Source organism: Nocardia fusca NBRC 14340 (genome assembly GCF_001618425.1).
Lineage (GTDB): Bacteria > Actinomycetota > Actinomycetes > Mycobacteriales > Mycobacteriaceae > Nocardia > Nocardia fusca.
The window spans coordinates 575,352-632,024 of record NZ_BDCU01000018.1 but is presented as its reverse complement, the minus strand read 5'-3'; the positions used below and the strand labels follow the sequence as shown (position 1 = coordinate 632,024).

Here is a 56,673-nt window from a genome sequence, read left to right as displayed (position 1 = left end):
CAGTCAACGTGCTCCAGTCTGCTTGAGCGGCAGTGATAGCCCATAGTCGCTCAGGCCGCTGGCATGCGCCGGTGGTCACGGATAAGAATGAACCGCGAATGGCCGCGCAACTGTGCAGCGACGAACGACCTGGTCGCTGCACAGACGGTGATCGACCCTCGCCGGGTCCACCTGGCCCGACGACCCCCCATGGTGGGGCACGCCTGTCGGACAGATGGTTCGGTTGGTCAGCTGGCCACTGATCGTCTTCGCTGCCCCGGCCGTAGACGGCGACGGGTCAGAAGCAGTCGGATCGTCATCGTCACCAGACCGACGACTGGTGCCATCACATACTCGAGGACTCGCTTTCCCCCAGCTCGGGGCCGAGCTGTCGAGTTTCGGCCTGTGGGCTCAGCGTCCCCAGGAGCAGCTAGAGCCCGGGCCGGCGGTGAATACCGCGCCGTCTGGCATATAGAACATCCAGTGGTCGAGTTCGTCCGTGAAGATCGAAAATGTTCGCAACCGCACATCACCGGCGAAGGTCGCCGTGATCGACAGCGAAGGACGCTCCACCTGTACGTTTACGAGTGGGCGACCGTCCAAAACTTGCACCGCAGCCTCGATCTTTTCTCGGGGGGCCTCGGAACTGGCCAGTACCTCCTGCGGTGTTTCGATCCGCCACGCGGAGCAGTAGACCCAGAGATGAAAGATTCCGTGAGGGCGTCCGGGACGACCACCAGAAGCCGAATCCGGCCGTTGAGGGCCGAACTCGACAGTCAGGAAACTGCCGGTGCCGAGCCTCGTACCCCATGCCGACTGTCCATAGACTGCGGTGATTCTTTGTTCGAATACGGCGAGATCGTTCGGGGACGGGTTCATCGCACTGGTCGCTCCTGTTCGAATTCCGGACACCCCGGACGCGGATCGGTGTGCGGGACTGGCCATCGGTCAGCCACCGCCGAACATATCCAGGATGATCTGGACGATCTCCTTGTAACCCAGGTTCTGGCCCGTGATCTCATCATGCACCCTACGGATTTCGTCCTTGCTCAGTTCCCGGCCGAGATCGCGTTCGGCACGTCGGACGGCATCGTTGAACTGTTTATTCTGCGCTTGGTTGTTCCCCGGGGTTCCGCTCGAGGACATCTGCAGGATGGTTCCGGCTGCAGCGGCAGCCGCAGCCGCGGCGGCGGCTGCCGCGGCCGCGTTGGTCAGCGTCGTCCTCGCGGCGGTGGAGGCGAGGGCACCTCCTCTGGCGAGCGCAAACAGGCCCGTGCCACCGGAGCCGATCAGGAATGCCAACAGCAGAGCCAGCAACGCGGCGACGAGCAGACCACTTGCGAGGGTGAAGAAGCAGTCAGACATGCCGCCGCAGTTGTCGGCGCGGGCAGGTGCCGCGGCCAGCTGATCGAGCCCGATGATGCCGAGCAGCGTCGACAGCCGTGCGGGCCACCGAGTTCCTCGCCCGGTCACGGTGCGGCCAGTCGTCGTGGCGGCGGAGGCCCTCGGGGCGGACACGGGATCACACCCCGTGACGGGAACGGGGCCGCGGCAGCTCCCTGTACGGGTTGCCAGGCGGAGGCAGCGTCAGCAGGGTTATCACGGCGATCGCCGCACACGCGCTGGCCAACACCGGCAGGAACGTCTCCGTTCGGGTCCAGAAGTACGAAATGACGACCTTGCCGACCAGGTATCCCACCCACACGCCGGCCGCTAACCGGATCAGGAAGGGCACCTTCATGAGCACTGCTACCGCTTGCGGCGCGCGGACGAGGAGCAGTCGTCGCACCGCCAGCAGGCTGACGAAGAATAGGAACACGGCGGTCGCCTGCACGTACCCGCTGATGAGGCCGGCCAGGAGGAATGTGGCGCCGATCGCTCCAACGAGCACCAGGACGAGTCCGAGAGCGCCACTGCGTGGGCCCTTGGCCACTTCGACGCCCAGCCCAGCCCAAAGGATCTGCGAGAAGGTGGCCGCTCGTCCTGTCAATGCCCACCGATCGAGAAGTACCCGCGCCGCGGCGGTCGCGCCGACGACCACCACAAGGAGCCAAGCCCGCTGCTGCAAGGGTGCGACGGCATCGACGGTGGGCACACTGCCGGACCAGACGAATATCGGGCGCAACAGCATCGGGGCTGTCCGAGCCCAGGTGTAGGCGGCCAGCCCGGCGGTGAGGACCGCCGCCGCGCATTCGACCCACCGCACGGCCGGGCGAGGTAGCCATGTGGCGCCGAGCACCATCATGCGCACCCCCAGCACGGTCAACGGTGCGACTACGGTGAACAATGCGAGCACGCCGTAGCTGAGCAGCATCGGCAGAACCACTACTCGCAGGCGCTCCTCTTCGGCCACATACACCGTCGCAGGAACGTGCAAGACAAGATCACCAAACGCGTAGCCGGTCGTGGCCCAGAGTCCGAACGCGGCACCGAACTGTCCGATGAGGCCGAAGACAGCGATCACCAGCACGCTGTAGCTATATACCTCACCGGGGTGGGTGGCGCCGAGTGCGACGCCCACGAGGAAACACGGAACTCCCGCCAGCACCGCGACAAGCGGCCAGCGCACCAGGTAGTGGCCGTCGGCCAGGGCGATACCCGCGCCGGGCCACACCCGTGCCGCCGTCAATGGCAATCGCAGCCATACGATCTGGGCCGCTGCGTTAATGGCAGTACCTCCGAACCTTCGAGCCGATAGGAGAAGGCATCAGCGGTGGCCGACCGGTCCATCAGGTTTGCGATGTCGGCCGCGCCGCCATCGGCCCTGCGCGCGGATCTCGACGCACCAATCGGCGAGACAGGAACCCGAGGACGATCCCGTATACCACGTGCCCGACGATCGTAACGCTGACGAACTCCGCCAACGCCTTCATGCCCAACCAGCCCGGGTAAAAGCTGACCATCAGTGCTTCCAGAATCAGCGCCCACGCCACACCGGCAAGTACGCCCCGATCGCCGAGTACGACCGTGAAGGCCACGGCGAATCCGAGGCCATTAACCAGGTGATAGCTGAACCCGACCACCAGCGCCGCCGACTGTGTGCGCGGCCCTGCCCCCAGCAGTTCCCCGAACAGGGGCCACGCCGCGAAGGGCCGGACATTCGAGCCGCTGACCGCGACGAGCATGTACCTGCTGAGATCGTAGGCTGCAGTGGCCGCGGCACCGGCCAGCAACCCGATGCGTACCCGGTGTGCCAAGACCACCCTGGACTCGGACGTGAGGTACTGGTACAACACCGCCCAAGCGCCCACGGCGAAACCCACGGTTCCACCCACACCGGCCCACAGCGGCACTCCAGTCAGGAAGTAGCCGAGCAGCGCGGCGCCGGTTGCCATGCATGTTGCGCCGAGCGTGATACGTAGAAGGAACTGAGCACGAAACCGCCGATCGGCGGACCGTACGCTGGCCGACATGGTGTCGATTCTGACACAGGCTAAACCCTTGAGCGTGCAGGCTGCCCGATAGCAGTATCAAGTATGCCTGCGGCGCGGACATAGTTCGGCGGGGCGGCGTCGCGACGCACCGCTCAAGCTCGACCCACCGTTGATGATCGTGAAGCCCGAGGGCCGGGTCGGCGGAGCGCGACGGCTGAACGATCAGGGTCCGAGGGCAAGGTCTACGCGGCACCAGCGGCGCAGGCGACGACCCGGCGTGCTCCATCCTCACTCCGGCTGTCGATCAGCTCTGCGGGCCGGACAGGAACGAGCCGGGCAGTACCGGGCCGGGGCCTGGCCAGGGGCAGGGAATGAGCGTGCCGGGCAGGAAGCAGGGCAGGCGCAGGTTCGGCAGTAGAAAGGGGAAGGGCTGGCGCCAGGTAATTCGTACGTCGATGTAGGGGGTGGTGGCGGTTCCGTAGGCCGCGATCCCGGAGCCGGCATGCGTGATGGTGAACGCGCCGATCGGGTCCTCGAGGCTCTCGCCCGGGGCGAGTGGTGCGTCGAGGAAATCGTCACGAGATCCCTCAGTACCGGGCGAGACCGGGTTGGTGTCGACCAGCACCAACGCCTCAATGCTGCTCACGCTCGGCGACTCGTTATAGGAGCGGCCGAGCCGGACAGTGAGCCCGCGGGCGACGTCACTGGACTCGGTGAAGTCCTCGTCGCTGGCCAGTGACTGGTCGAACACCCCGTAGGGTTGGCGGAACTCCAGGTACATGAACCGGCGGCCGTCTTGCACGTTGTAGCAGATCACCGTCCTGCACCGATCGATCTGGATCATCTGGTAGCGCGGTTCGAGCGTGAGATAAGGCAAAAAGGGCTGACCGCTGACGGTCGGCACGGGCGCCAGCATCGGATGGGCCGGGGTCAGGCGGATCGTCACACTCGTTCCGGGTGTGCCGCGGTCGGGTGCGGAGATGTTCGACATCGGCAGATAGCCCAGCTGGGCCATGTGGACGGCGTTGTTCAGTTTCAATCTCCAGTCACCCATCACCGAGAACGGGTCGTCGTAGTTGTGCACCGAGCAGTCGGTCGAGATCGGCACCGGCTGCCCGTCAGGGGCCGTGCACCGCAACTGGTTGGAATGATGCAGACCGATCGAGTGATTGAACTCGTGGAGGATCAAGCGCATGGTCCACCAGGCGTCTACCCGCCGCACCATCACCCACGGCTCCCCCCGGGGACCATACCCATCGGATTCCAAACACGGGTGCGCCCCGAGGAACAGCACCGTGTCGTAGTTGTCGAGCACCGTCTCGTCGATCACGGCATAAATCTGGTTCCGCCACTCTTCCATGCCACCTGCCACGTGCAAACAGTGGCCGGCACCGTCGGTGGCCCGAGCCCGCGTCCGAATCCAGCTGCCACCACCGATGACATCGCCCACGATCGCCGCGGCAGCCTCGACGCCACCGGAAGTGGTGAGGGTCGAGGAGTCTTCGCGGACATAGTTGGCCACCGACAGTCCGTTGTTGTTGACGCCGTTGCCGAAAACCGCGGCTTCGACGTCGCTGATCGGATAGGGCACCGGTTGACCCTCGAACAGGAAAGGGACAACCGCGACCCGTCGTAGCGTCGACGCGTCTGCGGGCGCGGGCGGAATTGCGACCACCGCGCCGGCAACGAGAACAATCAGCGTAATAAACTGCACCACAACATGTTTCGTTGCGATCAGCATCCAATCGCCTCGCCTCGGTAGGCCATGGGTTGACGCGGACACCGTATCTCCGTGGCGCGGCCTCCAACGGGAGGCTCGCGGCTTACTCCCGGGCGGGCGGGATCTTCGAAAACAGTCCAGCGCATCCGTCGGTTCTGAAGGTCAACGCTGTTGAGTGCAACGATTGCCGGGGTGTGCATGAGGTCGACGAACCTTGCGAGCGCGGGATGGCGTATGGCGCCTGCCAGGAGCCGGTTGTAGAAGTCGCTCCAGATAGCGCAGGTAGCGCGCCGATCGCAGCCCGTCGCCGTTTATGACCGCGCGGCCGCGAGCGTTCCGGGCCTCTTCGAGGTCGCTTTTCCTAGTTGACTGGTGCGATGGTGATATTCCAGACCTGCGGTCTTCGGTGAAACACCGGTGGGGTCCATCACCAACCTCGCTGCCCGGCTTGACCACCAAAGTAATCTACTCGGGCCAAATGACATGGCCGAAAAGATGACGCGGGTCAATCACTACCACCGCCTTTCGCGAGAGATGCCACGCCGTTCTGTGCATCGGCCGCGTAGGCATGAACGCACTGCATCTACCGGATCGGCATCGACCGGGACATCGAGATCCTTGCCCATGAAGTCGATACGGCGTCCGGAGTAGCCGACATCCGCAGGATGTCGTCCAAGGTCGGACGCACCGAAGTCCCCGCGCTTCCTCCGACGCGGCGGGTACGGCTGCTCGGGATGCCTGGCGTAGAAGGTGAACACGTCGAGGTCCTTCACCCCGTTCTTTCCGTCTACCCAGTGCAGCGCGCCGCCCTGGCACAGGGTGGTCAGAAGGACCCGATCCCGGAGTACCCGCAGGTGAGGGTGGCGTCGCATCAGCTCAGCATGATCTTCGTACGCCAACTCGGCCAGGCGGCGAAGGTGGTCTTCGGTCAGAGGCTCATAGGAGCGCTCGGCGACATCGTCATAGGCCATCGAACGATGGTAGGCCCTCGATCCGACACATCCGTTGGTCTCGCGCACGATCTGCCGGGCTCGTGGCGATGCGGCCTGAGGGGAGATCCGAGTTCTCATGGCAGGCCGGGCAACGGTTCCGGGCAGGTAATCCCCCCGGCCACCGTGACCCAGGAGATCCAGGCGCTGGCCCCAGACGTGATCGGCACGGAATCGTCCGAGGGCGGAATGCCCGGTCGAAGTCGGTGGCATAGGCCTGGCGGGGTTTGGCTGCGGTTGGGGTGCCTGCGGTGCGCAGGCTGCGGTGATCACGTCGTGTGGAACACCCAATTTCTGGTGAGCGTCAAGTGGTCGGACCTCGACGATCCAGTGGTCGAGAACGTCGACGATCCATCGCCCCGTATGGTCGGGTCGCGTCGCGCGTCAGTGCGAGGCCGCGATATAGCGAAGCTCCGAACCGAGCGGGGGACAAAGAGCGCAGGCTCCCATAACCACGACCCGAAGACTGTACTGATCGGATACCGGCCCATCCCCCGGTAAATCTCGCCGAGCATTGTCACTGTGACGATTCGGTGGGATCTTCTCTCCCGTGCGCCGTCAGAGATTAGGAATTCTAACCATCGGTGACATTGCCTCAGCGGAGGAGGAAGATGCAAGTAGACCGGTCTCATTGCCCGTTGGATCCTGGTGAGACGCTAGCACCATGCGCGAAATGCGCCTGCATTGATTGAAGGCTGTTTAATCCATGAAGGCTACCCATCCAAGGATTTGACATGGTCTCCGATACGAATACGCACCGTAACGTGGAAGATCGTGCACGCTCTGATGCAGCTCAAATATCGCCAGCTGAAAGCCGCATGCTGGAAGCAATTTCGAAAATCAGAATTGATACAGAAATAGACAGGGATGCAGGATGGCCGCCGCGCCTCAAGAGAGCAACCGCAGGCAGTGCCGCTCTCTCAGCATACTCCGACAGGTACGTCAGTCCCTCTGACATACGAAGCAGCTTGGAGGTTGCGCTCTACCACCCCGAGGTTGAGGAGTATCTCAAAGGACGGTGGGAAGTGCTGGGCTGTCAACCTTTTGCCCGAAGAAGAAACGCTCATTCCATACCCAGAGTAGTTCACGTGGCAATCTTCAACTACACCACCAATCAACTCATCGAAATTTCTGTCGAAGATGAACAGGTGATTTCTATCGAGGAGAAGGAGGCACACGAGAGTCCGGAGGCTCCAATCGAGATTGCCCAGGCCACTGCGGTTGCGCGAGCCCATCCGACTCTCCGTGGAAAGATCGACGGACTCGCAGCCCATGGCATCCTCCAGGTTCCCCCGGAAGGGTCCAGCCAAGGACATCGGTGCATCCTGGTGATGTTCACCGAGCAAGACGATCTCAAGCGGGAATTACCTGTGTTGTACTCCGCCGTCGTCGACCTGAATCTCCAGTCGGTGATTCTGTCGGGAGCAGCACCGCCGTGCCGATGCGTTCCAACTTCGGTTGATCGAGAGTCAAACAGCTAGGTAGCTCAGGAGAATCCGATGAGCGAAAGTAGCGTACTACATAAGATTTGGGGCGACTGGTTCTTCGACTGCGGAGTATTCGGCCATCAAGGACTATGCCTCCTCGATGGATACTTCCGAGGGCAGAAGATGTTCAATAAACTCTGCCTCCCTGTGATCCGAGTCAAGTACGTCGAAGACCAAAATTGGTTCCTGGAACCAAAGCTGCCAGGTGGTGGGTGCGGTCCGTACAATGATCAAATTGAATGGGACACCGAAGATTTTGGCGAGAATCTAAACCCTTTCAGCGGCCCGTACCATCTGGAGAAGCAGCCGACCCAACACGAAGGTAAGAGATACCTCCGAGCAGAAGCGATATCAGTAAACGGCGTGGACGCTTTCCAGACATCAGTATACGCCCGCATAGGCGCCTACCATATTCTCCAGGAGTACACTCTCTATGACGACGGAGTTATTCAGCCGCGCGTATACAGTATGGGCTTATCGTGCAACATGGACCATGACCATAACCCGTACTGGCGATTCGACTTTGCGTTAGGCACGCCAGAAATAGCAAGGGTTGCAGTCTTTTATAGACAAATGTTTGGAAACAGTCTAATCGCCGATATCAATAGCGAAGGGTCGTTGGTCAACAATGATTTTGGTAGGGATATCGAGTACCGCATCACCAGCACACAGCCTCCGACTGTTGCTCACATACGCCAGCCCGCTGAAGCAGTTATCACCCCACCAGGAGAAGAATCCAGCGAAGGGGTCACAGGCCCAACGCCCTTCTCCAGCATCGACGGCTATGTGCGCAAATATCGCCCCGAAGAAGATCGGGATTGGCCGAAAAAAGCCATGGATGAGCTATCCTACCCAAATAACGGACCGTGCACTGACAGTGACATCGTATTCTGGTCTGTTTGCCATCTGCACCATCGTGCAGACAAGCACAATGACCACTTCCATGGCGTTGGCCCGGATCTACGGCTGATTCCGATGACTCTTGCCAGCGTTCCTCCCGAGTTTTTAAGGGTAGTGGAGGTAAGCGGCCGGGTTTCCGTCAAGGATTACAAGCTTGTCGGTAAGGATAAATGGAAGCACATAAACTTTTCGGACAAGGTCTATGTCAGTCCGAGCTCGCCGAGCAGGGAGATCCTCAGCACGACCCAAGCTGGCGACACAAACGGCGAATTCATCATTCGATGCACATGGATGGACGACAATTCCGTGCAGGTGATATGCACTGGAAATCTTTTTGATGAGACTCAACGCGTCGACCATGCTTCCAAACAGTTCAACGTTCTGCGCGACTCGTCACTGCCTGGCGTAAAAATGTCTTTGGTGGACTACCACAAGGGCGATCCCGACACCGCTGACATTAATTTCGAGATATCTAATCGGCAACAGTAGTTTGCAAACTGGTCGTTTCCTGAAGTTGACTGGTGACGTGACGGTATTCCATGGATGCGGCATTCGGTGACTCGGCGTTGGTGTCGGTCATCTAGTCACCGATCTGGTAGCGGCAGGCGGTGTCCCCACCGTGCACCACGTAGCTGACCGGACCACACCGGCGTCGCGCGCCGGTCGCGTTGTGCGTGCAGACGAAAGAGGAACAACGGAACGTCAGGCGGGTGTGGAAGCCAGTTGAACGAGTGGCGAACGTCCGTCGTGATAACCAGCAGGCAATCCAATTGGCTAGCCGCTGTGTAGCGAAGCAATTGACGAGCGATTTCGCGTTGTGGGCCACCGACTTTGACCTCGATGCCGACTCGGTAGTTCCGGTAGCTGGGGTGGTAGATCGAGAAGTTTGCGAAGAAGTCGATCCTGTTCCCCGGGGCCAGGGGTACCTCCTGGCCCAACAGATACCCCGCAGTTCGCCAGCACCGCCCCAACCTGTCGCAAAGGTTGTTCTCGTTGTGGTACCGGATCTCGCCCTCGGCGAGGACCGGGCGCAGGAGGGGGTTGAGACAGCGTCGAGCCTGCTCAGCGTCGTGTTCGCCGCAGTCACCGATGGTGTGGAGCGAGGGCTCGCCCGGTGGAGGTCCGAGGTCGGGTTGCGTCATCGAAGTGCCGTCTCGGTGCGGGCAGCGAGATAGTCGGTCCAGTCTCGTTTCGACCGGGCGGCCCACTGGGTGGCTGTGGTGATGTTGATGCCGAGGAGATCGGCCGCAATCGGACTGGGAATTTCGCTGGCCCAGGCGGCCCGGGCTGAGTGCCGCGCCGGCAGTGCGGAGATTCCGTATGCGCGCAGCTTTCTGGCGAGCACGGATCGCCACGCACGACGGCTTCGAAGACTGCGTGCCTGCCGAGCTGATCGAGCTGGTCGAGAGCGAACAGCTCAACAACTGACCCTCACCCGATACGCCCCGAACTGGGCCTTGCCGCCCTTAGCGCCGGATTCCGTTCACCTGCACCACTGCCCCCTAAACGGCGACCTCGGCCCCCGACGCGGCCTCAAGTATCCGACGAGTGCTTTCGCGCGACCTCGTCGAGCGGTGAATGCGCCTCTCCGGCCGCCACACCGCCTTGATTGGTTTCGGCGTCACCGTCGATTATTTTGAGCATGGGATGTACCTCCCCGCTCGGCGTTGGCGCGCCGGGAGCATTGAACCCGTTGATTTTCAGACCATCCGGGAGGTACTCCTTCCCGGTCATCCACAGGTTCTGATGATTGCTCCACGAGGAGGAACAGTGAGATTCATGCGCCCTGCCCTGACCTTCACTGCGTTGGGGGGTCTGTTGGTGGGGATCACCAGCGCTTTGGCGGCACCCGCCTCTGCCGCAACACCACAGGGAGTCTGTGGAAAGGGCTACACGACCGTGAACTCGATGGCCGTAGGCTCATTGGGCACCGTCTACCTGACGTACAACTCCTCGAACGGCCAGAACTGCGTCGCAACGATCCGCAACAAACCCGGAAACGCTGTGGCCATGTCTGCGTGGATCGACGTCCCGGACACCGGAAACGCGGCTCAGGACTATGGCCAGTACACCTCGCACGCGGAGCCGGCCTACGTCTTCGGCAAAGGCCATTGCGTGAACTGGGGCGGCCACATCGGCAACAGATACGTGCAGATCTACAACTCCAACTGCGGGCAGCAGGAGCATCGGGAAACCTTCATGAGGTGACCGGCGCTTCCTCGCCGCCCGCCACGTCACCGGGTCGCCGCACACGGCCCCGTCTTCCGTAGTCGCTGATGTGCAGATGAAGGACGGGACCTGCGCTAACCGGAAGCGTGTGGGTCCCGTCCTCGTTTTGTACGGCTACTCGGCTGGTGGGGAGGCGTGGATAGCGTCGAGATATCGCAACCCTGCCCGGACCGTTTCGGCCTTTTCGGGATCGTCTGCGAGGTCGACGCCTTGGGGTATCACCCGGAATAGGCAGCGGTAATGGGGTCGCTCGGGTAGGCAGCCTGTACTGCAGCGTGCATGTCTGCGGTGCTGATCGCTGCTTTCGATCCGCGAAGCAGAACCACGATTAGGGCGTTTGGGTCGTCGCTGCGGTGCACAGCCAATATGTCGGAGTTCGTCACCGTGGTCGCCAGGTTGGCGGCCGCAGCAGCCAGGCATCGCGTCATTTGGCCATCGGTGAGCTCGCCTTTCCTGTGTGCGTAGCAGCTCGAGCCAGAGCAGCACGTTCATGCAATCGGGGTGGTAGCGGCGCTCGTCACGCAGCGCGCAGATCCCGAGGGAGCGGCCGCTGCACGGGGGTCCGGGAGCATCCACGAGAAAAGTCACGCTAAGGGGTTACCGCAGATAGTGGCATACTATGTGCGGTAACTTCCGAATTGCCCTGGCGTTATGAGTAGTTCGGAGGCCTGCGACTCGGGAAACTATCTGCGATAGCGGTGGGGAGGACGGGATGGGGCGGGTAAGGATGCTGCCGAGGCCGGTCACGGGCGTGCGGCTGGCCGATGCGGTGCGGATCTATCTGGCCACGATCACCGTGCTCAACACTCGCGCGACCTATGCGGCGGCGCTGGATCGGCTTGTGGCCGATTTCGGCGCCGATACCGATGTGGCGCTGCTGGGTTCGGCGCCGGATCGGGTCGGTGGCTGGTTCACCTATGTGTGGGGTGGCAAGTCGGCGAAGACGTTCAACATTCGGTTGACCGCGCTGGTTTCGGCGTGCGGGTACTGGCGTGGGCAGGGCTGGTTGACCGGTGATCCGCTGGTCCGGTTGCGGGCGCGGCCTGCGCCGCCGGACACCAGCAAGGCCTTGAGTCGGGACCGGGTCGCCCAGATCTTGGCATCGGAGGCTCCGCTGCGGGAGCGGGTGCTGTGGCATCTGCTCTACGAATCGTCAGCTCGCGCCGAGGAAGTGCTGATGCTGGATGTCCCCGACCTGGATACGGCGAACCGGTGCGCGGTGGTGACCCGAAAGGGCGGGGCCCGGGAGGTCATTGCGTGGCAGACCGGTACCGCCCGGCTGTTGCCGCGGATGTTGGCCGGCCGCAGATCCGGGCCGCTGTTCCTCACCGACCGCAAGGCGCGGCCATCGGTGGCGGTCAACGACATAGACCCGTCGACGGGACGCGCCAGGTTGTCCTATCGTCGCGCCGCTGAGCTGTTCGAAGACCACACCAGCCTCTTCGACGGCGGCCCGTACACGCTGCATCAGTTGCGGCATTCCCGGTTGACCCATGCCGCGGAGGACGGCGCGTCGACTCCGGTGCTGATGAAGCTGTCGGGGCACACCTCGGTGCGCAGCCTCGCCAAATACGCGCGGGTCTCCGACGAGGGGCTACGGCGTTATCAAGCCGACAGCGACCCCGCCACGCGGCGACGTCGAGTTCATCGACCCCGATGAGCTTTCCGAAGAGGAGGGCGCGCCGGGCGATACGCCGGTTATGCCGGGAACTTCTCGGATGATCGCTGGATGCGGTCGATGAGGTGGTGTTGTGTGAGGGCGTCGGCGAATGTGGTGGCTTCGGTGGTGCCGTGGGTTTTGTCGCGGGCGTAGGCGGCGTAGAGGTGGGCCAGATCCTGCACGCTCTCGTCGAGGGAGTTGGCGGGCAGGGTCCGGTACTGCTCGGGTACGGGCAGCACCGTGAGAGTGCCTTCGTTGCCGCCAGCGGTGTTGACGCCGTGGAGGGTGTTGTCCTCGGTGTTCTCGAAGGCGCGGTTGTTGGTGATACGCAGGACGCCGTCGGTGCCGGTGATATCGATCTGCAGTCCGGTGGGGTACTTCTGGCCGCCTTCGAGTTGCACGGAGAACAGGCCTCCGCGCGCCAGGGTGCCGATGGCCATGACCTCGTCGGGTTTGGCGGAGCGAACCGTTTCGCCGGTCTCGGCCACGGTGAGTTCCGGGAATTGGATCGCGGTGAGGGCGGTGAGCTCTTCGGGTGGGCCGACGAGCTGGAACAGCACGTCGAGGAAGTGCCCGCCGTAGATGGACAGCACGTGGGTGAAGTTGGCGACGTCGAAGGTCCACGCGACCGCGCCCGGCATGACGGGGGTGAACGCATCGACGCCGACCGAGATGCGGGCGGCGCGAACCTCGCCCACGTAGCCCTGGGCCAGCAGGTCGCGGGCGTAGCGGTTGGCGGGTCCGAGGCGGCGCTGGAGTCCGACGAGGTGGCGCACTCCCTTGCTCTCGGCCAGGGCGAGCAGGTCTTCGGAGTCGGTGGTGCGGGTGGTCAGCGGCCACTCGCTGTAGACGTCCTTGCCCGCTTCGATCGCGGCCCGCACGAAGGGAGCATGCTCCGGGGACGGCGTCACCACCGCCACCAGGTCCACCTTGGGGTCGTTGATCAGCTCGTGCGGGTCGCTGTAGGCGTGCGGGATACCGAACTTCTCGGCCGCCTTCTGCGCCGACTCCTTCCGGCGCGCCGAGATAGCGGTCACGTCGAATTCCGGCAGTGTCTGCAGTGCGGGGATGTGCCCGTAGCGGGCCCAGCCGCCGGCGCCGATGATCCCGACTCGGATGCGCTGTTCGCTCATGTTCTGCTCCTCGGTGTGTGCGGGCTCGGCGGTGGAGCCCAGTGTGGTCTGGTGGTTTGCGGGTTTACGGGAGGTGCCGCGACCGGTGGCGTTTCACCCGACCGGTTCGCGTTCGCTGCGCCGCGTCGGATCAGGGAAGCCGTGCCGACGTGCGGTCACGACCACGGCGAGGGCGATGAGCAGGATGACCAGCGCCCCCCAGGTCAACGCCGCCGAGCCGATGCCGCTGAGCAGCAGTCCGCCCAGGACCGCGCCGGCGGCGATGCCGATGTTCCAGGTCGTGACGACCAGGGACTGCACGACATCGACGGCCTCGTCCGCGCCGGCCGCTTCGGCGGCGGCGGTCTGCAGCAGTGGCCCGGCCCCGCCGAAGGCCAGGCCCCAGAGCGCGGCCGAGGCGTAGACCAGCCATGCGGTGCCGGTGAACAGGCCCAAGCCTAGGGTCGCGACCGCGAACAAAGTGAAGCTGGTGAGAACGAGGCCGCGCAGATGGCGGTCGATGAGGACCCCGGTGATCCAGATACTGGCCAGTGCCACGACCCCGAACACCAGCAGCACGGTGTCGACCCGGGCGGCCAGACCGGTGCCGTCGAGCAGAGGCGCGATGTAGGTGTAGACGATGTTGTGGGCCAGCACGAAACCCAGCGCCGCGACCAGCACCGGAACCACCCCGGGCAGGGTTGTTGCCTGCCGGAGCGGCATCCGGGTCCGCTTGGCCTGCCCGGAGAAGTCGGGCACGACAGCCAGGACCCAGACGACGAGTACCAACGTCAGCACGGTCATGATGGCGAAGGTGTAGCGCCAGCCGACGAGATCGGCCAGGAACGTCCCCGCGGGCACGCCGATCGACAGGGCGACCGGGGTGCCGGCCAAAGCGATCGCGGTGGCCTTGCCACGTAAATGCGGTGCCGCCATCCGGCGGGCGTAACCGGCCATCATCGCCCACAGCAACCCGGCCACGACACCGCCGAGGAACCGCGCCACCATCGTCACCGCGAACACATCGGACACCGCGGTGACGCTGTTCGCCACGACGAACCCGGCCAGCGCGAGTAGTAGCAGTCGCTTGCGCGGCCACCCCGCCGTCGCCGCGGTCAACGGGATCGCAGCCACCAACGAACCGACCGCGTACACGGTGACCGTCTGACCCGCCGCGGACTCGGTGACACCCAGCCCGCGGCTCATGGCGGGCAGGATCCCCGCGGGCAGGGCCTCGGTCATGATCGTGAGGAATGCGGCGGTGCTCAGCGCCAGCAGCCCGGCCAAAGGGAGCTGATCACCCCCGCCGCGGGCCCGCACCTCCGAGACCACCGCCTGCTCGGCGGGTTGCGCGTATGTCATGCTGCCATGGTCAAACCTTGACATTTGTGTCAAGGTCAAACGAGGGGGCACCGGAGAAGTCGTGAGGATGGACACATGCGTATCGGAGAGCTCGCGGAGCGGACCGAAACCCCAGCGCGTTCACTGCGTTACTACGAGCAGCAGGGCCTGATCGAACCACGACGGGAGCCCAACGGCTACCGAGTCTACGACGACTACCTCATCGACCGGGTGACCCAGATCCGCGGCCTGATCGACAGCGGTATTCCCACCCGGATCATCAAACAGATCCTGCCGTGTCTGGACAAACCCCGCACCGTGGTCGTCTCCGACGCCGACCCGGCGCTGCTGGAACTGCTCGCCCAGCAGCGCGACCGGATGACCGCTCGCATCACCTGCCTCACCCGCAACCGCGACGCCATCGACAGCTACATGCAGGCCGTCCGCGAAGCCATCCCACACTGACCGGCCACCCGCCGCGCCACCCACTCATTGCTCATCCGGGGCATCGGGATCGCGCAGCGGCCGGTGTGTGCCACCGAGATCGGGCAGGTGGAAGCTGTAGTGCCCGTCGATACCGATATGGGTCCTGATGAACGGCGAAAGCCGGGCCACATCAGCATCGTCGAGCGGATAGTCCTGAGCACGGAGCTCGGCCAGTGCCCGATCCATATAGACGGTGTTCCACAGCACCACACAGTTCAGCACCAGACCGAGCGCGGAAAGCTGGTCCTCCATCCCTTCGTAGTAGATGCGCGTCATCTCGCCCTTGCGGCCGTGGAAGATCCGGCGCGCCAGGTCGTGGCGGCCTTCGGTGAGATTGGCTTGGGCTTTGATCTCGCGACGGTAGGGTTCGTCGTCGGCCAGCCGCAACACATGCAAGGTCTTGAAAATCCGCCCGAAATGCGCGACCGCATGCCCGAGCGCGCTCGGTTGCCCATCACGGGAGATCATGCGGGTGACCTCGTGCGCGGACACCTCACCAGTGTGGATCGATACCGCGATCCGGCACATATCCTCCCAGTGCCGGCCGATCCGCTCGACATCGATCCGACCGCGCGCGGCCTTGTCCAGCGGCCCGTAATCGGCGGCCGGGTCGATGCGCCACAACCGTTGATCGGGCAGGTTCGCCAGCTGCGGCCGGTACTGGCGCCCGAGCAGGTGCAGCAGCCCGAACACGATATCGCTGTAGGAGCCGGTATCGGTGATGATCGCCTCCGGCACCGTTCCGCCGGACTGGCGCAACACCACATCCACGGCGTGCAGCGAATCCCGCGGTGGTGGGCGATCAGGTCGTGCAGTTCACGCGCGATCGCGGCCCATTCGGTCGCGCGCGCCGCGACCACCTCCGTTTCCCGCCGATGCGCCAGCTCGGCCGCCTCTCGGCGGGCCCGGGCGGCGCTCTCACGCGTCGTCCGCAGCACCGCGCCCAGCAACACCGGCAGCAGGGCCATGACCGTCGCCCGATACACCGTCGCCGCGGGACCGCCCTCGGCATGGAGAAGGTAGGCGGCGGCCAAGGCGAACCCGCCGAGCGCCGCGGACCCGCCCCCGCGCCGGGCCGCGAGCTCGGCCAGCGCGAGCGCGGCCGCGACTTTCGGCACTACCGGGCCGATTTCCCCGATCGTGAACCCGAGCATCAGCACACCGGTCGCGGCCAGCGAGGTCGCCAGCGGCAGGCATGCCGAGCCCGCCGTGACCAGGACCGCTGCGACGGCGAGCGCCCAGTCCGTCGTGGTCGGCGCATCGGTGAGGAAGAGCAGGCACCCCACCGCTGCGGCCAGGAGAACCAGCAACCGCACGGGCAGCTGCCGCGGATCGAGTAGCCAGTCGATTCCGCGCGTCACACCGTCACGCCCCTATGATGCCCGGGCCGTCCGCCGGCGCGACTCCTCCGCCGGCAGGAGCGGTCTCCTCCTTTCGGCCGCTGCGGGCGGCCCGCGAACCGATCCGCGGACCGCGCCGCTCCGGCACGGTTGCCCCATGACCGACGAGAAGACAGCAACGGAAACCACACGTCCGGCGCAGAGCCGACGCGCCCTGCTGGGGGCGATGACCGCATCCGGCCTGGCCGTGGGTGCCGCCGGTCTCGCCTCGGGGATCGCGCTCGGCGCCGGCTCGAATCCGCCGGCTGTGCATCCGGGCACCGCGCGCAGGTTCGCCGATCGGGTGGTCGTGATCACCGGCGCGACCTCCGGTATCGGTGCCGCGGCCGCACGGCAGTTCGCCGCGGAAGGCGCCCGGGTCGCCTTCTGCGGGCGCCGCGAAGATCGCGGCCGCGCTGTCGAGGACGAGATCCGGCGCGCGGGCGGCGAAGCGACCTACTACCGTGCCGATGTTCTCGTCGAAGACGAGATGCGGTACTTCGTCGACGCGGCGGTAGGCCGGTACGGCGGCTTGGATATCGCGTTCGACAATGCGGGGATCACGGTACAGAAGAAGCTGCACGAATACAGCGCCGCGGAATTCGACCGGGTCGTGAACACGAATCTGCGCGGCGTTTTCCTGGCGATGAAATACCAGATCCCGCATATGATCCGGACGGGTGGCGGGACGATCGTGGTGACCTCCTCGAGTAACGCCATCGCCACCGATGCCGGCAAAGGTGCCTATACCGCCAGCAAACATGCCCTGATCGGGCTGGTCCAGTCGGCGGCACTGGACTATGCCGCCGACGGTGTCCGTGTCAACGCCATGCTGCCCGGTACCACCGATACCGAACTGGTCCGGCGCGCCGCGGGGATGGAAGCCCTGCCCGATTCCGCGTGGCAGGTTTTCATGAAGCAGTGGGCGAAATCCAATGTTCCCGGACTGGGCCGGCTGGCGAGCGCGTCGGAGATCGCGGCCTTCGCCCTGACACTCGCCTCCCCCGAGCACACCTATCTCACCGGTGCGCGGCTGTCGGTCGACGGCGGCCGGACCGCCCACGCGTGAGGCCGTAGGCCGGACCGCACCGCGGTGATGCCCAGGGGCGGGTCAGTGGAACCGGGCCGCGTCCCGGAACAGAGTGGCGGCGATGGCGCCGGCGGTGACGCGCGCGAGATCGGCGAGGAACGGAATCCGCTCGGGGATCATGAGCTCAGTGGTCCCCCGGATACCGAGGGCGAACCGCGCGGTGCCGGCCCGGTCCAGGACCGGTACCCCGATGATGCGGTAGCCCCATTCGGTCTGCTCGTCGTTGATCGTGTACCCGGTTTTCCGGGCGAGCTCGAGTTCGGCGGTGAGAGATTCCGCGTCCGCGGGCGTGCGGTCGGTGCCCTGGTGATAGGGCAGCGTCTCGAGTTCCTCCCGGGTCACCGGCGACCAGGCGAGCAGCGCTTTGCCGATCGCGCTGGCGTGCAGCGGGAAGCGTACCTCGGAAAGGTTGTGCCCGTGGGCTTCCCGCCAGCGGGTGAACACGAGATTGATGGCATCGCTACCGTGCCGGGCCGCCAGCGAGACGGCCGTACCGGTCTCGGCGGCGAGTTGCTCGATATGGGGTTCGGCGAGGTAGACCAGGTGGCGCCGATAGGAGAGCTGGCCGTACTCGGCCAGCGCGACGCCGAGCCGGTATCGGCCCGTCCGCTCGTCCTGTTCGACGAACTCGGATTCCAGCAGCGCCTGCAGCAACCGGTGTGTGGTGCTCATCGGCAGATTCTGCGCCCGGGCTATCTCGGTGACGCCCAGTTCGGCATCGCCTTGGAAACACCGCAGTACCGCGAGGGCGCGGGAGACCGTCTGCAGCCCCGACCGATTGACCGCCACGTGGTGTCCTTTCCGGCCGGCCGCCCTGGAATGGGAGGGGCCCAGATTCCGATAATCGGAATACTAGCCGCTGTCGCGCGGGAGCGAATGCGAGCGGGATTGGATCTATGACGCCTCTACCTGCGTGAGCACGAATTCCTGCCTCCGTCAACTATTCCGCTTTGTGGAACGAGATGTGTTGCTCGAAGTTGTCTGCGCTCCTAGCGTGACGGTGTTCGAAAAGTCAGTTCCGGGCCAGTTCTCGGGCCGCCGGGCCCGTGCTCCGGATCGTGGGAAAGAAGACCATGACCACAGCCGTCACCAGTACCTCCCTGCCCGGCGCACCAGTGCGCAGCGCGCTGCCGGAGGGTTTCCGCAGCGTCGGACGTTCGGGACTGGTGGTGTCGGAAGTCGGGATCGGGGCCAGTACCTTCGGCCGGACCGGGATGATCGCCGATACGCAGGAGGCGGTCGATCGGATCGTCGGCCGGGCGCTCGATCTCGGAATCACCTATTTCGATGTCGCCGACGTCTACGGCGACCGGCCGGGCCAGAGCGAGACCATGCTGGGCACGGCGCTGGGCAACCGGCGCGACCGGGTGGTCATCGGAACGAAGTTCGGTATCGGGGTCGCGGGACTCAACGGCCCCGACTGGGGCGTGCGCGGTTCGCGCCGCTATATCCGGCTCGCGGTGGAAGCGTCGCTGCGCCGTCTGCGGACCGACTGGATCGACCTCTACCAGATCCACGCCCCCGATCCGGTCACTCCGATCGAGGAGACCCTCTCGGTACTCGACGATCTGGTGCGCGAGGGCAAGGTCCGCTACCTCGGCACGTCGAATTTCGCCGGCTGGCAGGTGGCCGACGCCGAATACCTCGCCCGGATCAACGGGCACACGCGGTTCATCTCGGCGACCAACGAGTACAACCTGCTGTGGCGGGAGCCGGCCAAGGAACTGCTTCCCGCGCTCGGCGCCTACGGGCTGGGATTCTTCCCGTACTTCCCGCTACAGAACGGGCTGCTCACCGGGAAGTACCGGCGCGATTCCGTACCGGCCGGTCGCAAGATCACCAACCTCAAGAAACACCTGCTCGACGCCGCGCCATGGGAAGCACTGGAGCGATACGCCGAGTTCGCCCGGGCCCGCGGTGTCACGCCGACCGCGCTGGCCTTCGGCTGGTTGCTCGCCCACGAGTCGGTGTCCAGTGTGATCGCCGGGGTGACCGAACCGGACCAGCTCGACGACAACCTCGCGGCCTCCCGCTGGCGGCCCACCCCGGCCGAATTCGCCGAACTCACCGCGCTGTTCGCCGGCGATCTCAGCGGAGCGCCCGGGCAGGTCACCGGTAGCGCGACGCGGCCCTGAGCCCCATCCATCCTTCGATCCACGCAGAGGCGGATATGCCCGACGAATCCGGCGCCGACCGGCAACTGCACCTCGGTTACATGTACTGGTCCAACGGCACCCATCCGGCGGGCTGGCGCCTGCCCGAGGCCGTACACGACCGAGGTTTCGACGGGGGATACCTCATCGAACTCGCGCAACTCGCGGAGTCGGCGACATTCGATTTCTTCTTCTTCGGCGACCGGCTCGCCACCGGGCCGGAGTACCAGTTCACCAACACCTCGGTGCTGGCACGGATCGAACCGTTCACGGCGGCGAGCTATATCGCCACGGCGACGAGCCGGATCGGGATCGTGGTCACCGCGAATCCGACCTACTACGAACCGTTCAATCTGGCCCGGCTCACCGCCTCGCTCGATCACATCTCGGCGGGGCGGGCCTCGTGGAATATCGTGACCGGCGCCGACCATCGGGCCGCGGCCAACTACACCCGGACCGAACACGGCGACGCGGCGGCCCGGTACGACCGGGCCGACGAATTCGTCGACGTGGTCCGCGATCTGTGGGACAGCTGGGAGGACGACGCCTTCGTCCGCAACGCGGAAACCGGCGAATTCGTGGTCGCCGACCGTATCCATCCGGTGAACCATAGCGGGCGGTCCTTCCGGATCCGGGGTCCGCTGAACATGGCCCGGCCGCCGCAGGGCCAGCTGGTGGTCCTGCACGCGGGTACCTCCGACCGCTCGCGCGATCTCGGCGCACGCGAGGCGGATGTCATCTTCGCCGCCGCCGCCACGATCGAGCAGGGCAGAGCCTACGCCGAGGAGATCCGGCGGCGCGCGGCCGGTTTCGGCCGGGCGCGGTCGTCGATCGCGATCCTGCCCGGCCTCACTCCCATCGTCGCCGAGACGCGGCAGGCCGCCCGCGCCCTCTACGACCGGCTCAACGAGCTGCTCGTACTCGACGACGATATCCGGTACGGCGGCCGCGACCCCGAACAGTGGGGCGCGGGCAGTGCCGCGCCGCGCGAGGCGCAGGGGCCGGGGCTGCGGAACCTCGGGGCGCTGTCGCAGCGCGTGGGTGTCGACCTCACCGCCCGCGACCTCACCGAGCCGCTGGACGACGCGACCGCCGCGCGGTTCACCCCGGCGGGCCGGGCCCTGGTGCACACCACCGCGGCCCGGACCGGCCGCGCGGTGGGCGGCGCGGACCCGCTGACCGTTCGCGACCTGCTCAACACCCATATCGTGGGCGGTCACGTGGTGGTGGGCGGCCCGGCCGATATCGCCGACTACATGCAGGCGTGGTTCGAGTCGGGCGCGTCCGACGGCTTCAATATCCAGTCCGCCTACCTCACCGAACAGTTCGAGACCTTCGTCGGTCTCGTCGTCCCCGAACTGCGCCGGCGCGGACTGTTCCGTACCGAGTACACCGGCCGGACCCTGCGCGAACACCTCGGCCTGAACCGGCCGGACAACCGCTGGGCCCGCGAGAACACGCGAGCGGGAGGACAGTGACCTATGTCCGGCACACGCAGAGAACTGCATCTGGGGCTCATGTTCTGGGCCACCGGCACCCACACCGCCGGCTGGCGGTATCCCGGCGCCCGGGCCGACGGCGCCTTCGATATCGAATTCATCCAGCAGGTGACCCGGCTGGTGGAGGCGGCGAAATTCGATTTCCTGTTCCTCGGGGACCGGCTGGCCACCGATCCGGCGCTGGCCAAGACCAACCCGGCCCAGATGTCGCGGATGGAACCGTTCACCGTCGCCTCCGCCATCGCGGCCGCGACCTCACATATCGGCATCGCGGTCACCGCGAACCCGACCTACTACGACCCCTACACCGTCGCCCGGCTCACCGCCTCGCTGGACCATCTCAGCCGTGGCCGGGCGGCGTGGAACCTGGTCACCGGCGCCGACGGCGCCGCGGCGTACAACTTCGGCCGGGACGGTCATTGGGATACCGAGAAGCGTTACGACTGGGCCGACGAGTTCGTGGACGTGGTCCGCGCGCTGTGGGACAGCTGGGAGGACGACGCGTTCACCCGGGACAAGACCGGCGGCCGCTATATCGACGAGACCAAAGTGCACACCATCGACCATGTGGGAGAACATTTCTCGGTCAAGGGGCCGCTGAACGTGGCGCGGCCCCCGCAGGGGCAGGTGATCCTGTTGCATGCGGGCACGTCGGATCGGTCGCGGGAACTGGGCGCCCGGGAAGCCGATGTGATCTTCGCCGGCCAGCCCGATCTGGACTCGGCCAAGGAGTACTACGCCGATGTGAAGGCGCGGGCGGCCCGGTACGGCCGCACCGCCGACGAGATCCAGATCCTGCCCGGGCTGAGCGTGGTGGTGGCCCCCACCACCACGGAGGCGGTGCAGATCTACGACCGGCTCAATGCGCTGGTACCGCTGGATCCCGAGCACGAAACCGTCGATTCGGTGCGCTTCGGCGGTCTCGGGCAGGGATTGAAACGCAATCTCGCCTCGGTCTCCCAGGTCCTCGAGGTGGACGTGACCGGGTACGGCATCGGCGATCCGGTGTCCCGGGAGGTATTCGACTCCTCGGCACCCGCGGGGCGCAAGGTCTTCGCGGGTATCACCGAGACGACCCGGCGCACCGTCGGGGGTACGGCGCCGATCACCTATTTCGACCTGATCAACGGCATCACCGTCGGCTCCCGCACCGTGGTCGGTAACCCCGTCGAGGTGGCCGACCACATCCAGCGCTGGTTCGAGGAGGGCGCGGCCGACGGGTTCAATATCTTCCCCGATTTCGTGCCGGGATCGGTAGCGGCGTTCACCGAGCTGGTGGTGCCCGAATTGCAGCGGCGCGGACTGTTCCGTACCGAATACGCGGGCACGACATTCCGCGATCACCTGAGCCTCGAACGTCCGGGCAACCGGCACGGCGACCGGCGCCCGCTCCTGTCGGAACCGAACTGAAAGGACGATGACGGTGGCTCTCGATCAAGCCGAGGCAGTAGTCGTACGCCCGGCCGCAGTGTGGCTCCGGAAGCAGTCCGCGGGCCGGCGGCTGCGCGCGGCGGTGTCCCCGAAGAACCTGGCCGTCGCCGCCGGCCAGCTCGCGGTCGTCGCCGTGGTGCTGGCGATCCTGCAGTGGCTGGTGGATTCGGGGCGGGTGGAATCGATCTACCTGGCCTCACCGACCCAGGTGCTCGGCGTGTTCCCGCGGCTCATCACCGAGGAGCACCTCTTCGGTAATCTGCTGATCACCCTGTACGAGGCGGTCGTCGGGACGGCCCTGGCGTTCGTGTTCGGTGTCGCGACCGGAATCTATATGGGTCTGTCGCGTACCGCCGAGCGGTTTCTCAACCCGTTCGTGGGCGGGGCCATGGCCGTACCGAAGGTCACCATCATCCCGCTGCTCACTCTGTATCTGGGCGTGGGTGTCAATCACAAGATCGTGATCGTCTTCCTTTTCGGCTACTTCCTGTTCGTGTTCAACACGATCGCCGGGATCAAACAGGTCCAGGAGAGCCATCTCAAGGTCGCGCGGGCGAACGGTGCTTCCCGGTGGCAGACGATCGTCAAGGTGATCCTGCCGTCCGCGTCGCCCGGTATCGTCGCCGCGTTGCGGATCGAGGCGGGTACCGCCCTGGTGGCGGCCCTGTTCGCGGAGATCATCGCCTCCAAGGCGGGACTGGGCAATATGCTCAACCGCGCTATCGGCGTCTACGACACCGCGACCCTGTTCGCGCTGGTCCTGTCCATCACGGTGTTCTCGGTTCTCATCATCGCGGCCGTGAATCTGCTGGAGAAGAAAGTCCTTCTCCGCTGGAAGTACGCCTGACATCCGGCATCGCCGACTCCATATCGAAGGAACAACTGTGTTCAAGAAGAGATCTCTGGCCGTTCTCGCCGGCGCGGTGGCGCTGGTCCTGGCGGCGACCGGCTGCTCCGGCACCGTCGAATCCCTCGCGGGTGAGGGCGATTCCTCCGCCGACGGCCGCAGCGTGCTGACCCTGCAGGACAGCACCTCCTATACGCAGTTGCCGATCCGCTTCGGTGTCGAGAAGGGTTTCTTCGACGCCGAGAACCTCGATGTGAAATTCACCCAGGTCCAGGACGCGGTGACCGGTGTCGCGACCGGGGAGTTGACGTTCGCCTTCGGTCCGACCAGCAACTATTTGCGGGCGGCCGAGAAAGGCGCACCGATCAAGATCGTCAGTTCGGCGTTCCGGAGCAAGGGGCCGTTCTTCCTCATCGCGCGCCCCGAGATCAAATCCTTCGCCGATCTGCGCGGCAAGACCATCGGGATCGCCACGGCCGGTAGCAGTATGGAGACCTACACGCGGAAGATCCTCACCGCCAACGGTGTCGATCCCGATGACGTGAGCTTCATCGCCAACGGCGTGAACGAGCAGGCCTACGGCACTCTCACCAGCGGTCAGGTGGACGCGACGATCATCCACCAGCCGTTCCCCGCGCTGGGCGAACTCCAGGGCAAATCGGTGACACTGGCTCGCGGCTGGGACTACCTGCCGACCTACCACACCGGCGTGCTGATCGCCGGAAACGACGTGATCGACAACGATCCGGACCTGCTGCGCCGCAGTCTGCGCGCCTACTTCAAGGCCTACACCTACGCGAAAGAGCACTACGACGAGTACCTGCCGTGGCTGAAATCCAAGCTCGGCACCATCGATCCGAAGGCGGTGGAACTCGCCCTGCGGCAGGAAGACGATATCTGGGACAACAACCCGGCGGTCGATCCGGTGGCCATCCGCGACACCCAGGACATCGAAATCGAAATGGGTCTGCAGGATGTGCGCTACGACGCCGACAAATACATCGATACGCAGTTCATCCCGCAGGAGTACGTGAAGGATTTCACCTACCCCCGGCCGGCGCGCTGACCCGCGACAGCACGACACGATCAGCGAGGTATGTCCGTGGCAACCTTCGAAGTACGCGGTGTGGGCAAAGAATTCCCCACCGACCCGCCGGTCCGGGCGCTCGACGGAATCGACCTGACCATCGGCGAAGCAGAATTCGTCGTCCTCCTGGGCCCCAGCGGCTGCGGTAAGAGCACACTGCTCGACATCCTGTCGGGGCTCCAGGACACGACCGAGGGCGAGGTGCTGTTCGAGGGCCGGCCGGTCGCCGGTACGAACAGCCGGATCGGCGTGGTGTTCCAGGATGCCTCGCTGTATCCGTGGCGCACCGTGGCCCGCAATGTCGAACTCGGGCTGGAGTTCCGCGGGGTGCCCCGCGCGCAGCGGCGCGCGGCCGCCGCGGAGTACCTGGCCCAGGTCGGGTTGGCCGGTTTCGAACGCAAATATCCGCATCAGTTGTCCGGGGGTATGCGGCAGCGGGCCGGAATCGCCCGGACCCTGGCGACCGAACCCGCGGTCCTGCTCATGGACGAACCGTTCGGCGCCGTCGACCACCTGACCCGGATCCAGCTGCAACGGGATCTGCTGGCGCTGTGGGAGAGCCGCCGCCGGACGGTCGTCTTCGTCACCCATGATGTGGGGGAGGCGGTGTACCTGGCCGACCGCGTGATCCTGTTGTCGCCGCGGCCGGGCCGGGTGTACCGCGAGTTCTCCATCGATGTGCCGCGGCCGCGCCGCAAGGGCGATACCGAACTGCTCGCGCTGGAGAGCGAGATCTATCAGGCGCTGAGCCGGATCGAGGAGCAGGCGGAGGCGGGGCGGTGAACTCTAGGCGTTGGCGCCGCCGTCGACCGTGAGGGTGCTGCCGGTGACGAAGGCGCCCCCCTCACCCGCCAGATAGGCGACGGCGGCGGCGATCTCGGTGGCCGCCGCGTACCGGCCGAGCGCGGTGGCCGCCCGCTGGGCGTCGGCGGGCGCACTGTCGGCGGGATTCATCTCGGTATCGGTCGAACCCGGCTGCACCACATTGACCGTGATACCGCGCGGGCCCAGATCGCGGGCGAGTCCTTTGGTGAAACCGATCAGCGCGGCCTTGCTCATCGAGTACAGGCTCAGGCCCGGGCGGGTGGCCCGTTCGGCGAGATTGCTTCCGATACTGATGATGCGACCGCCTTCGCCGAGATGCGGGCTCGCCGCGCGCGCGGCCGCGAACGCGGCGCGAACGTGGAGGTTCATGGTCTCGTCGAACTGTTCCATGGTCAGTTCGTCGATGGTGCCGTAGGGGAAGATGCCCGCGTTGTTGACCACGATGTCGAGCCTGCCGAACTCGGCCACGGTCCGATCCACCGCGGCCGGGACCGCCTCCGGGTCCGTGGCGGGTGCGGCCACGGCCAGCGCGCGCCGGCCGGTTTCGCGGATCCGCGCGACCACCTCGTCGGCGGGTCCGGCCGCGGTGTTGTAGGTGAGCACGATATCCGCGCCGTCGGCGGCCAGTCGCTGCGCGATCGCGGCGCCGATACCCCGGCTCCCGCCCGTCACCAGTGCCACTTTTCCTGCTAGACCCATTTCAACTCCCGATATTTGTGCAGTGATCGTTGCACAAATAGGTACCGTGGATAGCATGGGCGTGTCAACAGCGCAGAGTGGAGGTGTGATGCCGGGTCCTGGCCGCCCGCGTGGCTTCGAGCGGGACGCCGCGCTGCGCGCCGCGATGTACCTGTTCTGGGAACACGGGTACGAGGGCGTCTCGATCAGCGATCTCACCGCCGCGATGGGTATCGGCGCGCGCAGCCTCTACACCGCCTTCGGCTCGAAAGAGGAGTTGTTCCGCGAGGCCGTCGCCCTCTACGGGAGCGCGGCCCCGCGCCCCATGGACCGGATGCCCACCGCACGCGAAGCGGTGGAGGCGATGTTGCGGCAGAAGGTGGATGCCAACCTCGACCCGGCGACGCCGCTGGGCTGCATGGTGGTACTCGCGGCGACCAATGTCACCCCGGACAACACCCATGTCCGGGACCTGCTGGCGCAACTGCGGGCCCGGGACCGTGCCGAACTACTCGCCCGGCTCGAGCGGGGGCGCGCCGACGGCGACATACCGGCCGGTGCCGATATCGAAGCCATGGCCTCGTTCTATCTGACCGTCCTGCACGGTCTGGCGATCCGGACCCGCGACGGTTGTTCGCGGGCGGACGCCCAGCGGGTGGTGGACCATGCGATGCACGCCTGGGACAGTGTCGCCGCCCCGGCTACGGCCCGATCTATCGTGGAGAAGTGAGCACCGATGATCTGCCGCGGCGCGCCGCCGCTCGTGATCGGTGACGGGCGGAACTCCGCGAGTTCCTGCGCAGTCGCCGCGAACGGCTGACCCCGGCGGCGGGGCTGCCCGATACGGGCCGGCGCCGGACACCCGGGTTGCGCCGGGAAGAGGTCGCGGTGCTGGCCGGGGTGGGGGTGTCCTGGTACACGTGGCTGGAACAGGGTCGCGATATCAAGGTGTCCGACAACGTACTGGACGCGGTCGCGCGTGCGTTGCGGCTCGACGAGGCGGAACGCGGGTTGTCGGTGGGCGACCCCGTCGCCGCCCTGACCATCGTGGACAGTGGCGGGTACGCCGAGGTGGTGGTTACCGCTGCCGATCTCGTCGGTCCCGTTCGACGAGACGCGCCTGAGCCCGGCCGTGGCCGCGGCGGTGCCGTCCAACAGCACGACCGCGTTCCTGGTATTGGACCGGGTCGCCCGGATAGAACCGGGCGAGAGCGTGCTGGTGCACGCGGCCGCCGGGGGAGTGGGTAGCCAGCTCGGCCGGGCCGCCCGGCTACTGGGGGCGGGTCGGGTGGTCGGCACGGTCGGTAGTCCCGCCAAGAAGGAGATCGCCGGGCAGTTCGGCTACGACGAAGTGATCCTGCGCGAGGAGCTCGCCGCCGCGGGCGAGTTCGATATCGTCGTCGATATGGTCGGTGGCGCCACCCGCCGTGCGAGCCTGGACCGGCTCGCGCCGATGGGCCGGTTGGTGGTGATGGGCAATGCGTCCGGCGCCGCCGATGTGGGTCTGTCCGCCAACGAGCTGTGGTTCTCCAACAAGACGGTCTCCGGTTTCAACCTGGCCGCCTTCGCCGCCGCCCACCCCGTGGAAACCGGCGCCGCGCTGCGGCGCGCGGTCACCGCGGTGACTGCGGGGGAACTGACCGTTCAGGTGGCCACCCTGGCCTTGGCCCGGGCGGCCGAGGCGCACCGGCGCATCGAATCGGGTGCCACCACAGGGAAACTGGTCCTGGAGATCGCGCCGTCCCGGCCCGGGCCGGGACGGCGCGCGGTGGCCGATCAGTTCGCCATGGCCGCGAACATGCCGGCCTCGTAGGAACCGCCCTTCTGATGCAGGATCACGCCGAGCCGGTTGGCCGCGTTGATCATGGCGACCAGGTACACCAGGGCAGCGATCTGATCGTCGTCGTAGTGCTCGCGCACCCGGGCCCAGGTCTCGTCGGAGACCCCCGGCTGCGCATCGGCGATCCGGGTGCCCTCTTCGGCGAGCGCCAGGGCGGCCTGCTCGGCTGCGGTGAACACCGTGGACTCGCGCCACGCGGAGACGAGGTTGATCCGGCGGCGGGTTCTCCCGCCGCCGCCAGCTCCTTGGCGTGGGCGTCGACGCAGAAACCGCAGCCGTTGATCTGGCTGGCGCGCAGTTCCACGAGTTCGAGGGTCGCCTTCGGGAGCCCGGACTGCATGATCGCCAGGCTGGTGTTGGCGAACCGCCGGCCGATCTTGGCGGCGAGTGTGGCATGCACCACTGCGTCCCGGTGTTACGGCAGAGCCGCGAGCGGCGTCTGATGGTGACACTGTCGAGAGGAAGCAGGAACCACCCATGGACGGTTCAGCGCAGACCACGCCCGGTGACGATTCGGCCGCCGGCGGGACCGACCCCGCCACCGAACTCTTCGTGGCCCACCGCAACCTGCTGTTCACCGTCGCCTACGAAATGCTCGGCTCGGCCGCCGACGCCGAGGACGTGCTCCAGGAGACCTGGCTGCGATGGGTGGGCGTCGACCTCGGCGTGGTCCGGGATCACCGTGCCTACCTGGTGCGGATCACCACGCGGCAGGCGCTGGACCGCCTGCGTGCGCTCGGCCGGCGCCGGGAGTCCTATGTCGGCCCGTGGCTACCCGAGCCGCTGCTGACCGCACCCGATGTGGCCGAGGATGTCGAACTGGCCGACAGCGTTTCGATGGCGATGCTGCTGGTGCTGGAGACGCTCGCGCCGGTGGAACGCGCGGTGTTCGTACTGCACGAGGTGTTCGGGCTGGATCACGCGGAAATCGCCGAGGCTGTCGACAAGACCCCGGCGGCGGTCCGCCAGATCGCCTACCGTGCCCGCTCCCATATCGCGGCGCGGCGGCCCCGCGGTGCGGTCTCGGCGGCCGAGACCCGCAGTGCCCTCACGGCCTTCCAGCGGGCGGTCGACACGGGCGACCTGCGGAACCTGCTCGATATCCTCGCCCCCGACGTAGTACTGCTCACCGACGGGGGCGGCGTCGTGCGGGCGGCGGCGACGCCGGTGGTGGGCTCCGGACCGGTCGCCGAGGTGCTGGGCCGGATCGCGGGTGCTGCGGTGCTGCGTCCGGCCCGGATCAACGGTCATCCGGCGCTGATCATCGAACTCGACGGCAAGGCCGACACCGTCGTGGCGATGCGTATCGACGAGGGACTGATCACCGGGCTGTATGCGGTCCGGAACCCGGCCAAACTCGCGCGCTTGGATCGCGAGACCTCCCTGCGTCGCTGACAGCCGGTCTCTTCCCCGGACCCACCGCGGTGGCTCAGCGGCGGAGCAGGTGGGTCAGCAACTGTCCGCTCTCCTCCAGCGACAGATGCGGTAGGTACGCCCGGCCGACGGCGATCCCGATCGTCGGCAATGCCGCGGCATCGGGGAACACCATGTACACGGGCCGGTGCCGCGGCTGGAACTTCGCCTTGAAAGCGAGCAGCGACCGGAAGCCGTAGACCGGCTCCAGGGTGCGACCCAGCAGATCGAGCAAACCGTCGAGTGCACTGCGGTCGAGGTCGGGTTCGGTGGTGTCGGAGCCGGCCAACGGTGCCCCGGACAGGCTGAGGAATTCCAGTCCCTGTTCCTGGGCGGACAATGCGGCCGAGGCGATGAGGAACTCCATCGCCACCCGGAATCCGTCGGCGCGGCGCCGCATGAAATCCAGGGTGAAACCGACGAGGGCGGCGTCCCGGTACACCGGCATCCAGGAGGTGACGGCTTGGACGTGGTCGTCGCGGTCGACGGCCAATAGCAGCCGGACCTCGGGATCCTGCAGTTCGGTCAGGCCCCCGAGGGTGAAACCCATCTCGGGCAGGCCCTTGTCCGCGACCCATTCCTCGGAGATCTCGACGATTTGCTCGGTCACCGCCAGCGGCGCCTCGGCGAACGTTGTCCACCGCGCCTCGATCCCCTCCTTGCCCGCCCGATTCAGGGCGGTCCGCACATCCTGGAACTTCTTGCCCTTGAACGCGAGATCGGCCAGATCGACGATCGTCTCCTCGGCGACCTGCAGGCAGCTCCAGCCGTGTTCTCCGGCGAGAGCCGCGGTATCGGGACCGACGGAGTAGAAGCACGGAGTCCACCCGTTGCCGAGACACCAGGCCGCGAACTCGTCGGCTGCCTCGGCCAGACCACCGCGCTCACCGATCGGATCCGTCGTGGTCAGCGCGACACCGGAATGCACCCGATAGGCCACCGCGTGCCGGCCGTCCGCGCTGAACCAGTACCTGTTGCCGGCCCAGGTGCTCATCCACGACAGGGAGCCCCCGCCCGGGTTGTGCAACAGCTCCCGCACCCGGCGCTCACCGCCGAGGTCGTATCCGGCCGGCGGGGTGAAGAAACTGCGCAGCATCGACAGGCACAACGTCACCCAGACGAGTACGCCGATCCACTCGAACAGCAGTGTCGCCGCCGGGGTGAGTGGCAGGACCGGCGGTTCGAAGAGCTGGAGGTACACCGGCGGCAGCAGTCGCAACGGGGCATCACGCAATAGCGTGCCGACCCCGGGATCGCGATCGAATCCGCCGGCGAGCAGTGTCCCGAGCACCACATAGAGCGCGAGCGCGGCCCCCGCCGCGGCGAGCGTACCCAGCCAGACCCGGCGGTACGTCCCGCGCGCGGCGCGCACATCGAAGAGCCGCCGGGTGGCCAGTAACAGCACGAGGACCGCGATCAGGGCGAGCAGCGGAGCGAAATCCCGGTACACCGTGCTGTGCCGATGGATGCCGTAGAGCACCCAGCGCGCCTGGTCCTGTTCGATGGTCCGCACGATCACACTGACGCAGGCGAGGCCGAGGAGCACGATATGCCCGCCGACCGAGAGCAGCCAGGCCGCGCGCCGGCCGCGACGCAGTCCCTCGGCCCCGACGAGCAGCAGTATCGACGGCAGAATGTTCATGGTCAGCGGTCCGATACCGGACAGGCGCAGTGCCTGCTGCCCTGTGCGGCACTCGTCGTGCAGGGCCGGGTCGGCGCAGATGTCGACCAGTTCGCGCGCACTGTAGGGCACCTGATCGAACAGTTCACGCAGGGACGACAGGGGGCCGATGGCATGCGGGGAGAACGCGGCGAAGAGCGGGCCCAGAATACTGGCCGCGACGACGAGCGCGACGAGTGTGCGGCGCTCCCGGATCGTTCCGCCGAGCACCGGGCTGCGCGCGGAGCGCCCGAACAGCAGCGGTCCGATGAGCAGACCCGCCAGCGCGACACACAATCGCGCCACATCCGGCAGATGCCCGGCGAACAGGGCTGTGGTCACCAGGATCACCAGCAGCAGCGCCCGGATACGCCGGCGCCACAGGGTGTGCATCGCCGCGCTGGCGGCGAGCAGCGCCCCGAAGACCCAGGGCAGCGGGTCCGCCGTCAGGTGGCCGTGCAGTTCCAGACCCCAGGAGTTCGGCACCGCCGACGCGAGCCGCGCCGCGGCGAGTGCCAGCGCGGCGCCCGCGCCCTGGGCGGCGAGTACCGCGATCGCGAAACGCCGGCTGCCGATGCGCTGTTCTACCGGCACCGCGACCGCGAGCACGAACACCGTCGCCAGCAGGTAGCCGCCTGCCCCGGAGGCGAACAGTCCCGAGGTCCACAGGGTCCAGACGTACCCTTTGTCGAGGGTCGGGAGGCCGAGCGAGACGTGCGCGGCCAGCTCATGCGACGGGCCCTTCGCCCACGCCCCGGTGATCACCGCGAGAATCCAGATCACCGCGAGCAACCCGACGGAGACGGGTGCGCGGGAGAGCCCCCCTGCGACGCGGGTCGTCACGACGCGTCCAGACCGAGACGGTGCCCGAGCCACGGCAACTCCTTCTCCAGACCGGCGGACCACACGGCGAAACTGTGCCCGCCGGGCAGTTCGGTGAGGTGGACATCCATTCCGGCGGCGCGCGCGGCGTCGGCCAGCCGCTCGATCGCGGTGCGGTATTCGGTATCGCCGAGACCCACGACGAACGCGCCGGCCGAGTCGGGGTAGCGGTGGCGGGCCAGCAGATCGGCGGGGTTGTTCCGGGCGAAGGCGTCGGCGTCGCCGTCGAAGGCCTTCCGGATCGTGGTCGTGCGGTCGCCGAGTGTCGGTTCGGCCTGTCCGGAAAGATCGAGGAAGGTGGGATAGACCTCGGGGCGGGTGGTGGCGAGTTGTAGCGCGCAGGTGCCACCGTAGGACAGCCCGCCCACCGCCCAGCCACGCGGATCCGGGTTCACCTGCAGATGGGTGCGTACCCAATTCGGTACGTCCACGGCCAGGTAGGTCGCGGCGTTACCGAGCCGCGAGTCGGCACACAGCGGGTTGGCCAACCGGCTGCCGGTGCCGTCGGCGAGCACGACCACCGGCGCCAGCCCCCGGTGGTCGGCGGCATAGGTGTCCATGATGCGGGTGAGCCGGCCGCCGACGAGCCAGTCCTCGGTGGTGCCCGGCTGCCCGGCCAGCAGGACCAGCACCGGCAGAACGGGCCGGGGATCGGTGAAGTAGGCCGGGGGCAGATAGATCCGCGCGTCCCGGGCGGGGAACCGGGACACGGCACCGGGAACGGCGGCCCGGGTCACCGCGCCGGTCTCCGGCATATCGGCGGAGGGGGCCCAGTTCGCCGGTGACGGAGATCCGCCGGGCACCGTCTGCGGTGCCAGCGCGGTATCGAACGGCACGGTCCGGTAGTCGGTCATGCCGAGCGCGGTCCGCACCGTCGGGTACGCGTCGAATCCCGCGTTGATCCCGCCGGCGGCACAGAGCACGACCGCGACGGCCGCCGCGACGAGTCCGGTCGCGACCAGCGGACGCGACCGGTCCCGGCGCCGGACGAACCCGCGGCCGACGGCCAGTGCCACCGCCAGCACCGCCAGCCCCGACCAGACGTAGACCGACGGGGGCAGGGGGTCGGGAAAGGGCCGCCAGACCTTCTCGATGAGGACCGCGGCGAGTACCACCGACAGCCCGGCCGCCGTCACCACGACGGCGACCCCGGTACGCATCCAGCGACGATGCCGGCGGACCACCAGCGCCGCCAGGCAGATCGCCGCGACGGCGACGAATACGAAGGTCGCCGCGGTCGTCGTCACATGCAGGTCGAGCACCGCTTCGACGAGCCCGGACCACGACATGACGTCCAGTATGCAGGCCCGCCGGGCCGGTGAGCGGGACGCGCGCCCGCCCCCCGGAACAGCGGAGGAAGTAGCCGGGCACAGGGGCCGTGGCCGCTGCGCGGAGCGTGCGCGCGAGGTGGTGCGGGCGGGATGGGGACCGACCGATCGTGGCTGCGCGCACCGCCCCTGGGTCAACGGTGTGGCGTTCCGGCCGGACGCGAGAAGGCGAACTGTTTCGACGTCGCGCCGATCATTCGCTTGAAATGCCGGTTCAAGTGTGATTGGTCGTGGAATCCGGCCGCGATCGCCACCTCGGCCGGTCGCCGGCCCTCGAGCAACAGCCGGCGGGCCAGATCGATCCGGCGGCCGATCAGATACCGATGCGGTGCGATACCGAACTCGCGGGAGAACGCGCGGACCAGATGTGCCGGGTCCGCGTAGAGAAGATTGCCGGCCTGCGCCAGGGTGATCCTGGCGACCGAGTGTTCGTCGAGGAGAGCGCGCAGGTCCCGAGCCAGGGAGGGGTCGCGGTGCGGCGGCGGAGCCGGATGCCTGCGGCGCAGCCGGCTCTGCAGGCGTTCGAGTACGAAGGTCAGGCGGCTCTCGGCTTCCAGCTCGTCACCGGGATACCGCAGCGTCTGGTGCAGCCGGTGGATCCGATCGCGCAGGATCGGGTCCCGTGTGCTCGGAGTATCGACCGCCGGGCCGATACCCGAGAGCCGGGTGTCCTCGATGTAGAGCACGCGTTTGCGGAAACCCGCGGTCCCGGCGGCACGGCCGTCGTGCGGCACATGCGGCGGCAGCAACGTCACGCGTATGCACCCGTGACGATCCTGCCGTGCTCGCCTCACTCGTCTCGCAGAGCAGCGCGCAAAGTCCGCGAGGCGATCGTGACCGGCCGGCTCGGCCCGTCGTGGTCCACGAGAGCCGCATCGCCCCGCGGCCCGGACGGCGTCGGCCGCACCGGCGAAATGATCGCCGGCCTCCCCGGGACGCAGTACATCGGCGGGAACGAGCAGGATCATGTCCATATCCTGCTCGTTTCCGCCGGGTCGGGCACCACGGATTTCCGCGGCGGGGAAGCGTGGCCCAGGGCTCCGGGACCGCGGCCGGGTAGACCGGCGAGCGGACTGCCGGTCTACCGGCTCGCGTACACGACGAGAAGGTCGCGCATGGCGCGGATCTCCCGGTTGGCCTCGTTCAACGCGGTGCGTAACCGGTGGTTCTCGTCGAGCAGGTCGTCGAGTTCGTGCGCGGAGTCCACGGCGGTTCCCGCGGGACGCACCCGGACCAGTTCGGCCGTGGGCTCTGCGGTGGTCTCCGGTGCCGGTTCAGTGGTTTCGGCGGTGATTTCCGGTGTCGGTCCAGCGGTTTCCGGTGCCGCCGCGGTGGGCTCGGCCACCACGGCCTCGGCCGTGCTCTCCGCCGGCTCCGTGGTGGCTTGCGCCACCTCGGTCTCGGTGGCGGCGACCGGTTTCGCGGTGACCCTGCCGGTACCGCGGGTGCGGCGCCGGGGTTTCGCGGGGGCCGGAGTGTCCGCGACCGGTGCGGTGTCGGCGCTTTCGGGAAGTCCCGCGGCGCGGACCCAATTGGCGAGTGTGTTCGTGGCGGGCAGCCCGCCTTCGCGTTCGGAGACCTGCGTGCACGCCGCATTGAGCGATTTACCCTGGGCGAGGAGTTTTTTCACTCGGTTGACGAGTTTGGTCTGTTCTCTTTTCGAGTAACGCACTGCCATTCGATTTCCTCCTGCACTCCGGGTCGTACGCCGGGAATTGAACCATTACCCGGCCGTTCTGTCCTCATCGGGTGCGCCGGTCGGACCCGCATTTCACGCGTCGAATCCGAGCGAGAACACGGAACATGTTTCGCGGCAACGAATTCAGAGCAGGAGACCGATGGGCCGAAAAGCCGGCGGGTGATCGCGCCCGCACCGACCAGACGGGGCGGCGCGCGCCCGGGACCGAGCCAGGTGTCGGTGCGGTAGCCCGAGCAGGTGCGGACCTGTCCGGCCTGGCCTGGACCGGAAGAATTTGTCACGTCCCGTGCCCGGGCCGCACGGTATTGCGGACCGATTCTGTCCGTCCGCCCTGCCAGACTGACAGGGTGCACACTCATATCTCTGCGAACGGAGCACTCCGATGAGCCGCGGTATCCAGATCACTTTCGATGCCCATGACCCGCGGGCGTTGTCGTTGTTCTGGCGCGCGGCCCTGGGCTACGTCCATCCCGGTCCGCCGGGAGTCGAGCTGCCGGCGGGCGCCGATCCGCTCGCCGCGTGGGACGACTTTCTCGCCGGGATCGGCGTCCCGGAGCAGGAGCGCGATTCGAGGTCGGCGCTCGAGGACCCGGACGGTAGCGGTCCACGATTGTTCTTCCAGCAGGTACCCGAGGACAAGGTCGCCAAGAACCGCGTCCATCTCGATGTCCGGGTGGCGCCGGAACTCCAGGGCGAGGAACGGATGGCCGCGCTCGAGGCCGAATGCGACCGGCTCGTGGCGCTGGGCGGAACCCGGGTCCGTCGCCACGAGCCCGCTCCTCCGTTGGAGACCGGCTTCATCGTGATGGCCGACCCCGAAGGCAACGAGTTCTGCCTGGACTGACCCGGACCGCCGGCCGCGTGCTCAGGGGTAGGGACCGGCGGCGGGGCGGTCGCGGTCCCGCGCGGCCCCCGGACCTGCTGTTACGTTGAAACCGATATCCGTCGGCTAGCCGTACCGATCATTCGAGCACACGGGAAGGCGGAAAGAATGCAGATGATGATCCACCGGCGACGCCCGGCCCGGCCGGAACACGTATCGGCCATGTCGTTCGGACACGACGGCACGACGGCGCCCAATGTGCTGCGCTTCGGCCTGGACCCCGAAAGCCTCACCCTCGCGCTGAACGCGGTCGGGACCAGCGTCGGCACTCTCGCACCACTCGCCCTCACCGCGCGGATCGAGCCACCGGAGCTGCCCGCCTACGGCACACTCCTGCTGAACGTCCTGCGCGGTGATCCCGCGCTGTCCCTCCGCGCCGACGAGGCGGAAGAGGCCTGGCGGGTGCTGGAGCCGGTACTGTCCGGGTGGGCGCGCGATCTCGTCCCGCTGGAGGAGTACCCGGCGGGTTCGCTCGGACCGCCCGGGATCGACAGGAATCGATGACGGTCGTGGAATCGACGCAACACCCCGTTTCCCGCGCCCCGTGTGTCGTGGTGATGGGGGTTTCGGGGACCGGCAAGACCACCACGGCCCGGCTGCTGGCCCGGCGACTCGGGGTGCCCTTCGCGGACGCGGACGATCTCCACCCCCGGGCCAATATCGACAAGATGGCCTCCGGGCTCCCGCTCGACGACAGCGACCGGGAGCCGTGGCTCGCCGCGGTCGGCGACTGGTTGCGGGCACGCGCCGCCGACGGGACCGGCGGCGTCATGGCCTGTTCGGCGCTCAAACGCCGCTATCGTGACCTGCTGAGGGCAGGGGCGCCCGGTACCTACTTCCTGCTCCTGACCGCCGACCGTGCGGAACTACTGGCACGGATAACGGGCCGGACCGGACATTTCATGCCGGCCGCACTGTTGGATTCCCAGCTCGCCGCCCTCGAACCCTTGCAGCCCGGAGAGCACGGTGTCGCCCTGCACGGCAGCCGCAATGCCCGGCACGCCGTGGAGGTGGCGGTACGGGCGCTGCGGGAGCACGCCGCGGAGCACCGCCCCGATCGATGAGCTGCGTTTTCCATCCGTGACAGCCGCCGCCCGGGCGGGTGATAATGGCCACGAACCGGTTCGACCTCGAAATACCGCCCGGGGTGATGGGACGGCATTGTCGCCGATCTTTCCAGGGAGGCCTGATGGTCCAGGTTGTGCCACTGAACTGGCTCGGCTCGTTCTGTAATTTCGGTGGTCCGCTGGCACCGGGGGAAACCGACCACTGGTGGACGGCCGGGGGTGAGTGGGGCCGGGAGAACAGGCTCTACCTCTTCACCGCCTATTGCGACGGCGGCGCCGAGATCGCGGTCCGCAACATCACGCATTATCGCGGCGGGCACGATGAAACCCATTTCGAAATACACAACGACGGCGCGGGAGAACCGGTCTACTACTACTTCTACATAGCGTGGTCTGATCCGATACCCGCGTGAGGGGGACCCGTGCGCGTGCAGATCGAATACGACCAGGACGGCCGGATCACCGCGGTATCGGGGGCCGTCACCGTCGAGCATCCCGACGGCGATCTCGGCCGTTCGGCGCGGTTCGTGCGGCCCGGGCACTTCATCCTCGATCTCGACACCGAGGTGATGACCGATCCGACGGATCTGGCCGGATTACGCCGGCTCGCGACACAGTATTCGATCGCCGGCCACCCAGATCACCCGCGGCTGGTAGAACGCGGAACCGGCGGCTGAACCCGGGGGCTCCCCACCGCCGGCGCCCCGGACACCGGTGCGGCCCGTCCGGTGTCGTTCACCGGACGGGCCGCATATCACCGGCGTGGGCGCTGCTCAGCAGCCCTTGGCCATCGGTTCACCGCGGAACCTGGCCTCCACGAAATTCCAGGCGTCGGCGAACCCCGCGACGGCGGCGGTCATATGTTCGGCGATGTCGTAGGTGGTCAGTTTCACCGGGGCGCCCGCGCGGCAGTAACGGTCGGCGAACTCGGCCACCCCGTCGTACGGGGTGAGCTCGTCGTAGCGGCCGTGCCACAGATAGGTCGGCGTGGTCGGCACCCCGTCGAAGTAGCGCAGGCTGTTCTCGCGCAGGACCTGGTGTGCTTCGGGGCTGTCCATCAGACTCTTCGACGCGGCCATCTGCTCCGCACTGCGGAAGGCGCCGTGGAACAGCAGGAACCGCCGGCACGCGTCATGGGTGAACTCCCGGAACCACAGCCCGTTCTCGTTGAGCTGTTCCGAGATCGGCAGCCGGTCCGGGTACTCCCGTTCCAGACCCATGGCCGCGGCGAAGGCCAGGCCGAAGCCCGGATGCGGGGCGAAACCGAGGCCCAGTGCCATCTGCTCCAGATCGGCCGGGATACCGCCCGCGGCGATACCGGCGATCTTCAGCTCGGGCGCGTAGGAGGGTTGCAGGGCTGCGGCCCAGCCGGTGGCCAGCCCGCCCCCGGAGTAACCGGCCAGGGCGACGGGGGAGTCCGCGAGGCCGAGTTCGGTGGCCCGCTGGACGGCGCGGACGCTGTCGAGGGTGACCATTCCGCTGAGCCGTCCGGCGGCATAGGCGACATTCGGCCCGAGGTAATCGGGCACCGAGATGGCCCAGCCGCGCCCGATCGGCAGCATCGCGCCGACGGCGTCCTGTAGTTCACCGTTGAACAGCGACCGCGACGGATTGCACCGGGTGCCCAGCGAATTGATCAGCGCCTGATAGGAGACCAGCGGCGGGTTCTTCACGCCGGCGGGCAGCAGCACCGTGGTCACACCCATGATCGGGTTACCGAGGGAGTTGGTGGACCGGAAGGCTACCTGCCAGCCTTCGGTGCCCACGTACATGCCGGTATCGATTTTGCGGGTGCGCACCACCTCGCCGGGCTGCAGTTCGGCGAGTTCGGGGGGTGCGGTGTAGAAGGGGTCCGGATCCGGTTGCGGGTAGAGCGGTTCGGCGTTGGCGCCACCGCCGAGAATCCCGACCGAGACGAGGGTCAACAGCAGGACCAGGATACGGGTGGAAACTCTGGACACGTTCTTCTTTCGGACGGCAGGAAGCGGCCGGCGCCGGCCCGGCATGGGTGATGCCGCGGCGGCCTGCGCCGTGGGTGGGTTGCGCGGTGGCGCAGCGAACGACATCGGTCGCTGTTTACAGGTGCACCGCGGCGACGGCCCGCGAGCAGCGGGTATCGCTCGAAACGAACTGCCTGCGTTGGCTTGTGGCCGCGCCCGAGTTCGACCGACGAACCAGCCTACGATGTCGGGGGGACTGCCCGGTAGGGCAGGTTCCGGTGAACAGATATCTCTGCGTGAAATCATAATGGGGCGTCCTCGTGGTTGGGCCGTGCACAGGGCGAGCCGTCGCGGCCGGGTCCGCGCAGGGTGGGAGACACCCACCCTTCCCAATGGTGGAAGTAAAATGCCCGTGGTCGTGGAAATATTACGATAAATAACGAGCGAGCAGGTGCGAAAGGCCGGGCGGAAGCGAGCAGTGAGCGATCAGAACAAGGACAAGCCGGAAGGCGCCGGTAAGGACGAGCCGGATATCGATTTCCGGATCTCGCTGGGTGGGGACACCGACCCGGAGCCCGCTGCTTCCGCCGACGAGGTCGAACCCGGCGTTGCGGTAGAAGGCCGCGATCGTGCGCTCGCCCGGGAGATCGCCGACGTACTGGGCGAAGCCGGCCCACCCGACTGGCGGCAGTTCGATGCCGTGTTCGCGCTCACCACCACCACGATGTTCGCCGAAGTGGTATATGCCGACCAGGAACGTTCTATGCGCACCGAGCCGTCGGGGTCGGTCCTGGACAGGGTCCGCGAACATCGCGCGCTGGTAGCCGAGCTGGACGGCGAGCCGTGGTGGCGCCTGCTGCTGCGACGCAGCTCCGACGGTGATTTCGAGGTCGACTACGACTTCGGTGAGGAACCGTTCCCGGACGGTCAGCTCTTCGAACCCGACGCCTACCGTGCGGACCTGGACGAATTTCCGCGGGACTCGCTGCCGGTCTGGCTGGCTGCCTACATCGGGCACGCCGACCGGCAGATGCGCAGCCCGCAGGAGGCCGCGCGGGACGCGCGCGCGGACCGCGCGGCGAAGGTATGGCCCACGATGGCCGAGAACGAGTTTCCCGACTTCCCGGAGATGTGGGCGCGCTGGGCATGTATCTCGGCCGGGTTCGTGGCGGCGGGCTCGGATTGGGGACCGCGAATTCTGCCCGCGATGGGATGGTTCGAAAGCTCCCGGCGCGGCGGTTCGACGCTCTACTCGCTGCCCGGCGGGCGCGCGGTCCTCTCGGGCGGGGTCTGGGAAGCGGCCAATCTGGACGCGGCCTACAACGACGGCGCCGGGATGCCGAATTTCTTCGCGGGCGCTCCCGAGTGGGTCGCGGACCCGGTACTGAACCCGCGCTCGGCCACCGGTCTGCTGTCCTTCGTCTACTGGTGGGAGGGCGGGCGCTGGTACCGCGGCGACTCGCCGTCGGCGGAGGCGTGCGCCACCGCTGTGCCCGGCGTATGGACCGTCGACACCGTGGCCGGAATCCTGGCCGGCCTGGCCGCGCAGCCGCCGACCGCCCAGCATCGGGCCGCGGCGGGCGCGCTGATATCGGCCGCCGAGATCGGCGTCGTCACCCGCGATACGGTGCTCGCCCTGTTCGGCGACGAGGAGCAATTCGATATCGACGGTGCCATGTACCAGCTCACCCTCGCGGGCGTCGTGGCGTCGCTGCCGGTGCAGATGCCCGAGGACGAAGCCGTCTTCCGAGTGCGCGGGTACATCGAGAGCCGGGGTCTGGACACGACCGGTTACCCGCTCGATCAATTGGTGGCCGACCGGTTCAGTTGCGGTTGGATGGTCTACGTGCCGGTACCCCGGGGGGAGATCGCGATCGGCCGGGCGATCTTCTACATCGCCGATGACGGTGTGCTGGAACATTCGTCCTCGTCGATCGCCCCCACCACGTTCGTCAAAGAATTCGAGCAGCGCTACCACGAGCGCCGCGGGGTGACGGTATGAGTGGGTGCGGCGAACGTCGGAGTGGGTGAGGAGCGATCATGGCGGACAAAGTCGAGGTCGATCGGTCGCGCTGAAGACAGCGGCCGATCTGATCGCTGATATCGGAGGAACGCTGACCGGTCTCGCGAGCAAGGCGACCGATATCATGGGTCATCTGCCCGTCGCCTGTGGGGACGATCATTTCGGGCACGAGTTCACCGACGGGGAATAAGGCTATAAGCGGCGGTGCGATAATTCCGTCGACTTCGGCAACAGTCTGGGGAAGGCGTTCACCGACCAGGGCGAATACCTCGGCTCGGAGGCGGCCGCGGCGCTGGAAGGTACCGAGAAGACCTCGAGTGCCGATCTACGGCGGGCGGTCCGACGCCCGGTGTCCGCGAACTACTCCGACGCTGCCGCAGTGAGCTGACTGAGCGGCTCCAAGCTGTCGGTATCGGTGATCGCCTTCTGGAGCCCGAGAATTCTGCCGATGGCGTCGGTGCACTCCTCGGCGGCGGTTTGCGCGGCGATGGGCTCGAAGACGATCTTGCCGGCCGCCGCCTGCTCGGCAATCTTCTTCCAGGGATCTTGTCCGTTGCCGGGACGATGGGTCCGATGCGCTCGGTCGGAACAGATCCCCGACCATCTCCTCCGTCTAGCATCCACACTTCCGCGTTCGCGCCAGGGGCGTACCTGGTGACCACTGTCCCGAGCCCCTGGACCTCATCATCGAACCGAACCATCCTGGCACGCGCGTGCAACCCGGCAGGCACACCGTCTTCCCGTCGGTGGTGACAATCGGGCCCGCTCCTTGTCCGAATCGGCCTTACGATGCCGTGATCCCGACGAGTGACCGAGGTGCCATGACAACAGCCGCGTCGCGAAGCGGTTCCATTGCAGTCGAAACCACCGACCAGGGCCTGCCGATCAGGATCGACATAGAAGCCGACGAACTACGCCGGGCACCGGGCGATCTGGCGGCCGAGATCCTGCGGCTGTGCAAACGGGCGGCGGGCCGCGCGGGTCTGGCCCAGCGGATACAGTTGCAAGAAGCGGGGATGAGTAGTGACATGCTCACCCTGACCGGCCTGCCCACGGCGGAGGACATCGCGCGGGAGGAGTATCTCGAAGAGTCCGAACACGATTACGAGCCGCAGAGTTGGCTGCGGCCGATCTGAGGTGGCGCACCGATGAGCGAAGCGATGGATGCCCTCGAGGCGCGGGTGAACCGGCAGCTGAACCTGATGCGTGACCTCGGTGAGGAACTCGGCGCGATCCGGGTGCGTGAGACCTCGCCCGACGGTGCCGTCACCGTCGAGGTCGATGGTAATGCCGCACTGTGTGACCTGGTGTTCTCCGAGGCGATCGCGAAAATGTCCCCGCGGGAGTTCGATTCGGTGGTGGTCGCCACGGCCGGACGGGCGGCGCACCTCGCCATCGCCCGGCGAGCCGAGCTGGTGAACGCGTTCAACAGCGAACTCGCCGAGACCGCAGCGGATGCGAGCCGCGAGGGCTGAGTCGGACCGTGCTCTCTCGGCCGCGCGGCCTTCCCATCGAAGGTAACGACTTGATCCGCTGTAGCGGTTCTGGTTGGTGAAGTGGTGTGGATATGTAGGATTCCGCCACCAGTTGTACTGCCACGCAGCTCGCCTCGGGAAAGCGGGTCCGCCCATGTCGCGCAAGAACAACGAAATCCCACAGCGACAGCCGATATCCGCGCGCGGGCACGCACACGACAGTCCTCCCAGCGCATTCCGGTCGAGCACGCCGTCGCCGCGCACAAGAACTGGCGCGGTCTGCGCCGCTGGCACCACCACCGCCACACACTCCCGCAGACCTACCTTGCCGTTGCCGGACTGATTTCCGACCGCGATGCCACACGGTAAACCCGCACACCCGCAAGCAGGCACGCCCTGACCTCAATAGCGGGTCAAGTCTTAAGCATCGAGTGACCGGGTCATCACATGAACCGGTACTTTTTCAGAACACCATGCAAACTCCCGGTCCCGGAGGGTCTCGATGACTGATCTTGTCGCGGAGACCGAGGTCGTCCGCCGTTTCGGTGACGCGTCGGCTTCTCTGGCGGTGGAAACCGCAACAGCCGGTGCGGCGAACCAGGCGGCGCTCATCGCTGCCGCGATACCCGTGTTCGGGCTGATCGGCCAGGATTTCCTCGCCGCCTTCGCGATCGCCCAGGCCAATAACCTCGCCTCGGTGAACGAACTGGCCGCGGTGCACGCCGCGACCGCCCTGACCTCCTACGAAGGTATCGCCGCCTACGAAGCGACAGAAGCGGCTTCTGTCACCGGGTTCGGGGCCGTCGGCGCCTGATCATGACAGCACCCCTCGACGAGACCGTGCTGGATCTGCTGCGCAACAGCGCGGCGGGGCCGGCGCTGAACCGGCCGGTCAACGATGTGCTCCGGGATATGGGACTCGGCCCGCTCCCGGAATTGCCCGCGCAACTGCCGCTACCGGAACTGCCGCCGTTGCCCGCACTCGACCTGTCGCTGCTGACCAAACCGATCGCCGAAAGGATTCCTGTCATGGCGACAGAAGGTGTTGATCTCGATCTCGATGCGGTCACGAAAGCGACCCGCGAGATGTACCAGGCCATCGAAAACCTGCGGTTGTCGGTGAAGGCCGTGGATTCGGCCAGCGATGCCGTACGCGCGGGCTGGAAGGGTACTTCGCAAGATAAGTTCTACCAGGTCTCGAGTGACTGGAGCGTGGAGTCCGAAAACCTCAACAGGAAGCTCGACGACTTGACCAAGGCCACCGAGGACGCCACCAAGACGATCCTCGACATGGACGAGGACGACTTCATCCCGGGCGGCGGCTACATCAGTCCGGGCAGCTACACCAGTCTTTGACCCACCTCCGACAATTCGACCCACACGTTTCACCGAAAAGGAATCGGATATGACCACGATTCTGTACGACCGCCCGGCGATGGAGGCGCTGTTCGACGCCCTGAACTCCGAGGGCAGCAAGATCCAGGGTGAGATCGAGGCCCTGGCCACCGCCAAGACCAACTTCCTCAACGCCATGGCCAGCCAGGGCGCCCAGGAAGGATTCGAAGCGGCCCATCGCGCGGTGAACACCGAACTCGAAGACACCCTGCACAAACTGGACCAGCTCGCCATCGCGGTGGAGAACGCACTGCACCGGGCGCTGCAGACCGACAAGAAGATCGGCGACGGTTTCGCGGCCTTCAGCTGACGACGGGAGCATGTGTTTCCGCGAACGGCCGGTCGGATCGCCAGGGCGATCCGACCGGCCGTTCGTTGCGGCAGGGGCGGCTCCCGATTCGTCCGCCTGGACTCGGATCGGAGGCGGGCCTGCCGGGCCGGGTCAGCCGGCCCGGCCGTACAGGTAATCGTCGAGCGGGAAACGCACCGCCTCGCGGTGAGCGTTGACCGTGCTGGTCGGGCGCAGCAGGGCTGCCTCGCCGTGCTGGTTGAAGTAGTAGCTGCGGGCGGTGGCGCAGTCGCCGCCGTAGAACACCGAGGAACCGAGCTTGCCGGTGACCCGGTCCAGGAACTCGGTATTGGCGCGGGCACTGACCTCGAAGGTGGTCTCGCCGCGGCGGGCCAGCTCCCCGAAGAGCCGGGCCATATGTTTCATCTGTGCCTCGATGGTGGTGAAGTAGGACAGGCCGCTGTAGGAGTAGGGGCTGTTGAGGCTGAGAAAATTCGGGAACTTCGGCACGGTGATGCCCTCGTAGGCCTGGAACCGGTTGTCCCGCCAGAATTTACCGAGATTCACGCCATCGCGGCCGATGATCTCGATGGCCGGGAAGTTCACATCCCAGAGATTGAATCCGGTGGCCAGCACCAGGGTGTCGATCTCGGTCTTCGCGCCTGTGGCGGTAACGATCCCGTCCGGTTCGATCCGCTCGATACCGCCGGTCTCCAACCGGACGTGGGGTTCGTTGAAGGTCGCGAAGTAGCGGTTGGAGAAGGTCGGGCGTTTACAGCCGAAATCGTAGTCGGGGGTGAGCAGCTCCCGCGTCCGCTTGTCGCGGACCTGGGCGCGCAGATGCGCCTTGGCCAGCAGGGCCGCCGCCTTGTTCAGGGGTTTGGCCTGTTTGTAGTGCAGGACACCGATTACCATGAGCGCTTCCAGCGCGGTGGTATTGGCCAGCCGCGCGGCCTTCTGGGTGACCGGGACGCGCGCGAACAGGCGCTGCACCGCGGGCGGGATCGGCATATCGACCTTGGGCACCACCCAGATCGGGGTGCGCTGGAACACGGTGAGTTCGCGTGCCCGGTCCGCGACCTCGGGGACGAGTTGCACGCTGGTGGCGCCGGTACCGATGATCGCGACCCGGCGGTCGGTGAGGTCGTAGGTGTCGTCCCAGGCCGTCGTGTGGATGATCTTGCCGGCGAAGGTCTCGATACCGGGGAACGGCGGGGTATAGGGCTGGGAGAGGAAACCGGTCGCGGTCAGCAGATAACGTGCGGTCAGCGTTTCGCCGCCGGCGACGGTGACCACCCAGCACTGGTGTTCGGCATCCCAGCGGGCGCTGTCGACGGAGGTGCCGAAACGCATCCGTTCGCGCAGGCCGTATTTGTCGGCCACGTGATCGGCGTACTTCTTGAGTTCCGCTCCGGGCGCGAACAGGCGCGACCAGTTGGGGTTGGGTTCGAAGGAATAGGAGTAGGTCACCGAAGCGATATCGACCGCCAGGCCGGGGTACCGGTTGACATGCCAGGTGCCACCGAGATCGGATTCCCGTTCGAGGATCACGTAATCGTGCAGGCCGAGCCGGTCGAGCTGGATACCGGCCCCCATACCACCGAACCCGGCACCGACCACCACGGCGTCGTATCGAGGTGCCACGCCGAAACCTCCTGCTGTTCTGCTGAACGATTAATCACAGAATGACATATCATTCCGCTTGTGATGACAGTATCATCGGTGGCGTGACGAAGCCACCGACCCGGGCCGAACGCCGTAAGGCCGAGCTCCGTCAGGAGATCATCGATACCGCCTTCGTCTGTTTCGCCGAGAAGGGCTATCACGCGACCGGGATCGCCGATATCGCGACCGAGCTGGGTATCGGCCACGGCACCTTCTATCGCTACTTCAGCAACAAACGCGACATCATCGACCATGTGATCGACGATCTGGCGACTCGGATAATCGAGGCGCTGGGGACCGACAACGCGCCCGACGCCGCGACCACCCTCGATCAGTATCGGGAACAGATCGACCGGATCGGTGTCGCGCTCACCCGCATCCTCATCGAAGACCGGCGTGTGGCCCAGCTGCTGCTGTTCCACGCCACCGGTATCGACGACGAACTCACCAAGCGTCTCTACGGGCTGCTCGACACCGCCGACGCGCTGACCGCCGGATACCTGGACCACGGCGTCGAACTCGGCTATCTGCGCGCGGATCTCGACACGATCAACACCGCCCGGGCGGTCACGGGAATGCTGCTCGCCGGGGTGGTGCACGGGCTGCGTGATCCGGACGAGGCGGCCATCGCCGCGTTGAACCGGGCGATCCGGCGGCTGCTGGTCGACGGTGTCCGCAAGGACTGATACCGCGGCGGCGCGGTAATGGTCACCCGCCGCGCTCCCTGGGCACCGGCGCGCGTGCACCTACAGTGGAGTCATGTCGCCGTTGGACGAATGGCATCCGTCCACCGTCGCGGACTGGAGCGACGAACGTCGCCGGGCCAGGTTGCGCGAGACACGCCCGGGCCACGGATGGAAGACGTTGCGCCGCACCAGACTGGCGTTGTTTCGGGTAGCCGTACTGCTGATGATCGCGGGGGTCGCGTTCGCACAGTACTGGGCGCACGATGTCGAGCCGGAACGTGTGCGCCTGGCGCTGACCGAGCCTGCGCTGTTACCGATCGCCGAACCGGTGGACCCGGGTAAACGCGATACAGCTGTCGTGGATCTGGTGGGACTCGGCAATCTCAACGCCAGCGATACGGCCGCCGCGCTTCCGGCGCTGCGCGAGATGGGCGCGGTCTGGGCCATCCGCTACGACAACCGCGGTATCGACACCGAGGTGATCGCCGATCTGATCATTCGGGCCGCGGTCATGTCGGGGGTGCGCAATATCGTGCTGACGGGGCACAGTATGGGCGGCGTGATCGCACTCGAGGTCGCCGAGCACATCCATATCGGGAGCGACCGCAGATTGGTGGGCGTGCTGCTCGACTGCACACCACTGGACCTCGGCGCGGTCCGCCCGGAGAGCCGCGGTCTGGGTGAGGACATGGTGCGCTGGATGGGCTGGCTCCCCGGCGCCCGGGAGAGCCGGGGACTGCGCACCGCGGTGGAAACCTATGCGCGCCGGGAGAGTTACCTCGACCACGGCGGTGTCCCGGGTATCCGGTTCGACGAGTTCCGGAAGGCGGTGGGAGAGGTGCTCCGGGACAAGATCTTCAATGCCGACGCTGCCAGCAACGGGTTGATCGAGGCTCAGTTCCTGGCGATCGTGGCCGGCGGAGCGACCGACGATCTGCGCGCGGTGTCCAAGCCCGCGCACGGCAAACCACGTCCGGCCATCGTCTTCATCCGCCCGCACGACGCGGGCCGGGACCGGGTGGTGGATGTCGCGCGCACCCAGCAGGTCCTGATCGACAAGGTCGGGGGAGTGAACGGGAACCTGCTGGTCGTGAAGCCGCGGGGCACCGGTCACGCGAATCCGCGGCAGCGTCCCGCCGAATACAACAAGGTGATCGCGCAGCAGGTACTGCCGTTCGTGGCGCGGTACCAGGCGCGGATCAGCAGTGTCGCCGGCGCGGTGCCGGCCTGGCACCGGTGACGCCCGGCTCGCGGTACCGGCCACTCGTCCGGCCGACGATCGGTATCACCGTGCCGGCGAGCTCTCCGGTACCGGCCCGGTCAGATAGCACTGGATCGTCGGCCCCAGCCAGGCGATGACCTCCGGCCCGGTCATGGCGGCCACCGGCGGAAATGCCAGGACGAATCGGCACAGCGCCATACCCAGGATCTGGGACGCCGCCAGACCCGCGCGCACGGGTGCTTCCCGCGGGTCGTCGCCGGCTTTCGCGATCACCGGTCCCAGCTGCGTCGCGAAGATCGATCGCATCCGGTCGGCCGCCGCCGGGTTGGTGACCCCGGCCCGCAGCAGGATCAGCAGGGTTTCGTCGCGCTCCCAGCGATCCAGGAAGTGGGCCACCAGGGCCGAGCCGATCCGATCGCGTGGTACCTCCGTGAGATCCGGTAATTCCAGATCGAATTCGGCAGCCGCCGCGAACAGGCGTTCCTTGGTGCCGTAGTACCGCATCACCATGGCCGGGTCGATGTCGGCGTCGGCGGCGATCGCGCGGATCGTCGCCCGGTCGTACCCGTCGGCGGCGAAGCGCTCGCGGGCCGCGGTGAGGATGACCGCCTTCGTCTCTTCTGAGGATCTTCTCATGTCAACAAGTGTAGGCCAACGAGTGTTGACAAGCGGCGTGGCCCGGCATACCGTGGATGCCAACAAGTGTTGACCTCCTGGGAGCAGGTAGAACGATGACCACCGAAATCGCAGATGTCCTGATCGTCGGCGCGGGTCCGGTCGGTCTCACCGCAGCCGTCGTACTGACCCAGCTCGGCCACGATGTCGTGATCGTCGACAGCCAGGCCGAGGGCGCGAACACCTCCCGGGCGGCGGTGGTCCATCCCCACACCCTCGAGTTGCTGGAGCCCTACGGTGTGACGCGGCCGCTGGTCGGCCGCGGTCTGCACACACCCGACTTCACCATCCGGGATCGGGACAAGGTGCTGATCGCCGTCCCTTTCGACCGGCTCCCCACCGCCTACCCCTACACGCTGATGATCTCGCAGGCCGATACCGAGAAATTCATCCTGCACCGACTGACCGAACTCGGCGTAGCGGTGCGGCGTCCCGTCGAGGTGACCGCGGTGGTGCAGGACGCCGAACTGGTGACGGCCACCCTCTCCGACGGAGAGCGGATCCGCGCCCGCTACCTGATCGGCGCGGACGGCCTGCACAGCACGGTGCGCGAACAGGCCGGTATCGGGTTCGCCGGGGGCAGTTACGCCGAATCGTTCAGCCTGGCCGATGTGCGGGTCTCCGGTGGGGTTCCCAAGGACGAGGTGATCCTGTACTTCTCCCCGGCCGGGTTGGTCGTCGTGGCACCGCTGCCGGACGAGATGTACCGGATCGTGGCCACCGTGGACGAGGCACCGCCCGAGCCCGACGTCGCCTTCGTACAGCGGCTGCTGGACGAACGCGGTCCGAAGGCCCGGCCGGCGGTGGTCGAGGAAGTGGTCTGGGGCTCGCGCTTCCGCGTGCACCACCGCATCGCCGACCGTTTCCGGGACGGTCGCATCCTCCTGGCGGGTGACGCCGCCCATGTGCACTCGCCGGCCGGTGGACAGGGAATGAACCTGGGGATCGAGGACGCGGTCACCGCCGCGACGGCCCTCTCCCGGGTGCTGCGCGGCGAGTCACCGGAACTGCTCGACGAGCATGCGGCGGCGCGGCGCGGCACCACCGAGGCCGTGGTCTCGATCGCCGGGCGGCTCACCTCGCTGGCGACGATGCCGGCCGCGGTGCGCCCGATCCGCAACACCGCCATGCGGTTGGCGGGCAAGACGGCGCTGGTGCGTAACAAGCTCGCCTGGCGATTGTCCGGTCTCGACCGTCGCTGACCCGCGGACTTCCTCCAGCAAAGGAATACGACAGTGGAAATCATCAACGACCGGCTCGCTGTGCAGGCCCGTCTCTCGTCGTCGCGCCCCACCAACCTGGCGTCAGCGTAACGACCGGCGGCCGGACACCGGGCCGACGCCCGGATCCCGTTGCCGGTGATGGGCTTACGGGTCCGCGGGTTCAGGCACCGTCCGCGTCGGCGGTGTCCGCCGGCTCGTCCTCGGCGCGGGTGAGCGGAAGCCACACCGTGAAACGGGTGTCGCCGGGCCGCGAATCGACCCGGATGTCCCCGCCGTGCTTGTCGACGACGATGCGGAACGAGATATCGAGGCCGAGCCCGGTGCCCTCGCCGACGGGTTTCGTGGTGAAGAACGGTTCGAAGATGCGGCCCTGCACATCGTCCGGGATGCCGGGCCCGGTATCGGCGACCACGACGACCGCACAGTCGTTCTCGAGCCGGGTACTCAGGGTCAACGTCCCGCTGCCCGCCATCGCGTACACCGCGTTGTCGATCAGGTTCGTCCACACCTGGTTGAGTTCGGCGGCGTAGCAGGGCACCTGGGGCAGGGCGCGGTCGTAGTCCTTGACCACCTCGATGGAGTCACCGATCTTGCGGCTGAGCATCACCAGTGTGCTGTCCAGGAGTTCGTGCAGGTCCACCACCTGGAACGGCGCCCGGTCCATCTGGGAGTACTGTTTGGCCGCGTCCACCAGGGTCGAGATACGGGTGGTGGAATCGGCGATCTCGTTCATCAGCAATTCGGTCTCGATGGTGTAGTTCAGCCAGCGGAACGCCCCCTCGAGTACCTGGGGTGAACAGCCCTCGAGGGTGGCGGCCACGCGTTCGAGCCAATCCGTATCGAAGCCGGCCTGGACATAGTTCGGTGCCAGTTCCCAGCCGTCGCGGATCCCGTGGTCCTCGAGCCATTCGCCGAGCAGATCCTCCCGGTCGGCCGCCTCGAGCGCCGAGAGTTCCGGTGCCTTGGCGACCTGAGCGGCCGCCTCCTCCTGCAGCCGGACCAGGGTTTCCAACACCGCGGTATCGAACTTTCCCTGCGCCATCATGGCGAGCTTGTGCCGCATCCCCGCGATCCGGTCGCGCAGGCCCGAGGTCGCCCGGACGGCGGCCGCGGCCGGATTGTTCAGCTCGTGGGTCAGTCCCGCCGACAGTGAGCCGAGGGCGAGCAGTCGCTCCCGCTGGGCGATCCGCGCGTTGGTGTTGCGGTTGCCGAAGAACGCGCCTTCGAGCAGATGGACCGCCATCGGGAACCAGCTGTGCATCATCCGCGCGAAGATCTGTGCGTCCAGCACATAGAAACGCGACGTACGGGTGACGTAGAGCGAGGTGCCGTAGTGGGTCTCGGCCCGCTCGCCCAGATACGCCGTCCACGCTCCCGCATAGGAGCCGCGATGGTCGGTGTGTACCATCTCGATCTCCCGGCCCCCGGACAGTTTGGTGAGTCGCACCTCACCGTCCATGAGCACATAGAAGCAGGTCGCCGGATCGCCCTCCTGGTACACCGGGCCCGGTTCGACGATTTCGATGCGGCCGTCGGCGCACAACCAGTCCAGCTGCTGATCGTCGAGTTTCTCGAACAGGAACAGCGACCGCAGTTCGGCCGGATCGCAGATGCTCATTCTCGGTCTCCTCTATGCCAGGTAGCGGTGCACGAGCATGACGGCCATGGCGCCCTCCCCGACGGCCGAGGCCACCCGCTTGGCGGATTCGGCGTGGACGTCCCCGGCCACGAAAACCCCCGGCACGCTGGTCTCCAGATGGTGCGGCGGCCGCGGCAGCTCCCAGCCCTTCGGCCGGTCACCGTCGACCAGCAGATCCGGGCCCGCCAGGACGTATCCCGCGGCGTCGCGGTGCACCACGCCGTCGAGCCAGTCGGTTTGCGGGGCGGCGCCGATGAACAGGAACAGCCGTTCGGCGGGCACTTTCTCCTCGGCGCCGGTCCGGTTGTCGCGCAGGACCAGGGTGTCCAGATGGTCGTCACCGTCCACCGCGACCACCTCGGTCTCGGTGTGCACCCGGATATTGGGCACTTGGGCGATCTGCTGGATCAGATAGTGCGACATGGACTTCTCCAGCGCGTCCCCGCGCACCACCAGGTGCACCGTGCGCGCGTTGCGGGACAGGAACATCGCCGCCTGCCCGGCCGAATTCGCGCCGCCGACGATATAGACGTCGTGACCGGCGCATTCGGCGGCCTCGGTCATGGCCGACCCGTAGTAGACCCCGCGCCCGGTGTACTCGTCGACACCGGCCGCCGGATGGCGCCGGTAGTCCACGCCGGTCGCGATGATGACGGTATGGGCGGACAGGGCGCCGCCGTCGGCGAACCGCACGGTCCGGGCCGACCCGTTCACCTCGAGCCCGACGACCTCGCGGGTGGTGACCACCTCGGCGCCGAATTTCGCCGCCTGGCGGCGCGCCCGGTCGGCCAGCTGTGCCCCGGACAACCCGTCCGGGAAGCCCAGGTAGTTCTCGATGCGCGAGCTCTGGCCCGCCTGGCCGCCGGTGGCCGTGCGTTCGACCAGTACGGTGCGCAGCCCTTCGGAGGCGCCGTACACCGCGGCGCCGAGCCCGGCCGGCCCGCCGCCGACGACGATGAGGTCGTAGAAGTCGCCGGCAGGTTCGGTGCTCAGCCCCACACTCGCGGCCAGCTCCCCATCGCTGGGCTGGACCAGTGCCTGCCCGCCCTCGGTGATCACCACCGGGCAGCGGCGGGGGTCGGCGCCGGCGGCCTCGAGCAGGCGCGCGCCTTCCGGTTCGTCGGCCAGGAACCAGCGGTACGGCAGCTGGTTACGGGCTAAAAATTCCCTGACCTGCGATGATCGGGGCGACCACCGGTTGCCGACGACCTTGGTCCCGTGGACCGGCCGGTGCTCGCTGCTGCGCCAGGCATCCAGCAGGCTGTCCAGCACCGGGTACAGCTTCTCCTCCGGCGGATCCCACGGTTTGAGCAGATAGTGATCGAGATCGACGACATTGATCGCATCGATGGCGGCGTTCGTATCGGCGTAGGCGGTGAGCAGCACCCGGCGGGCGTAAGGGTCGAGGTCCATCGCCTGTTCGAGGAACTCGATACCGTCCATCCCCGGCATCCGGAAATCGGCGATGAGTATCGCGACGGGCTGGCCCCGCAGTTTCATCTCGCGCAGCACCTCGAGTGCCTGCGGGCCGGACTCGGCGCGCAGGATCCGGTACTCGGCGCCGTACCGGCGCCGCAGATCGCGGACGACGGCCCGGGACACCCCCGGGTCGTCGTCGACGCTGAGGATGGCGGGCTTGCTGGTCGAGGGAGAGCTCACCTGACGAGTATGCCGCGTCGCCGCGCGGCCGGTGTCGGCGCGCGGTCGATGTTCGGCCAGGAACGGGGCGGGGGAGGTCGAGGTCAGGTCAAGACGCGGTCCGGCGCCCTGGCGGGCGCGTAGTCCTGGAGTCGGCAAAGGCGCCGGCGCGGATCGCGAGTGCCGGGACGGCCCGTCATCCGTTGGCTGGGAACCGCAGATTTGCTCCGGAGCCCTTCGTGTTTACCGCTCAGTCGAACCGGCGGATCCTGGCATACTCTCGACCGCGGTCCGAACCGGAGCCACGGATACGCTACTGGACCCGGTGGAACATGTTTGCCAGTATCAGGACGAGCGCGGGATGCGCCATCACGCGGTATCGCCCACACTGAGCGAACCTGCTGGTGATGGTGCGGAGGAAAGGTGATCGAGTGACTGATCCGGTGTGGCTCGATCCGGACGCGATGCATTCCTCGGCGGCGGAGTTCGACCAGATGGCCGACGAACTGGCGCAGATGCTCGCGGAGTTGAGGGCCACCTCACTCCGCGAGGGAGAATCCTGGGGTACCGACGAGCCCGGTAAAGCCTTCGCCGAAAGCTACGTGCCCACTGCGGAGCAGGGCATGGCGGGTTTCGAAAATCTGGTGGACCGTGTCCGTGCCCTCGGCACCGGTCTCCGTGCTGCTACCGGAACGTACACGGATACGGACAACGCCGGGAGCGCGCAGGTACGGAATTCCGATCCGGCGCTCTACCCCGACGCAGGCACGGATCCGGCTGCTTCGATATCCCCGGCTCTCGTCCCGGCGGCGAACTCCGCGGACCGGACCGCAGTGCCGACGCAGCAGTCCACCGGGGCGACGCGGCCGGCCGATGATTCGATCGCCTCCGAGGCGGGGCGGAACGCCGCCGACGGCACGCAGCCCGACGCCACCACCGACGCGGATCGCGCGCAGCCGGGCGAGGCCCCGCAATCCCGGCAGCAGCCGGGTTCCGACGATCCGGGGTCGCCCGATCCCGGGACCGAACCGGGTGGCCCGGAACACGAACCGCAACCTCCGCTGCACGCTCCGGGAGCTTCGGCCCCGGTGGGGGCGGCTGCGACACCGGCTGGGCAGCCTCCCCGAAACAGCGAGGCGAGCGCCCCGAAAGCACCGGAGGGCCCGAAGCCGACGGCCGCCCGCCCCGCTTCCGCCGGGTCGCCCGATACCCCCTGGGGTCGCAATTCCCCGGGGGGCTCCCCACGATCCGGCGCACCGATCGGTGCCACTGCTCCGGAAAGCCAGTTTCCTCCGCGGGCAATTCCGCCGCGAACTACCGATCGGCCGCCGGCGTCGGCGAAGCCGGACGCGGACCCCCGGCGAACGCCGCCTGCGCGCAAAGAGGCGATCGCCGCGGGCGCTCGGCGCGAGACCGATGAGGCTGCCATGGAAATCCTGCGTGACCTGGCCGCACGGCGCGACCTCGAGATCATCGGATTCGAAACGGCGGGTATCGCCGAGCAGACAGCCAGGGAGATCGCCGAAGCCGTCGACGCAGTTCTCACCGAGCACCCCGCCATCCTGTGCGGGCTCGAGGTCGCTGATGCCGGGCCGCTCTCCCGGGCGGAGAATCGGAGTGCGGGTGCCGCGGATTCCGCGGTGAACTCGTCGCAGCCTCCGGAACCATGGATCGTTCTCGAGGTGACCGCGACCGCGGACCCCGGTGTGCTCATCGGCCGCGCCCGGGCCGGCCACGTTCCCGTGGAAAGCTTGCTGCAGCAGCGTCCGATGTATGTGACCATGCTGCGGGAGCTCGGCCATGTGCTGGACCTGACCGGCGGGCTGCGCGCCCGGGCAGAAGCACAGCGGGCGCTGATCACCGAATATCTACGAATCAGCGGGGCCCACGGCGAGACTCTCGGGCGGATCGTCAGCGGGTACAAATCCTGGCGGGCAGAGCTCGGCGACTACTGCTTCGACGACCGCACTTTCTCGCCCGGCCGAGCCCTTGCCGCGGGTTTCGCCGCGGTCCAGCTGGCCGGCAGCGAAGCTCCCGCGGCTGCCAAGACCTTGCATCGGCTGCTGGTGGCGATGGCGGGCAGCGCTGCCGGGCGACCGATGAACAGATGATCCGGAAAGGACGCAGCCATGGACCGGTGGAAACGAGAAGGTCTGTTGAACGCCAACAATGGGCTGAGGAACCAGATCGAAGATCTGCTCGACACCTTCCAGCAGCAGCAGACCCGGCTGGCCGAAACGTATCGGCAACTGGAGGAGACTCGAATCCGAGCCGAATCGGTGGACCGGTCGGTGGCAGCGACCGTTGATGCGGGCGGGGTACTCACCGAGCTGAGTCTCACCCCATCGGCGCTACGCAAATCCCCCGACGAGCTGGCCCGCGTGATCGTCGAGACCGTCGCGCAGGCGGCCGAGCATGCTCGCGAGCATCAGCAGGCGTTCATCTCTCCCGCTACCGAGGAACTCGAGAAAATGGGTGATCTCTCGGACCTCGTGCCCGAGGTGCCCGACTTGCGCGATATCCGCACCTTTCTTCGCGGCGAGCGGAATCCGCCGCAGTGACGCTGCGGATTCGCTGACTTCTCAGCGGTGGGGACTTATTAATATCGACTGAACATCGGGACGAACAGTTCGGGCGTATGAAGTAAAGGTAGACGCGGTGGATGGGCAGGGGTGATCTTTGTCTCTGCTGTTGCCGTGGTGGCTGCCGCCCGCGGTTCTAGAAGTTGTTGCCGGGCATTTCCCGGAGGCGCGGGAAGATGCAATGCGTCGCGAGGCCGACGAGTTGTCGGCGAAGGCGGAGCGGCTTCGCCGGGGGGCGGAGTTTCTTTCGAGCAGGGCTGATGGGCGGCGGCTGGGGTTCGGTGGGGTCGGTGGTGCTCAGTTCGAGGGGGCGTGCCGGGATACGGCGGCGGAGTGCAATCTCCAGGCCGATCGGTTGGACGCGCAGGCCGAACAGTTGTATGAGGGGGCGAATGCGTTCGAGGTCCAGAAGTGGACGGTGATCGGGTTCGCGGTGATTCTGGCGTGGACGTTGATCCATGCGGCGATCATGTTCGCGTATGGGGGTGCGCTCGAGGCGTATGTCCAGACGATGCGGACGCGGACGGCCTGCGGGATCGCTTCGCGGAAGTTGTTGGAGTATTTCGCGGGGATGAGTGCGCGGGCGGCCGCGGAGCGGGGGGTTTTGGCGCTGTCGGTGAAGGCGGCGGGTTTCGGTGCTGCGCAGGGTGGCGGGATCAATCTGGCTGTGCAGCTCAAGCAGGTCGGGTATGAGCAGCGGGGGGAGGTGGCTTGGAAGGATGTGAAGGTCGCGGCGGTTGCCGGTGGTTTCGGTGGCGCCGCGGGTGTGGTGGCGGGTAAGTGGGTGGGGGATCGGTGGGTGGTTCCGGCGACTCTTGCGCGTGCCGACCTTGCCGACACGATGGGGAAGCGGGTGGGCATCCAGCTGGGTGGGGCGCTGTTGACCGGTGGTGCGGGTGGGTTGGTGGGTGGCATCGTGGGTACAGGGGTGGCGGTGAAGATGTCGGGGGAGAAATTCACGCTGGAGGCCTTTACGGAGTCTTTGGTGCCCGCGGTGGCGGGAGGGTTTCTGGGGGCGGCGGGTCACAGTCTGGCGAGTATGCGGGCGGCGGCACCGCCTGTTGTGTCGGGTGCGGACGCGCCGGAAATCGCTGGGGTGTCGCGGGGTTCGGACGCCGACTCCGGGGTGGGTGATGCCGGTCGGCCGCTGTCGGAGGCGCTGGTCGCGCATGGTCCGTTGCGG

Annotated in this window: 56 protein-coding genes and 2 pseudogenes (1 of these 58 cut by a window edge); 35 read left to right on the top strand and 23 right to left on the bottom strand. The window is 66.9% G+C overall.

Annotated elements, in window-relative coordinates:
• Positions 1 to 390: 390 nt before the first annotated feature.
• The 6 genes from NF4_RS11955 to NF4_RS11930 form a co-directional block, all read right to left on the bottom strand.
• Positions 391 to 858 carry a hypothetical protein gene (locus tag NF4_RS11955; protein WP_063127316.1) on the bottom strand — a complete coding sequence of 156 codons (468 nt, stop codon included), beginning with the start codon at positions 856 to 858 and terminating at the stop codon, positions 391 to 393.
• A 69-nt stretch (positions 859 to 927) separates the two neighbouring features.
• Entirely contained in the window at positions 928 to 1,452 is a 525-nt protein-coding gene (locus NF4_RS11950) for a hypothetical protein (RefSeq protein WP_063127315.1), read from the bottom strand.
• Between the two features lie 49 nt (positions 1,453 to 1,501).
• Positions 1,502 to 2,614, bottom strand: coding sequence for a hypothetical protein (locus NF4_RS11945; RefSeq protein ID WP_157120203.1), 1,113 nt, complete (start codon positions 2,612 to 2,614; stop codon positions 1,502 to 1,504).
• Positions 2,615 to 2,708: 94 nt separating this feature from the next.
• Complete coding sequence (locus tag NF4_RS11940; protein WP_063127313.1) at positions 2,709 to 3,314, bottom strand: DUF6789 family protein; 606 nt, start codon at positions 3,312 to 3,314, stop codon at positions 2,709 to 2,711.
• Between the two features lie 343 nt (positions 3,315 to 3,657).
• Positions 3,658 to 5,094 (bottom strand): hypothetical protein, encoded by a 1,437-nt coding sequence (locus NF4_RS11935; protein WP_157120201.1) that lies wholly within the window; start codon positions 5,092 to 5,094, stop codon positions 3,658 to 3,660.
• Between the two features lie 491 nt (positions 5,095 to 5,585).
• Positions 5,586 to 6,044 carry a hypothetical protein gene (locus NF4_RS11930; protein WP_063127311.1) on the bottom strand — a complete coding sequence of 153 codons (459 nt, stop codon included), beginning with the start codon at positions 6,042 to 6,044 and terminating at the stop codon, positions 5,586 to 5,588.
• Between the two features lie 752 nt (positions 6,045 to 6,796).
• Between NF4_RS11930 and NF4_RS37725 the strand changes: the two genes are divergently transcribed.
• Positions 6,797 to 7,543 carry a hypothetical protein gene (locus tag NF4_RS37725; RefSeq protein ID WP_157120199.1) on the top strand — a complete coding sequence of 249 codons (747 nt, stop codon included), beginning with the start codon at positions 6,797 to 6,799 and terminating at the stop codon, positions 7,541 to 7,543.
• Positions 7,544 to 7,561: 18 nt separating this feature from the next.
• On the top strand, positions 7,562 to 8,938 hold the full coding sequence (locus NF4_RS37720; RefSeq protein ID WP_157120197.1) for a hypothetical protein: 1,377 nt from the start codon (positions 7,562 to 7,564) through the stop codon (positions 8,936 to 8,938).
• A gap of 1,044 nt (positions 8,939 to 9,982) precedes the next feature.
• On the opposite strand, the gene NF4_RS37715 is transcribed toward NF4_RS37720, so the two are convergent.
• Positions 9,983 to 10,183, bottom strand: a complete 201-nt coding sequence (locus NF4_RS37715; protein WP_157120195.1) for a hypothetical protein — start codon at positions 10,181 to 10,183, stop codon at positions 9,983 to 9,985.
• 45 nt (positions 10,184 to 10,228) lie between these two features.
• Between NF4_RS37715 and NF4_RS11915 the strand changes: the two genes are divergently transcribed.
• Together NF4_RS11915 and NF4_RS11905 are read left to right on the top strand one after the other, a co-directional pair.
• A complete protein-coding gene (locus NF4_RS11915) occupies positions 10,229 to 10,657 on the top strand; it encodes a spore-associated protein (protein ID WP_198165304.1) in 429 nt (142 codons plus the stop codon).
• A gap of 748 nt (positions 10,658 to 11,405) precedes the next feature.
• On the top strand, positions 11,406 to 12,338 hold the full coding sequence (locus tag NF4_RS11905) for a tyrosine-type recombinase/integrase (protein WP_232330420.1): 933 nt from the start codon (positions 11,406 to 11,408) through the stop codon (positions 12,336 to 12,338).
• Positions 12,339 to 12,376: 38 nt separating this feature from the next.
• On the opposite strand, the gene NF4_RS11900 is transcribed toward NF4_RS11905, so the two are convergent.
• Entirely contained in the window at positions 12,377 to 13,471 is a 1,095-nt protein-coding gene (locus NF4_RS11900; RefSeq protein WP_063127306.1) for a Gfo/Idh/MocA family protein, read from the bottom strand.
• A 93-nt stretch (positions 13,472 to 13,564) separates the two neighbouring features.
• Positions 13,565 to 14,812: an MFS transporter gene (locus NF4_RS11895; RefSeq protein WP_084533049.1), complete on the bottom strand. Its 1,248-nt coding sequence runs from the start codon at positions 14,810 to 14,812 to the stop codon at positions 13,565 to 13,567.
• A gap of 75 nt (positions 14,813 to 14,887) precedes the next feature.
• Between NF4_RS11895 and NF4_RS11890 the strand changes: the two genes are divergently transcribed.
• On the top strand, positions 14,888 to 15,256 hold the full coding sequence (locus tag NF4_RS11890; protein ID WP_063127305.1) for a MerR family transcriptional regulator: 369 nt from the start codon (positions 14,888 to 14,890) through the stop codon (positions 15,254 to 15,256).
• 24 nt (positions 15,257 to 15,280) lie between these two features.
• On the opposite strand, the gene NF4_RS11885 is transcribed toward NF4_RS11890, so the two are convergent.
• A complete protein-coding gene (locus NF4_RS11885) occupies positions 15,281 to 16,048 on the bottom strand; it encodes a Tn3 family transposase (protein WP_063127304.1) in 768 nt (255 codons plus the stop codon).
• Between the two features lie 20 nt (positions 16,049 to 16,068).
• Here NF4_RS11885 and NF4_RS11880 point away from each other — a divergent pair, with 20 nt between their 5' ends.
• Positions 16,069 to 16,617, top strand: coding sequence for a hypothetical protein (locus tag NF4_RS11880; protein ID WP_063127303.1), 549 nt, complete (start codon positions 16,069 to 16,071; stop codon positions 16,615 to 16,617).
• Between the two features lie 157 nt (positions 16,618 to 16,774).
• Entirely contained in the window at positions 16,775 to 17,725 is a 951-nt protein-coding gene (locus NF4_RS11875; protein ID WP_063127302.1) for an SDR family NAD(P)-dependent oxidoreductase, read from the top strand.
• Between the two features lie 42 nt (positions 17,726 to 17,767).
• Here NF4_RS11875 and NF4_RS11870 read toward each other — a convergent pair whose 3' ends face one another.
• Complete coding sequence (locus NF4_RS11870) at positions 17,768 to 18,535, bottom strand: IclR family transcriptional regulator (protein WP_063127301.1); 768 nt, start codon at positions 18,533 to 18,535, stop codon at positions 17,768 to 17,770.
• A 284-nt stretch (positions 18,536 to 18,819) separates the two neighbouring features.
• On the opposite strand from NF4_RS11870, the gene NF4_RS11865 reads away from it, so the two are divergent.
• From NF4_RS11865 to NF4_RS11840, 6 genes are read left to right on the top strand one after another with little or no spacing between them, the layout of a single operon-like run.
• A complete protein-coding gene (locus NF4_RS11865) occupies positions 18,820 to 19,881 on the top strand; it encodes an aldo/keto reductase (protein WP_084533048.1) in 1,062 nt (353 codons plus the stop codon).
• 35 nt (positions 19,882 to 19,916) lie between these two features.
• The gene (locus NF4_RS11860; RefSeq protein WP_063127300.1) at positions 19,917 to 21,377 is read left to right on the top strand and encodes an NtaA/DmoA family FMN-dependent monooxygenase; all 1,461 of its coding nucleotides are present in this window, start codon (positions 19,917 to 19,919) and stop codon (positions 21,375 to 21,377) included.
• A gap of 3 nt (positions 21,378 to 21,380) precedes the next feature.
• A complete protein-coding gene (locus tag NF4_RS11855) occupies positions 21,381 to 22,808 on the top strand; it encodes an NtaA/DmoA family FMN-dependent monooxygenase (RefSeq protein WP_063127299.1) in 1,428 nt (475 codons plus the stop codon).
• Positions 22,809 to 22,821: 13 nt separating this feature from the next.
• Positions 22,822 to 23,676 (top strand): ABC transporter permease, encoded by an 855-nt coding sequence (locus tag NF4_RS11850; RefSeq protein WP_232330419.1) that lies wholly within the window; start codon positions 22,822 to 22,824, stop codon positions 23,674 to 23,676.
• Between the two features lie 37 nt (positions 23,677 to 23,713).
• On the top strand, positions 23,714 to 24,742 hold the full coding sequence (locus NF4_RS11845; RefSeq protein WP_063127298.1) for an ABC transporter substrate-binding protein: 1,029 nt from the start codon (positions 23,714 to 23,716) through the stop codon (positions 24,740 to 24,742).
• 30 nt (positions 24,743 to 24,772) lie between these two features.
• Positions 24,773 to 25,546 (top strand): ABC transporter ATP-binding protein, encoded by a 774-nt coding sequence (locus NF4_RS11840; RefSeq protein ID WP_157120193.1) that lies wholly within the window; start codon positions 24,773 to 24,775, stop codon positions 25,544 to 25,546.
• Positions 25,547 to 25,549: 3 nt separating this feature from the next.
• Here NF4_RS11840 and NF4_RS11835 read toward each other — a convergent pair whose 3' ends face one another.
• Positions 25,550 to 26,287: an SDR family NAD(P)-dependent oxidoreductase gene (locus tag NF4_RS11835; protein WP_063127297.1), complete on the bottom strand. Its 738-nt coding sequence runs from the start codon at positions 26,285 to 26,287 to the stop codon at positions 25,550 to 25,552.
• A gap of 88 nt (positions 26,288 to 26,375) precedes the next feature.
• Here NF4_RS11835 and NF4_RS11830 point away from each other — a divergent pair, with 88 nt between their 5' ends.
• From NF4_RS11830 to NF4_RS39230, 3 genes and pseudogenes are all read left to right on the top strand, one after another.
• Positions 26,376 to 26,996: a TetR/AcrR family transcriptional regulator gene (locus NF4_RS11830; RefSeq protein ID WP_063127415.1), complete on the top strand. Its 621-nt coding sequence runs from the start codon at positions 26,376 to 26,378 to the stop codon at positions 26,994 to 26,996.
• Between the two features lie 65 nt (positions 26,997 to 27,061).
• Positions 27,062 to 27,274 (top strand): annotated as a pseudogene (locus NF4_RS39235) (helix-turn-helix domain-containing protein); the annotation flags it as partial.
• A 46-nt stretch (positions 27,275 to 27,320) separates the two neighbouring features.
• Entirely contained in the window at positions 27,321 to 28,079 is a 759-nt protein-coding gene (locus NF4_RS39230; protein ID WP_232330418.1) for a quinone oxidoreductase family protein, read from the top strand.
• Here NF4_RS39230 and NF4_RS11820 read toward each other — a convergent pair.
• Positions 28,043 to 28,509 (bottom strand): annotated as a pseudogene (locus tag NF4_RS11820) (carboxymuconolactone decarboxylase family protein). The gene NF4_RS39230 and the pseudogene NF4_RS11820 overlap by 37 nt on opposite strands.
• Before the next feature lie 74 nt (positions 28,510 to 28,583).
• On the opposite strand from NF4_RS11820, the gene NF4_RS11815 reads away from it, so the two are divergent.
• Positions 28,584 to 29,501 carry an RNA polymerase sigma-70 factor gene (locus NF4_RS11815; protein ID WP_063127296.1) on the top strand — a complete coding sequence of 306 codons (918 nt, stop codon included), beginning with the start codon at positions 28,584 to 28,586 and terminating at the stop codon, positions 29,499 to 29,501.
• A 34-nt stretch (positions 29,502 to 29,535) separates the two neighbouring features.
• On the opposite strand, the gene NF4_RS11810 is transcribed toward NF4_RS11815, so the two are convergent.
• From NF4_RS11810 to NF4_RS11795, 4 genes are all read right to left on the bottom strand, one after another.
• Positions 29,536 to 32,022, bottom strand: a complete 2,487-nt coding sequence (locus NF4_RS11810; protein ID WP_063127295.1) for a DUF2156 domain-containing protein — start codon at positions 32,020 to 32,022, stop codon at positions 29,536 to 29,538.
• A complete protein-coding gene (locus NF4_RS11805; RefSeq protein ID WP_063127294.1) occupies positions 32,019 to 33,350 on the bottom strand; it encodes an alpha/beta hydrolase in 1,332 nt (443 codons plus the stop codon). The genes NF4_RS11810 and NF4_RS11805 overlap by 4 nt, the downstream gene beginning before the upstream one ends.
• A 173-nt stretch (positions 33,351 to 33,523) precedes the next feature.
• Positions 33,524 to 34,144: an AraC family transcriptional regulator gene (locus tag NF4_RS11800; protein WP_063127293.1), complete on the bottom strand. Its 621-nt coding sequence runs from the start codon at positions 34,142 to 34,144 to the stop codon at positions 33,524 to 33,526.
• Between the two features lie 326 nt (positions 34,145 to 34,470).
• Entirely contained in the window at positions 34,471 to 35,067 is a 597-nt protein-coding gene (locus tag NF4_RS11795) for a hypothetical protein (protein WP_157120191.1), read from the bottom strand.
• Between the two features lie 403 nt (positions 35,068 to 35,470).
• Between NF4_RS11795 and NF4_RS11790 the strand changes: the two genes are divergently transcribed.
• The 5 genes from NF4_RS11790 (at position 35,471) to NF4_RS11770 (ending at position 37,715) form a co-directional block, all read left to right on the top strand.
• Complete coding sequence (locus NF4_RS11790; protein ID WP_063127291.1) at positions 35,471 to 35,932, top strand: VOC family protein; 462 nt, start codon at positions 35,471 to 35,473, stop codon at positions 35,930 to 35,932.
• A gap of 147 nt (positions 35,933 to 36,079) precedes the next feature.
• Positions 36,080 to 36,475, top strand: a complete 396-nt coding sequence (locus NF4_RS11785; protein ID WP_063127290.1) for a hypothetical protein — start codon at positions 36,080 to 36,082, stop codon at positions 36,473 to 36,475.
• The gene (locus NF4_RS11780) at positions 36,472 to 37,035 is read left to right on the top strand and encodes a gluconokinase (RefSeq protein ID WP_063127289.1); all 564 of its coding nucleotides are present in this window, start codon (positions 36,472 to 36,474) and stop codon (positions 37,033 to 37,035) included. Before NF4_RS11785 ends, NF4_RS11780 begins: the two co-directional genes overlap by 4 nt.
• A gap of 125 nt (positions 37,036 to 37,160) precedes the next feature.
• The gene (locus tag NF4_RS11775) at positions 37,161 to 37,451 is read left to right on the top strand and encodes a hypothetical protein (RefSeq protein ID WP_063127288.1); all 291 of its coding nucleotides are present in this window, start codon (positions 37,161 to 37,163) and stop codon (positions 37,449 to 37,451) included.
• Positions 37,452 to 37,460: 9 nt separating this feature from the next.
• Complete coding sequence (locus NF4_RS11770) at positions 37,461 to 37,715, top strand: hypothetical protein (RefSeq protein ID WP_063127287.1); 255 nt, start codon at positions 37,461 to 37,463, stop codon at positions 37,713 to 37,715.
• 96 nt (positions 37,716 to 37,811) lie between these two features.
• On the opposite strand, the gene NF4_RS11765 is transcribed toward NF4_RS11770, so the two are convergent.
• Complete coding sequence (locus tag NF4_RS11765; RefSeq protein ID WP_232330417.1) at positions 37,812 to 38,999, bottom strand: lipase family protein; 1,188 nt, start codon at positions 38,997 to 38,999, stop codon at positions 37,812 to 37,814.
• 457 nt (positions 39,000 to 39,456) lie between these two features.
• On the opposite strand from NF4_RS11765, the gene NF4_RS11760 reads away from it, so the two are divergent.
• Positions 39,457 to 40,980 carry a hypothetical protein gene (locus NF4_RS11760; protein ID WP_232330416.1) on the top strand — a complete coding sequence of 508 codons (1,524 nt, stop codon included), beginning with the start codon at positions 39,457 to 39,459 and terminating at the stop codon, positions 40,978 to 40,980.
• 25 nt (positions 40,981 to 41,005) lie between these two features.
• Entirely contained in the window at positions 41,006 to 41,191 is a 186-nt protein-coding gene (locus NF4_RS11755) for a hypothetical protein (protein WP_063127286.1), read from the top strand.
• Positions 41,192 to 41,361: 170 nt separating this feature from the next.
• Here the strand turns inward: NF4_RS11755 and NF4_RS11750 are convergent, their stop codons facing one another.
• On the bottom strand, positions 41,362 to 41,625 hold the full coding sequence (locus tag NF4_RS11750; protein WP_063127285.1) for a hypothetical protein: 264 nt from the start codon (positions 41,623 to 41,625) through the stop codon (positions 41,362 to 41,364).
• A gap of 197 nt (positions 41,626 to 41,822) precedes the next feature.
• Between NF4_RS11750 and NF4_RS11745 the strand changes: the two genes are divergently transcribed.
• From NF4_RS11745 to NF4_RS11725, 5 genes are all read left to right on the top strand, one after another.
• Positions 41,823 to 42,137, top strand: coding sequence for a hypothetical protein (locus NF4_RS11745; protein WP_063127284.1), 315 nt, complete (start codon positions 41,823 to 41,825; stop codon positions 42,135 to 42,137).
• 12 nt (positions 42,138 to 42,149) lie between these two features.
• Positions 42,150 to 42,476, top strand: coding sequence for a YbaB/EbfC family nucleoid-associated protein (locus tag NF4_RS11740; protein ID WP_063127283.1), 327 nt, complete (start codon positions 42,150 to 42,152; stop codon positions 42,474 to 42,476).
• Positions 42,477 to 42,978: 502 nt separating this feature from the next.
• The gene (locus NF4_RS11735; RefSeq protein ID WP_063127282.1) at positions 42,979 to 43,290 is read left to right on the top strand and encodes a hypothetical protein; all 312 of its coding nucleotides are present in this window, start codon (positions 42,979 to 42,981) and stop codon (positions 43,288 to 43,290) included.
• 26 nt (positions 43,291 to 43,316) lie between these two features.
• Positions 43,317 to 43,832, top strand: coding sequence for a WXG100 family type VII secretion target (locus NF4_RS11730; RefSeq protein WP_198165303.1), 516 nt, complete (start codon positions 43,317 to 43,319; stop codon positions 43,830 to 43,832).
• A 49-nt stretch (positions 43,833 to 43,881) separates the two neighbouring features.
• Positions 43,882 to 44,181 (top strand): hypothetical protein, encoded by a 300-nt coding sequence (locus tag NF4_RS11725; protein ID WP_063127280.1) that lies wholly within the window; start codon positions 43,882 to 43,884, stop codon positions 44,179 to 44,181.
• A gap of 132 nt (positions 44,182 to 44,313) precedes the next feature.
• Here NF4_RS11725 and NF4_RS11720 read toward each other — a convergent pair whose 3' ends face one another.
• A complete protein-coding gene (locus tag NF4_RS11720) occupies positions 44,314 to 45,804 on the bottom strand; it encodes a flavin-containing monooxygenase (protein ID WP_063127279.1) in 1,491 nt (496 codons plus the stop codon).
• A 41-nt stretch (positions 45,805 to 45,845) separates the two neighbouring features.
• Between NF4_RS11720 and NF4_RS11715 the strand changes: the two genes are divergently transcribed.
• Positions 45,846 to 46,511, top strand: a complete 666-nt coding sequence (locus NF4_RS11715) for a TetR/AcrR family transcriptional regulator (protein ID WP_063127278.1) — start codon at positions 45,846 to 45,848, stop codon at positions 46,509 to 46,511.
• Positions 46,512 to 46,584: 73 nt separating this feature from the next.
• Positions 46,585 to 47,751 carry an alpha/beta fold hydrolase gene (locus NF4_RS11710; protein ID WP_063127277.1) on the top strand — a complete coding sequence of 389 codons (1,167 nt, stop codon included), beginning with the start codon at positions 46,585 to 46,587 and terminating at the stop codon, positions 47,749 to 47,751.
• Between the two features lie 45 nt (positions 47,752 to 47,796).
• Here the strand turns inward: NF4_RS11710 and NF4_RS11705 are convergent, their stop codons facing one another.
• The gene (locus NF4_RS11705; protein WP_063127276.1) at positions 47,797 to 48,369 is read right to left on the bottom strand and encodes a TetR/AcrR family transcriptional regulator; all 573 of its coding nucleotides are present in this window, start codon (positions 48,367 to 48,369) and stop codon (positions 47,797 to 47,799) included.
• Between the two features lie 95 nt (positions 48,370 to 48,464).
• On the opposite strand from NF4_RS11705, the gene NF4_RS11700 reads away from it, so the two are divergent.
• A complete protein-coding gene (locus NF4_RS11700) occupies positions 48,465 to 49,610 on the top strand; it encodes an FAD-dependent oxidoreductase (protein ID WP_063127275.1) in 1,146 nt (381 codons plus the stop codon).
• 181 nt (positions 49,611 to 49,791) lie between these two features.
• Here NF4_RS11700 and NF4_RS11695 read toward each other — a convergent pair whose 3' ends face one another.
• The gene (locus NF4_RS11695) at positions 49,792 to 51,249 is read right to left on the bottom strand and encodes an ATP-binding protein (protein ID WP_063127274.1); all 1,458 of its coding nucleotides are present in this window, start codon (positions 51,247 to 51,249) and stop codon (positions 49,792 to 49,794) included.
• Positions 51,250 to 51,261: 12 nt separating this feature from the next.
• Positions 51,262 to 52,929, bottom strand: coding sequence for an NAD(P)/FAD-dependent oxidoreductase (locus tag NF4_RS11690; RefSeq protein ID WP_063127273.1), 1,668 nt, complete (start codon positions 52,927 to 52,929; stop codon positions 51,262 to 51,264).
• A gap of 410 nt (positions 52,930 to 53,339) precedes the next feature.
• On the opposite strand from NF4_RS11690, the gene NF4_RS11685 reads away from it, so the two are divergent.
• The 3 genes from NF4_RS11685 to NF4_RS11675 form a co-directional block, all read left to right on the top strand.
• The gene (locus NF4_RS11685) at positions 53,340 to 55,019 is read left to right on the top strand and encodes a hypothetical protein (protein WP_157120189.1); all 1,680 of its coding nucleotides are present in this window, start codon (positions 53,340 to 53,342) and stop codon (positions 55,017 to 55,019) included.
• A gap of 18 nt (positions 55,020 to 55,037) precedes the next feature.
• Entirely contained in the window at positions 55,038 to 55,469 is a 432-nt protein-coding gene (locus NF4_RS11680) for a YbaB/EbfC family nucleoid-associated protein (protein WP_063127271.1), read from the top strand.
• A 202-nt stretch (positions 55,470 to 55,671) separates the two neighbouring features.
• Positions 55,672 to 56,673: the start of a LuxR C-terminal-related transcriptional regulator gene (locus tag NF4_RS11675; RefSeq protein ID WP_063127270.1), read on the top strand. 49,488 nt of this gene lie beyond the right edge of the window; 1,002 of the gene's 50,490 nt are visible here — the first part of the coding sequence; its start codon is at positions 55,672 to 55,674; the stop codon falls past the right edge of the window.

Excerpts from the sequence above, each read along its gene's own strand:
- NF4_RS11955 (WP_063127316.1), bottom strand. The coding sequence starts at position 858 with ATGAACCCGTCCCCGAACGATCTCGCCGTATTCGAACAAAGAATCACC.
- NF4_RS11940 (WP_063127313.1), bottom strand. The coding sequence starts at position 3,314 with ATGGCAACCGGCGCCGCGCTGCTCGGCTACTTCCTGACTGGAGTGCCG.
- NF4_RS11935 (WP_157120201.1), bottom strand. The coding sequence starts at position 5,094 with ATGCTGATCGCAACGAAACATGTTGTGGTGCAGTTTATTACGCTGATT.
- NF4_RS11930 (WP_063127311.1), bottom strand. The coding sequence starts at position 6,044 with ATGGCCTATGACGATGTCGCCGAGCGCTCCTATGAGCCTCTGACCGAA.
- NF4_RS37725 (WP_157120199.1), top strand. The coding sequence starts at position 6,797 with ATGGTCTCCGATACGAATACGCACCGTAACGTGGAAGATCGTGCACGC.
- NF4_RS37720 (WP_157120197.1), top strand. The coding sequence starts at position 7,562 with ATGAGCGAAAGTAGCGTACTACATAAGATTTGGGGCGACTGGTTCTTC.
- NF4_RS37715 (WP_157120195.1), bottom strand. The coding sequence starts at position 10,183 with ATGACCGGGAAGGAGTACCTCCCGGATGGTCTGAAAATCAACGGGTTC.
- NF4_RS11915 (WP_198165304.1), top strand. The coding sequence starts at position 10,229 with ATGCGCCCTGCCCTGACCTTCACTGCGTTGGGGGGTCTGTTGGTGGGG.
- NF4_RS11905 (WP_232330420.1), top strand. The coding sequence starts at position 11,406 with ATGCTGCCGAGGCCGGTCACGGGCGTGCGGCTGGCCGATGCGGTGCGG.
- NF4_RS11900 (WP_063127306.1), bottom strand. The coding sequence starts at position 13,471 with ATGAGCGAACAGCGCATCCGAGTCGGGATCATCGGCGCCGGCGGCTGG.
- NF4_RS11895 (WP_084533049.1), bottom strand. The coding sequence starts at position 14,812 with ATGACATACGCGCAACCCGCCGAGCAGGCGGTGGTCTCGGAGGTGCGG.
- NF4_RS11890 (WP_063127305.1), top strand. The coding sequence starts at position 14,888 with ATGCGTATCGGAGAGCTCGCGGAGCGGACCGAAACCCCAGCGCGTTCA.
- NF4_RS11875 (WP_063127302.1), top strand. The coding sequence starts at position 16,775 with ATGACCGACGAGAAGACAGCAACGGAAACCACACGTCCGGCGCAGAGC.
- NF4_RS11865 (WP_084533048.1), top strand. The coding sequence starts at position 18,820 with ATGACCACAGCCGTCACCAGTACCTCCCTGCCCGGCGCACCAGTGCGC.
- NF4_RS11860 (WP_063127300.1), top strand. The coding sequence starts at position 19,917 with ATGCCCGACGAATCCGGCGCCGACCGGCAACTGCACCTCGGTTACATG.
- NF4_RS11855 (WP_063127299.1), top strand. The coding sequence starts at position 21,381 with ATGTCCGGCACACGCAGAGAACTGCATCTGGGGCTCATGTTCTGGGCC.
- NF4_RS11840 (WP_157120193.1), top strand. The coding sequence starts at position 24,773 with ATGTCCGTGGCAACCTTCGAAGTACGCGGTGTGGGCAAAGAATTCCCC.
- NF4_RS11835 (WP_063127297.1), bottom strand. The coding sequence starts at position 26,287 with ATGGGTCTAGCAGGAAAAGTGGCACTGGTGACGGGCGGGAGCCGGGGT.
- NF4_RS11830 (WP_063127415.1), top strand. The coding sequence starts at position 26,376 with ATGCCGGGTCCTGGCCGCCCGCGTGGCTTCGAGCGGGACGCCGCGCTG.
- NF4_RS11815 (WP_063127296.1), top strand. The coding sequence starts at position 28,584 with ATGGACGGTTCAGCGCAGACCACGCCCGGTGACGATTCGGCCGCCGGC.
- NF4_RS11805 (WP_063127294.1), bottom strand. The coding sequence starts at position 33,350 with ATGTCGTGGTCCGGGCTCGTCGAAGCGGTGCTCGACCTGCATGTGACG.
- NF4_RS11795 (WP_157120191.1), bottom strand. The coding sequence starts at position 35,067 with ATGGCAGTGCGTTACTCGAAAAGAGAACAGACCAAACTCGTCAACCGA.
- NF4_RS11790 (WP_063127291.1), top strand. The coding sequence starts at position 35,471 with ATGAGCCGCGGTATCCAGATCACTTTCGATGCCCATGACCCGCGGGCG.
- NF4_RS11785 (WP_063127290.1), top strand. The coding sequence starts at position 36,080 with ATGCAGATGATGATCCACCGGCGACGCCCGGCCCGGCCGGAACACGTA.
- NF4_RS11780 (WP_063127289.1), top strand. The coding sequence starts at position 36,472 with ATGACGGTCGTGGAATCGACGCAACACCCCGTTTCCCGCGCCCCGTGT.
- NF4_RS11775 (WP_063127288.1), top strand. The coding sequence starts at position 37,161 with ATGGTCCAGGTTGTGCCACTGAACTGGCTCGGCTCGTTCTGTAATTTC.
- NF4_RS11745 (WP_063127284.1), top strand. The coding sequence starts at position 41,823 with ATGACAACAGCCGCGTCGCGAAGCGGTTCCATTGCAGTCGAAACCACC.
- NF4_RS11740 (WP_063127283.1), top strand. The coding sequence starts at position 42,150 with ATGAGCGAAGCGATGGATGCCCTCGAGGCGCGGGTGAACCGGCAGCTG.
- NF4_RS11735 (WP_063127282.1), top strand. The coding sequence starts at position 42,979 with ATGACTGATCTTGTCGCGGAGACCGAGGTCGTCCGCCGTTTCGGTGAC.
- NF4_RS11725 (WP_063127280.1), top strand. The coding sequence starts at position 43,882 with ATGACCACGATTCTGTACGACCGCCCGGCGATGGAGGCGCTGTTCGAC.
- NF4_RS11715 (WP_063127278.1), top strand. The coding sequence starts at position 45,846 with ATGACATATCATTCCGCTTGTGATGACAGTATCATCGGTGGCGTGACG.
- NF4_RS11710 (WP_063127277.1), top strand. The coding sequence starts at position 46,585 with ATGTCGCCGTTGGACGAATGGCATCCGTCCACCGTCGCGGACTGGAGC.
- NF4_RS11705 (WP_063127276.1), bottom strand. The coding sequence starts at position 48,369 with ATGAGAAGATCCTCAGAAGAGACGAAGGCGGTCATCCTCACCGCGGCC.
- NF4_RS11700 (WP_063127275.1), top strand. The coding sequence starts at position 48,465 with ATGACCACCGAAATCGCAGATGTCCTGATCGTCGGCGCGGGTCCGGTC.
- NF4_RS11695 (WP_063127274.1), bottom strand. The coding sequence starts at position 51,249 with ATGAGCATCTGCGATCCGGCCGAACTGCGGTCGCTGTTCCTGTTCGAG.
- NF4_RS11680 (WP_063127271.1), top strand. The coding sequence starts at position 55,038 with ATGGACCGGTGGAAACGAGAAGGTCTGTTGAACGCCAACAATGGGCTG.